This window comes from Variovorax sp. LjRoot290 (assembly GCF_964253985.1).
Classification (GTDB): domain Bacteria; phylum Pseudomonadota; class Gammaproteobacteria; order Burkholderiales; family Burkholderiaceae_C; genus Variovorax.
The window spans coordinates 899,097-953,553 of the sequence record NZ_CAXURW020000002.1; the positions used below are offsets into that span (position 1 = coordinate 899,097).

The following is a 54,457-nucleotide window of genomic DNA, read 5'->3' on the forward strand; positions in this document are numbered from 1 at the left end:
GCAGTTCGCTCCGCGCAGCCTCCTGCGCCACGGTCGCCGCGGGCCGCTCCATCACCGCCGCGTCCATGTCGTTCACCAGAGGTCCATCTTCGGGACCGAATAGCCCAGCACTGCCGGCATCAGCTTGCCGTCTTTGACGACGCCGATGTTCACCTTCGGGTTCTGCACCGGGAACGGCGCGGAAATGTCGTACTTGATATCGCTCGAGTACCCGAACAGGCTGGCGCTCGTGAAGGTGGTCTCCAGCAACGTCTTGTGGATCAGCTCGCCGGTCAGCTTGTCGGACCCGTACTTCTTCGCGCCCGCCTCGACCGCTCGCACCAGCAGCAGCGCTTGCGCGATGCCACCGATCGTGATGCCGTTCCACGGTGCCTTGAGGCCGTACTTCGTCGCCAGCATGTCGTAGAAGCGCTTGACTTCGGTGTCGTCGTCCGTGGCCAGGGCGCCGCCCTGGGTCTCGTAGTCCCCTTCCATCGAGCCGATGCCGCCCATCGGCTTGGCGATGAAGCCCGGCGCGTTGTGCATCGCGAAGGCCACCGGCACCTTCTTGTTGAGCGCCTGCAGCGCACGCTTGATGGCGATCGCCTGCTGGATCGATGCCGGTGCGAGGATGACTTCGGCGCCCGAATTGGTCACGCGCCGCATCTGCAGCGTCAGGTCGGCCGGCTGCGCTTCGGCGAACACCACCTCGACCAACTCGACCACCTTCGGATTCGCCTTCGCGAACGCGGTCACGCCCTTGGCCACATCGACATAGCTCGGCGACGACTCGGAGGTGACCAATGCCACCTTGATCGGGCGCTTGCCTTCCGCCTTGGTCTTCTGGTACCAGTCGATGAAGCCTACGAACTCATGCACGAAGGTGGGCCTCAGCGACAGAATCCACTGGTTGGGCCGCCACGCGAAGCCGTTGCTGGCCGAGGCGCTGAACATCACCACCTTGTCATTGGGCAGGCGCTGCTGCAGCGCCGCGGTGTCGGGCCCCCCGAGCGCGAAGCCGACCAACGGCTTCTCGGCCAGGATGCCGGGCCACAGGCTTGCCGTCTGCGCGGTTTCGAAGCGCGTGTCGTAAGCCTTCATCTGCAGCTTGATGCCCTGCTTGGCGCCGACTTCCGCGTTCCACCAGTTGATGACCGCCTCGCGGCCGCCGCCGATGGAAGGCATGACCGTCGAGAACGGCCCTGAGAAGTCGGACAGCGAGGGCACGACGTAGGTCGTCTGCGCATGGGCCATGCGCGGTGCGATCGAGCAGGCCAGCGCGGCCGTGGCGAGCGCCGCAGCGTGTCGGATGGATGCGGTGAGTCTCATGATGTGTCTCCGGTGTAGTGGGCTAACAGGGGTGCCGTTGCGCAGGGAAAAATCCGCCGTCAATAGGGGAAAGGCCAACGCCGCCAGGCCTGCTTCGTCGTGTTCACACGGTGCATCAATCCCTTGGGCTCGAACAGCAGGAACAGGATCACCACCGTTCCGAGCAGCACGTTCATGCTGGCGAAGACGATGTCCTGCCCGACGATCGGGAAGGTCTGCGACAGCGACGAGCCGAGGCTCGCGACGCCTTCACGCGCCAACTGGATCAGCACGGTGCCGATCAGCGCGCCGACGATGGAGCCGAGGCCGCCGACGATCATCATGGAGATCAGCCAGATCGAGCTGAACAGCGTGAACTGCTCGACCGACACGTGCCTCAGCGCGATTGCCCACAGCCCGCCCGCGATGCCGGCATAGAACGCGCCGACGAGGAAGGCGCGCATCTTCGTCATCATGACGTTGATGCCCATCATCCCGGCCGCGACATCGTCGTCGCGCACGGCCTCGAAAGCGCGGCCGTGGCGGGAGCGCACGATGCCGAAGGCACCGAAGGTCATGATCACCAGCACGATCAGCGCGAAGTAGTAGATCGCCGTGTCGTTGGCCAGATTGATGCCGAAGGCCGTCGCGCCCTCCAGGTGCACGCCGCCCGGCCCGCCGAACCAGTTACGCGGCAGGTTGAGCGCGAAGAAATGGAACAGTGCCTGCGCGGCGATGGTCGTCAAGGCCAGGTAGAAGCCCTTGATGCGCACCGCGGAGAGTCCGAACAGCGAACCGAAGACGGCCGCCGCCACGCCGCCGAAGACGAGCGCCAGCGGCACCGGGAAGGACCAGTGCGCCACTGCGACCGCACAGGCATAGGCGCCAACGCCCATGAAGGCCGACTGCCCGATGTTGATCTGCCCGGCATAGCCGGTGCAGATCTGCAGGCCGATTACCGCCACCGCGGTGATGAAGATCGTGTAGCCCATGCTGATCCAACGCTCGGGCGCTACCCAGGGCAGCACCGCCAGGGCCAACACGAACAATGCAAGAGCCACCCACTGCGGGCGAGTGCGGATCAACGAGCGGTCGCCGCCGTAGCTTGTGAAGTAAACACCGGAGGCATCCATTTCAGACCCTTTCGATCGCGCGCCATCCGAACAGGCCGGTCGGCCGTACGAAAAGCATGAACAGCATGAAGACGTAGGGCACGATGGTCGATGCGGAGCCGCCGACCGCCGGGTCCACATAAGCGCTCACCAGCGACTGCAGGATGCCCATCACCGCGCCCGCCAGCAGCAGGCCGAAGATGGATTCGAGGCCCGCGAACAGCGCCACCGGCAGCGCCGCCAGCCCGATCTCGGCGGACACCAGCGTCAGCGAGCGGCCGTTGAGGTAGACGATGGCGCCGAGCGTGGAGATCGCCGCGCCCATCATCCAGGCCAGCGTGGTGGCGCGCTTGACCGAGATGCCCAGCGAGATCGCGGTGGCCGGATCCTCGGCCACCGCCGTGAGCGTGAGACCGAAGCGCGAGTGGTTGAAAAACCACCACAGCCCCGCCGCCAGGACCACGGTCAGCACGGCGCCGATCGTGAGCGAGGTCGGCAGGATCAGGTCGCCGACGATGATGGGCGCTGCCGGCAGCAGCGCCGGGAACTGCCTGTCCATCGGCCCCCAGATCACGAGGATCAACCCGCGGATAAGGATCACGAGGCCGATCGTGACCATCACCATCGAGAACACCGATTCGCCGATCAAGCGCGAGAAGAACAGCCGCTCGATGATGACGCCGTAGGCCAGCGAGGCCACGAAGGCCAACGGCACGGCCACCAACGTCGGCAGCCCGCTGGCCATGGTGAGCGTCCACACGGTGAAGGCGCCCACCAGCATCAACTCACCCTGGGCAAAGTTGAAGACCTTGCTGGCCCGATAGATCACGACGAAGCCGAGCGCCAGCAGCGCATAGAGCTGGCCGATCAGCACGCCGTTGAGCACGTAGTTGAGAAATTCCATCATTGCACCTCTTGGGCCTCGAGGGCCGACAGCACCGGGGAAGGCGCCCGAACGGGGGTGGCTGGCTGCGCCGGCAGGCTGGCGATGCCGAGCCGCATCGCGGCGCGCAGCGTGCCGCTGCGCCCGTCCTGATAGCGCACGGGGATCGCGACGTTGACCTGCGAAATCCCGGCGTACAGCGCCTCGATCACGTCGCGGTAGCGCTCCTCGATGAACTCGCGCTTGAGCTTGCGCGTGCGCGTCAGTTCGCCCTCATCGGCATCGAGCTCCTTGGGGAGGTTCGCGAAGCGCAACACGCGGGCCGCCGGTTCCAGCTTGGCGTTGACGGCGCGGATTTCCGCAGCCACCTGCTCGACGATCTCCGGCCGCTGCGACAGGTCAGTGAAGGTCGTGAAGCCGATGTTGCGCTGCTCGGCCCAGCGGGAGAACACCACCTCGTCGATGTTGACCAGCGCGACCACGAAGTCGTGCTGCGGGCCACCGATGACCAGCACCTCCTTGATGTAGGGCGAGAAGCGCAAACGCACCTCGATGAACTGCTTCGGGTACTTGGCCCTCGAGCGCAGCTCGCTCATGTGCTCGATGCGGTCGTAGTAGATCAGCTCCGAGGCGGGCGAGCGGCCCACCGCGTCACCCGTGCGGTACCAATCGCCGTCGAACTTCTCGGCCGTCTTCTCGGGTCGCTTCCAGTAGCCGGTGAAGCCCGCGCCGCCGCGCAGCTGCAGTTCGCCCGCGTCGGAGATACGCCATTGCAGCGCTTCGCCCCACTCGGTGGGTTCGGTCAGGGGCCGCCCGATCGTTTCGGGGTCGTACTGCGCGCCGGTGTGTGCCGACACGAGGCCGAACTCGCTGCAGGCGTAGATGTTCCGCAGCGCGATCCCCATGCCTGCGAACAGGCGCACCACGTCGGGCGACATCGCCGCACCGCCGGTGATCGCAACCTTGACGCGCTTGAGGCCCAGTTGGTCGCGCAGCCCACGCAGCACGCTCCATTCCGCGACGACGTTGGCCAGCCGTGCCATCGGCGTCGACTCGCGGCCTTCGATGCGCGCCAGGTTCACCTTCTTGCCGGCGGCCAGGGCCCAGTCGACCCACTTCCGCCGCAGCCACCCTGCATCGATCATGCGGCTGAACACGCCCGAGGCCAGGTTCTCCCACTGGCGCGGACCGAGCACAATCACGTCGACGGCCAGCTCGCGGATCGCTTCCTGTACCTGGTCCGGCCGTTCGGCGAAGCTGACCCGCATCGGCAGCGACATGCCCAACGTCACGCCGAACCACTGCTCAGGCACCCACGAGAGCGGGATGTACGACAGGTACTCGCTGTGGGGCAGGATCTCCAGCGCACGCCGCAACCGCTCTGCGCAGTCGAGCAGCGCGCGGTGCGTCGTGACCACCCCTTTGGGGTGGCCGGTCGTGCCCGAGGTGTAGGCGAGCAGCGCGATGTCGTCGGTCTGCCCACGCTCGATCTCCTGCTCGATGCGCTGCGGGAATTCGCGCGCCAGCGACCGGCCGCCTTCGATCACGGCGTCCAGGCTCTGCAGCGCCGGCTGCTGGTAGTCCCACAGGCCACCCGGCTCACAGTAGAAGATCGTGCGCAACCGCGGGCAGTGCGCCAGTGCCGTGAGCGACTTGTCGACCTGCTCCTGGTCCTCGGCGAGGATGGCCACCACCTCCGCATCGTCCGCGACGTAGCGCAATTCGTCCTCGGACGAGTCCGGGTACAGCGTCACGGTCTTCGCGCCGATCGCCATCGCCGCCCATTCGACCCAGTAGATCTCGGGACGGTTCTCGCCGATCACCATCACGGTCTGCCCGCGCTCGATGCCCAGCGCCAGCAGGCCGAACGCCGTGCCTTGCACCTTCTCGTAGATCCGGCGCCAGCTGTACTCGGCCCAGATGCCAAGCTGCTTGTAGCGATGGCCGACGAGCTCGGCGCGCTCCCGGCTGTTGTACAGCAGCCATTGCGGCGCGGTCTGCGGCTTCATGCCTTGACTCCCAAGTAGGCGGAGATCACCGCCGGGTCGTTTTGCACCTCGTCGGGTGTGCCCTCGGCGATCTTGCGGCCGAAATTCAGCACCACCACGCGGTCGGCGATGTCCATCACCACGCCCATGTCGTGCTCGACGAGCACCACGGGAATCTTCTTGAATTCGCGCACGTCAAGGATGAAGCGCGCGAGGTCTTCCTTCTCTTCGGCGTTCATGCCGGCCATCGGCTCGTCGAGCAACAGCACCTGCGGCTCGGTCGCGAGTGCCCGGCCAAGGTCGACGCGCTTGCGCATGCCGTAGCCGAGCGTGCCGACCGGCTGGTGGCGGATGTGCTCGATCTCGAGGAAGTCGATGATCTCCTCGGCCTTCTCGCGGTGGCGGACCTCTTCGCGGTGCGCGAACGGAAAGTAGGCGAAGGCCTGCAGCAGGCTGCTGTTCATGTGCGCAAACCGGCCGACCATGATGTTGTCGATCACGCTCATGCGCCCGAGCAGGTGCGTGCCCTGGAAAGTGCGCGCCACACCCGACACCGCGACACGGTGCACCGGCCAGCCGCCGATGTCGGCGCCCTTGTAGCGCACGCTGCCGACCTGCGGCCGGTAGAAGCCCGACAGCACGTTGAGGAAGGAACTCTTCCCGGCGCCGTTCGGACCGATCAGCGCCACGAGCTCGTCGGTGTGCACCTCGATCGAAAGCTTCTCGAGCGCGGTCACACCGCCGAAGCGCAGGGTGACGTCGCGCACGTCGATGACGTTGCCGGCCGCCTGCTGGGTGCTGTTCATCGCGCGTCGCCTACGACAGCGTGAAGCCACCGCCGCAGACGATGGTCTGGCCGGAGATGTAGTTGGACTCGGGCGTGCAGAACAGGTAGACCGCACCGGCCGCCTCCTCGGGCGTGCCGCCACGGCCCAGCGGGATCTGCACTTCCATCGCCTTCATCAGGTCCGGGTTCACGCCGACCTTGATCTCGCGTCCCTCGATGTCGATCTGCGCATTGGCGTCGGCCGTGGCCTCGGTCAGGCGCGTATGGATCAGTCCGAAGGCCACCGTGTTCACGTTCACGCGCAGACGGCCCCACTCCTTGGACAGCGCCTTGGTCAGGCCGGTCACGCCGGCCTTGGCCGCCGCATAGTTGGCCTGGCCGGCATTGCCGCCGAGCCCGGCGATGGACGAGATGTTGACCACCTTGCGGTAGTTCTGCACACCGGCCTCCGCATCGGCCTTGACCAGCGAGCGGATCGCCGGCTGTGCGGCGCGCAGGATGCGGAACGGTGCCGTCAGGTGGCAGTCGAGCATGGCGTACCACTGCTCGTCGGTCATCTTCTGGATCACGTTGTCCCAGGTGTAGCCGGCGTTGTTGACGATGATGTCCAGGCCCTGGTAGGTATCGACCGCTGACTTGATGAAGCGGTCGGCGAAGTCCGGCGCGGTAACGTTGCCCCAGCACGCGACAGCCTCGCCGCCGGCGGCCTTGATTTCCTGCGCCGCCTGCTCGGCTACATCCCGGTCCAGGTCGTTGACGACCAGCCGCGCGCCTTCGGCCGCCAGCTTCAGCGCCAGTGCACGGCCGATGCCGCGGCCCGAGCCGCTGACCAGCGCGACCTTGCCGTTGAGATTTCCCGTTGTCATTGAAGTTCTCCGATCGATACGACGGCTTCGCCAAGCACCTTGGCCTCGCCATACTGGTTGTTCAGGTGGATCTCGACCCGCACGGCGCGCTCGCCGCCGTCCAGGGTGATCTGCTCGACCACGCGGCCGCTGCAGTGGGCCTCGTTGTAGAGCTGGAAGATGCCGACGAAGCGCAGCTCGATGCTGCGGATGCGCTCCTGCTCGACCCAGTTCGTCAGCAGGCGCCCGAGCCAGGCGGCGCTCAGCATGCCGTGACCAAAGACGTCAGGCGCGCCGGCCTTGCGGGCCGCGTCGGTGTCGATGTGCAGCGGCACGTGGTCGCCCGAAGCGCCCGCGTAGAGCGCGAGCGTCGCCCGCGTCAGCGGCGGGACGACGAGTTCCGGCAACGCGGCGCCGACCTCGAAGGAAGGAGTCGATGGACGGCTCATGTCATTTGCCCTTCGCGTAGGCAGGATCACGGTAGATCACGGTCGAGGACAGCGTGGCGATGCGCGCATCGCTCTGGTTGCGGACCTCGGTCTTCTTGAAGATGAACTGCAGCGCCCCGCCCTTCTTCTCCTGGATGTCCTCGATGGAGGCGTCGAAGCTCAGCACATCGCCCGCGAAAGCCGGCGCGTGGTAGTCGAAGCGCTGCTGCCCGTGCAGGATGTGCAGCAGGTTGACGCCCAGGCCCTTCAGCCAGTCGAGCGGATCGGGGTCGTCGATCATTTCCAGGCAAAACAGGTAGGTGGGCGGCACTTGCAGCGCCTGTCCCGCGTCCTTGGCCGCGAACGCCTTGTCCTTGTCGCCAATGACATTGAGAAAGAAGCGCAGTTGCCCGGCCTCCACCGTGCGCGTCACGCGCCGCAGCGAGCGGCCGATGTGTGTGCGATCCAGCATGCGCGACTCCTAGGCCTGGCCGTACATGGTGACCACGGCAGCGCCACCGAGGCCCAGGTTGTGCTGCAGCGCGAAGCGCGCGCGCTCCACCTGCGTGCCTTCGGCCGTGCCGCGCAACTGGCGCGTCAGCTCGTAGCACTGCGCCAGGCCCGTGGCGCCCAGCGGATGGCCCTTGGACAGCAGGCCGCCCGATGGGTTGACGACCACGTCGCCGCCATAGGTGTTGCGCGCCTCGTCGACGAATCGGGCTCCCTCGCCGACCGGGCAGAAGCCCAGCGCCTCGTAGCTGAGCAGCTCGTTCTGCGCGAAGCAGTCGTGCAGCTCGCAGACGTCGACGTCTTTCGGGCCGATGCCGGCTTCGGCGTAGACCTTGGCGGCGGCATCCTCGCTGAGATGGAAGCCGACGAGGTCGATCATCGAGCGCGAGTCGAAGCTGTTCGCGCGGTCCGTCGTCATCGCCTGGCCGAGGATCTGTACGCGCGGCGTCAGCCCCTTGCGCGCCGCGAATTCCTTCGAGACCAGAATGGCCGCAGCCCCGCCGCAGGTCGGCGGGCAGGCCATGAGCCGGGTCAGCACCCCCTCCCACAGCACGGGCGAGGCCAGCACCTCCTCGGGCGTGACCTCCTTTCGGAAGAGCGCGAGCGGATTGCGCCCCGCATGGCGGCTGGCCTTGGCGCGAATCTTCGCGAAGGTCTCGAGCTTCGTGCCGTATTTCGCCATGTGCTCGCGGCCGGCACCGCCGAAGTAGCGCAGCGCCAACGGCAGCTTCACGCCGTCCGTCAGGCTGTCGCACAGCGCATCGAAATTCTCGAAGGCGTTGGGGCGGTCCTGCCAGTGCATGGCCAGGGCGCCGGGCTGCATCTGCTCGAAGCCGACGGCGATCGCGCAATCCACCGCGCCGCCGGCCACCGCCTGGCGGGCCAGGAACAGCGCCGTCGAACCAGTCGAGCAGTTGTTGTTGACGTTGACGACCGGAATGCCGCTCATGCCGACCTCGTACAGCGCACGCTGGCCGCTGGTCGAGTCGCCGTACACGTAGCCGGCATAGGCCTGCTGCACATCGTCGTATTGCAGCCCCGCATCGGCGAGGGCCTGGCGTGCTGCCTGCGCACCCATCTCGTGGTACGGCAGGCTGTCGCCCGGCTTCTTGAACGGGATCATGCCGACCCCTGCGACCAGTACTTGCTTCATCTCAGTCCTCAAAAAGAAACCTTGTCCGCGCCCTTGAGCGCGAGGATCGCGCGCGCCTCGTCCGGCGTCGCGACCTCGAGGCCCAGGCCTTCGACGATGGCGCGCGCCTGGCGCACCTGCTGCGCGTTGGACTCGGCGAGCCGCCCCTTGCCGGCCCACAGCGAGTCCTCCAGGCCAACGCGCACGTTGCCGCCTTGCGCCGCGCCCATCGCCACCAGCGGCATCTGGCTGCGACCGGCGCCGAGCACCGACCAGCGGTAGTTGTCGCCGAACAGCCGGTCGGCCGTACGCTTCATGTGCTGCACGTCCTCGGGATGCGCACCGATGCCGCCCAGCAGCCCGAACACGGTCTGGATGAACAGCGGCGCCTGCACCAGCCCTTCCTGCCAGAAGTGGTGCAGGTTGTAGAGATGGCTGGTGTCGTAGCACTCGAACTCGTAGCGCGTGCCGGTCTCGTTGAGCGTGCGCAGCGCGTAGCCGATGTCCTTGAAGGAGTTGCGGAACACCAGGTCGCGCGAGTTCTCCAGCATCTCCGGCTCCCAGGCGTACTTGAAGTCCTTGAAGCGCTTGAGCATCGGAAACAGGCCGAAATTCATCGAGCCCATGTTCAGGCTCGCTACCTCGGGTTTCCAGACGGCGGCCGGGCGGATGCGCTCCTCCACCGACATGAAGGGCGAGCCGCCGGTCGTGAGGTTGACCACGACGTCGGAGCGGCGCTTGATCTCGCGCAGGAAGGGCTCGAAGGCTTCGGGCGATTGGTCTGGCCGGCCGTCGGCGGGGTTGCGCGCATGCAGGTGCACGATGGCCGCTCCAGCCTCGGCGGCGCCGATGGCGGCCTCGGCGATCTCCTCGGCCGTAACCGGCAGGTGCGGTGACATCGAGGGCGTGTGGATCGAGCCCGTGACGGCACAGGTGATGATGACTTTGCGCTCAGGCATGGAGGCTTCCTTCGGATGGAGGCGATTCGCCGAAGTGGTCGGGGCGACCGGCGGTCCAGAGTTCGCCCCACAGGCGCCCGCCTCCGTCGACGGTCATGACTTCGCCGGTCATGAAGCTGGCAGCCGGACTCGCGAGGAACACGGCCGACTCGGCGATCTCGCGCAGGCTGCCCGGTCGGCGCAGCGGATTGGCGCGATGGAATTCGCGGCGCGCCTCGGGCGGATAGACCTCCAGCCCTTCGCTGGCCGTCAGCCCCGGCGCGAGGCAGTTGACGCGCACGCCCAGCGGCGCCCATTCGACGGCCACCGTGCGCGTGGCGCCGATCACACCGGCACGCGCCGCGATCGAATGCGCGATACCCGGGATGCCGCGCTCGACGACGGCCACCACGTTGACGATCGCGCCGGGCGCCGCGGCGTCGCGCCAGTGGCGCGCGGCCGCCTGCATCATGTGCCAGGTACCGTTGAGGTTGGTGTCGATCACCGCGTTCCAACCCTTGGCCGAGAAGTCGATCGCCGGCTGCGGGTACTGTCCGCCGGCGTTGTTGACCACCGCCGTCAAGGTGCCGCACTCCGAGGCAATGCGCTTGAACAGCGCCTCCACCTGCTGCGGGTCGCGTACATTGGCCGCGATGGGCAGCATGCGCGCACCCTTCTCCTTCGCGAAGGCGGTCACCTGGTCGAGCTTTTCCTGCGTGCGCCCGCAGACGATCACCTGCGCGCCGAGCCGCGCGAACAGCAGCGCGATGGCGCGGCCGATGCCGCTGCCGCCGCCCGACACGAGCACGCTGCGGCCCTCGAACAGGCTCGCGTGATAGACCGTCGGCTCTGCCCAGAGCGATTCAGCCATCGATGCCGCGATCGAGTTCGCGCTTGAAGCCGACGGCGTGGAGATGCTCGCGCTCATGGCCGTCACCCGCGCAGCAGTTCGCCGCTGATGATCAGCTTGCGCACTTCGGTCGTACCGGCGCCGATCTCCAGCAGCTTGATTGACCTATAGAGCCGATTGATCTCGGATTCCCAGATGTAGCCATAGCCGCCATGCACCTGCACGGCTTCGTCGAGCACCGCATTCATGGTGTTGGCGGCGAACATGACGGAGGCGGCCGTCAGCTTGTGAATCTCGCCGCGGCCCGCGTCGCCACCGTGCAGCGCACTGACCGCCCGCAGGGTTTGGTAGGTGAACAGCCGCATGGCCTCCACCCCGACGTACATCTTCGCCAGCTTGTCCTGGATCATCTGGAAGTTGCCGATCGACTGGCCGAACTGCTGGCGCGTGCGCGCGTACTCGATGCTCAGCTCCAGCGCGCGCTCGGCGATGCCCAGGCACAGCGGCGCGATCATGGCGCGCTCGAGGTCAAGCCCGCTCATCACCACCTTGACGCCGGTGTTCTCCTCGCCGATGCGGTTGACGGCCGGCACGCGGCAGTTGTCGAACACCAGCTCGCCGGTCTGGCTGCCGCGAAAGCCCATCTTTTCGAGCTTCTGCGCCACGCGGAAGCCCGGCGCGTCCTTGTCGACCAGGAAGGCCGAGATGCCGCGCGAGCCCAGCGACTTGTCGGTCTTGGCATACACCAACAGCACGTCGGCGACCGGCCCGTTGGTGATGAAGATCTTCGTGCCGTTGAGCACGTAGTCGTCGCCGTCGCGCACCGCCGTCGTGCGCATCGAGCCCAGCGCGTCGGAGCCCGCGCCCGGCTCGGTCAGCCCGAGGGCACCGACCCGCTGGCCGCTGCACATGCCGGGCACGTAGCGCGCCTTCTGCTGCTCGTCGGCGTTGCGCAGCACGTTGTGCAGGCACAGGTTCTCGTGCGCCACCCAGCTCAGGGCCAGCGCGTGGTTCCAGCGCGCAAAGGCCTGCAGGACGAGGCCGCTCGTGAACAGACTCAGCCCGGCACCACCCAGCGCTTCCGGCGCGGTGATGCCGAAGTAGCCGTTGGCACCGATCTTCACGAACGCCTCGGCCGGCCACCATTCCTCGTCGTCCATGCGCTGTGCCAGCGGGTAGAGCTCGGCCTTGGCGAAGCGGTCGGCCTGCGACAACATTTCCACCTCGTCGTCGGACAGGCCACTGAAGACCTGTGCGATCGGGCGTTGGGCTTCGGACAAAACACTCTCGGACATCGGTACTCCAGACGGTCGGCGGCCGAAGACGGCGCCTTGTTCACAAGCTTCCACTGTGAAGCATTAATTGAGTCAGCCTCATAAAGTTACCACCACAAGCGCTATCTTCGACTGGGGAAAACCATCATGGGATTAAATGAGTTGAACTCAATAATGGAAATCCGACGGGCCGAAGGCTCGCAAATATGGAGTGCAAGTGCAAAAAGACTGGCCGTTTGATTCGGTACTGATCGCCAACCGGGGCGAGATCGCGCTTCGCATCGTTCGCAGCGTGCAGCGGCTGGGACTCAAGGCGGTGGTGGTCCACCACGCCGTCGATGCCTCGTCGCTCGCGGTGCGCCACGCCGATGCGGCGGTCGAGATCCACGGCAGCACGCCGGTGGCCGCCTACCTCGACGGGGCGCAGATCATCGAGGCTGCCAGGCAGTCGGGGGCCGGCGCCGTCCACCCCGGCTACGGCTTCCTGTCGGAGAACGCCGGCTTCGCGCGCGCCTGCCAGGCGGCCGGACTGGTGTTCGTTGGGCCCGCGCCCGAAGTCATCGAAGTGATGGGCGACAAGGTCACGGCCCGCGCCTTCGTCGCGCGCAGCGGCTTCCCGGTCGCGCCCTCGGCCATCGAGGACGACGACCCGGCCAGCTTCGTCGAACGTGCCCGCGCGGTGGGCTTTCCACTGCTCATCAAGCCGGCGGCCGGCGGCGGCGGCAAGGGCATGCGCATCGTGCGCGACCCGAAGCTGCTGGCGCCGGAAATCGAACGCGCGCGCAGCGAAGGCCAGCGCTACTTCGGCGACGGCCGCCTGTACGTCGAGCGCTTCGTCGAGAACCCGCGCCACATCGAGGTCCAGGTCCTCGGCGATAGCCACGGCAATGTGCTCCACCTCTTCGAGCGCGAATGTTCGGTCCAGCGGCGCTTCCAGAAGATCGTGGAGGAGACGCCCTCCCCGGCATTGACGCCCGAACTGCGCCGCGACATCTGCGCGACGGCGGCCGGCATCGCGCGCAGCGCCAAGTACAGCAACGCGGGCACCGTGGAGTTCATCTACGGTGACGGCGTCTTCTACTTCCTCGAGATGAACACGCGGCTGCAGGTCGAGCATCCGGTGACCGAAGAACTCCTGGGCATCGACCTGGTCGAACAGCAACTCCGCGTGGCGGCCGGAGAGCGGCTGGGCTTCGGGCAGGACGACCTGCGGCCCCAAGGCCACGCAATCGAATTCCGCGTCTATGCCGAAGACCCCGCCGCCGGCTACCTGCCGACCACCGGCCCGATCCTTGCGCTGCACGAGCCCGAGGGGCGTGGTGTGCGCATCGACGCCGGCATCGCGGCCGGGCAGGACGTCACAGCCGCCTTCGACCCGATGCTGGCCAAGCTGATCGTCTCCGGCCCGACGCGCGAGGCGGCGATCGAACGCGCGCAGCAGGCCTTGCGGGACTATGTGCTGCTCGGCTGCAAGACCAACATCGGCTTTCTGCGGCGGCTGCTGTCGCACCCCGCGTTCGTAGCCGGCGAGATCCACACCGGCTTTCTCGATGCGCACCCGGAAGTCGCCGCCGAGCCCGCGCTCGACACGGCGACGCTGCACAAGCTGCTGGCCGTCGCGGCGCTGGCTTCGCGGCCCGTGCGCGACGCGGCCGATGCCGTGCCCACCTTGCATGCCGCCATCGGCGCCTGGAGGAATTGATGGCCCATGCATTCCACCTGCTCGGCACCGACCATGAAATCTGGTTGGCCCGCGCGGGCACCACCTACCGGCTGCACGTCGGCGATGCGAGTCTGGCCGTGGCCATGTCGCCGCGCGGCGACCATGCGCACGAACTGATCTTGCACGACGACAGCCACCGGGTGTTCGTCGCACGGCGCGGCGACGACGTCCACATCCACCTCGACGGCGACACCTACCTGCTGCGCTACTCGCACAGCCTGGCGCGCTTCGCCGATCAGACGGTCGACGAAGGCGAGGCCGTCGCGCGCGCGCCGATGCCCGGCTCGGTGATCTCCGTTGCCGTACAGCAAGGCGAAGTCGTGCAGCGCGGACAGGCACTGCTCGTGATCGAGAGCATGAAGATGGAAACGACGATCAACGCCAGTTGCGATGGCGTCGTCCAGGCCCTGCACGTCGGCCTGGGCCAGACCTTTGAACGTGACGCTCCGCTGGTGACACTGGAGCGAGGAACAGCAGCGCCATGAAACGCATCGACTCTGCACTCAACACGCGCTCTGCCGACTTCCAGGCCAACCGCCAACACAACCTGGCGCTGGTGGAAGGCCTGCGGCAGCAACAGGCCAGCGTGCGCCACGTCCGCCCGGAGCGTGACATGGAGCGCCTGGCCCGGCAGAGCAAACTCTTTGTGCGCGAGCGGCTGCAGCAGTTGCTCGACCCCGGAACGCCCTTCCTGGAACTCTCCACCCTCGCCGCCAACGCGGACTACGACGGCGAGGTGCCGGGCGCCGGCGTGGTCACCGGCATCGGCATCGTCAGCGGGCGCGAGGTGATGGTGAACGCATCGGACGCCAGCGTCAAAGGCGGCGCCTGGTACCCGCTGTCGGTCAAGAAGATCGTGCGCGCCACCGACATCGCGGTCGAGAACCGGCTGCCGATGGTCCACCTGTGCGACAGCGCCGGAGGCTTCCTGCCGCTGCAGGCCGACCTCTTCCCGGACCGCCACAACGCCGGGCGCATCTTCCGCAACCAATCCATCCTCTCGAAGATGGGCGTGCCGCAGGTCTCCATCGTGCTGGGCCATTGCACGGCCGGCGGCGCCTACGTGCCGGCGCTGTCGGACTACAGCGTCATCGTGCGCGGCAACGGCGCCATCTTCCTCGGCGGCCCGCCGCTGGTGAAGGCGGCCACGGGCGAAGAAGTCAGCGCCGACGAGCTAGGCGGCTGCGACGTGCACACCCGGATCTCGGGGACCGCTGACTATCCGGCCAGCAACGAGTTCGAAGCGATCGCCATCGCGCGCGACGTGGTCGCGCAGTGGAAGCGTCCGGTCAAGGCCGACGTGCAATGGCAGGAGCCCGAGGCGCCCCTCTACGACCCGCAGGAGCTCTACGGCATCATCCCGCGCGACATCAAGGTGCAGTTCGACATGCGCGAGATCCTCGCGCGCATGGTCGACGGCAGCCGCTTCCACGAGTACCAGCCGGCCTACGCGCCCACGCTGCTGTGCGGCTTCGCGAACCTGTGGGGCTACAAGGTCGGCATCCTGGCCAACAACGGCGTGCTGTTCAACGAGAGCGCGCAGAAGGGCACGCACTTCATCGAGCTGTGCAATCAGAACCGCACGCCGCTGATCTTCCTGCAGAACATCACGGGCTTCATGGTCGGGCGCGACTACGAGCGCCGCGGCATCACGAAGGACGGCGCCAAGATGATCATGGCGGTGGCGGGCTCCGAGGTGCCCAAGTTCACCGTGATCTGCAACGGCTCCTTCGGCGCCGGCAACTACGGCATGTCGGGCCGCGCCTTCGATCCGCGCTTCCTGTTCATGTGGCCACAGAGCCAGATCTCGGTGATGGGCGCCGAGCAAGCGGCCAACGTGCTGGCCGACGTGAAGTTGCGGCAGCTGGCTCGCACGGGCGCGAACCTGAGCCTCGAGGAAGTCGCGGCCATCCGCGACCCGGTGCTGGAGGACTACCGCCGCCAGTCGAGCGCGCTCTATTCCACCTCGAAGATCTGGGACGACGGCATCCTCGACCCGGTCGACACGCGCAACGCACTGGGCATCGCGATCTCGGCGGCGCTGAACCAACCGATCGCGCCGCCCAGCTACGGCGTGTTCCGCATTTGAGGCCGATGGTGTCCGAAGACGACGCGCCAGTCCATGCCGCACAGCCCGAAACCGGCGTGGCGGTGCTGACGCTGCGCCGCAAAGCAGGGCCGAACGTCATCGACGGCGCCTTCTGCGAACGGCTGAGCAGCGCCTGCGAGAGCTTCTCCAGGGACGATACGCTGCATGCGGTGCTGCTTCGCGCCGAAGGGCCGGCCTTTTGCGTCGGCGCGGACATCGGCCAGATGCAAGCCCGCCTGGACGACCTCCCCGCCTACCTCGGCGAGTTGATCGACCAGGCGCATGCGGCGGTGCTGGCGCTCAGCGGCCTGCCGGTGCCGGTCATCGCTTGCGTACACGCCGTGGCCGCCGGCGGCGGCTTCTCGCTGGCGCTCGCTTGCGACAGCGTGATCGCGTTGCGCTCGGCGCGCTTCGTCGTCGCCTATCCGCAGCTCGGCGCCACGCCGGACACCGGTTTCACGCATTCGCTCGCGGCGCGGGTCGGTCCGCACCGCGCGCTGGAGATCTGCCTTTCGCCGGCACCCCTGGGGGCCGAGCTGGCGCATCGGCTTGGCATCGTCAGCGAACTGGTCGACGAAGGGGGGCTCGATGATGCAGGCCTGGCGGCCGCCCGGCGCCTGGCCGCGCTGCCGCGTCTGGCGGTGGCCGGCGCGAAGGCCCTGCTCCAGGCCAGCGCACTGCCGGCCCTTGAGGAACGCCTGCGGCGCGAAAAGGAATGGTTCCTCCGCTGCGCTCGCACAGAGGCGCTGCGCGAGCGCGTGCGGGCCTTTTCGCAGCGCACCACCGGCGCCGCACATTGAACATTTTCAAGGAGCAAGACGATGGCAGGCCACTGGTTCGAGGAGTTCAGCGTCGGACAGGCGTTCGCGCACGAGATACGCCGCACCGTCACCGAAGCGGACAACATGTGGTTCAGCAACGCGACCTGCAATCCGGCCGCGATCCACATCGACGCCGAATACTGCAAGGGCACCGAGTTCGGCCACCCCTTGGTCAACAGCATCTTCACGCTCGGACTGGTGATCGGCCTGTCGGTGCAGGAGACGACGCTGGGCACGACGGTGGCGAACCTCGGCATGACCGACACGCGCTTTCCCTTTCCGGTATTTGCCGGCGACACGATCCGCTCGCGCACCACGGTGAAGGATCTGCGCGAGAGCAAGTCGCGCCCGAACGCCGGTATAGCGACCTTCCTGCATCAAGGCTTCAACCAGCGCAACGAAGAGGTCTGCACCTGCACGCGGCAGGCACTGATGCTCAAGAGGTCGAGATGAGCGGTTTCAAGCTCCGCTCGATGCTGTTTGTCCCGGCGGACAGCGAACGCAAGCTCGCCAAGTCAATGGAGAGCGCGGCAGACGTGCTGATCCTCGACCTCGAGGATTCGGTCGCGGATTCGCGCAAGTCCCGCGCGCGCGGCGCCGCGGCTTCCTTTGTCGGCGCCCAGGCGACCACACTGGCCTCGCGGCTCTTCGTGCGCATCAACCCGCTCGACACGGCGCTGGCGATGGATGACCTGGCAGCGGTTGTCACCCGGGGCCTGGCCGGCATCCTGCTGCCCAAGATCCGCAGCGCCGCGGACATCATCCACCTCGGCCATTGCTTGGATGCGCTGGAGGCGCGCGCCGGCATCGCGCCGGGCACCATTCGCATCGTGCCGGCCGCAACCGAGACGCCGCAGGCGATGCTCGGCATGCAGTCATTCAGTACACCCCTGCCCCGACTGGCCGGCCTGACCTGGGGCGCCGAGGACCTCTCGACGGCCATCGGCGCGGTCTCCAACCGCGAGGAAGACGGCGCGTATTCGCCGCTGTACACGCTGGCCAACTCGCTGTGCCTGTGCGCCGCGGCCGCCGCTGGCGTGCCGGCGATCGATACGCTGCACGCCGACTTCCGCGATGTCGCAGGCCTGGAGGCTGTCTGCCGGGTGTCGCGTCGACGCGGCTTCCGCGGGCGCATCGCGATCCATCCCGACCAGGTGGCGACGATCAACGCGGCCTACTCACCAACCGAAGCCGAACTGGCGCATGCGCGCAGCATCGTCGACGCCTTCGCCGCGCAGCCGGAGGCCGGCACGCTCAGCATCGACGGGCAGATGGTGGACAAGCCCCATCTCACGCAGGCACTGCAGACGCTGGGGCTCGCGGCATGAACGCCCGGCCCGCGCCGCATAGTAAGCTCCGTGCGAAGACAACAGGCGCAATCCCGCACCCCATGAAGATCAGCACAAAGCGACCGCGCAGCAAGAGCGAAAAGGCCGACAAGCGCGCCACGGACAGCGCGCTCGCCCCGCTGTCGGAGCGGCGCCAGCGCCGCGCCAACGAAATCCTCGCTGCCGCGCGCGAGGTGTTCCTGGAAAAAGGTTTCCAGGGAACAGCCGTCAGCGAGATCGCGAGCCGCGTCGGCATCGTTGAAGGCCTGGTGTTCAGTTACTTCCCGACCAAGCGCGACCTGCTCCATGAAGTGCTGCGCGAGCTCTATGAGCCGCTGATCAAGGATGTCGACGAGGGCTACGAGCGGCTCCAGGGCCTGCGGGCGCGCCTGCGCTTCATCATCTGGCGCCACGTGCGCGTCTATGTCGAAACGCCCGGCCTCGCCAAGCTGGTGCTGCACGAGGTGCGTACCGGTCCCGAATACACGAGCTCGGGGCTGCACGCGCTGCACGTGCGCTACACGCAGTACGTCAGGCTTGCGCTCGAGGATGCGGCCCGGGAAGGCGAGATCGACGGCTCCGTCGACGTCGAATGCGTGCGCTCGATGCTCTACGGCGGGCTGGAGCACCTGATGTGGCCGGTGCTATTCGGCACGCAGCGCGCCAATGTGGACCTCATCGCCGACCGCTATACCGATCTCATGCTGCGGGGCCTCCAACCCGCGCAGGAGCGCCGCAAGGACGATGTGGAGTCGCGACTCGCGCGACTCGAGGCACTGGTCACAACAACCAAGGCCACGCAGCGAAAATCTTCCTGACCCTCTTCTGAATTCCACTCAAAGGCCGCCGGCGACATCGCCCGCGGCCTTTCTCATTGGAGATCCTCCCAGGCAAACTAAGTGTTTGCACCTAAGGCTCATTCATGTTTTTGACTTAGACTCAAATTATCGCGAGCCGAAACCGGCCGATGGCTGTTGAAAGTCTTCGAAGCTAAAACGAGCTCGACTCAAACAATCGCGCCCTGACACGGCGGATACTGGAACGGAGACAGCGTGAGCGCAACGGAATCCGGGAGCCCTGTGGTCCTCGAATGCGAGGGCATCGAACGCTCGTTTGGCGGCCTGAAGGCGCTCAAGGGCGTGAGCTTCGCCGTTCGCCAGGGCGAGATCTTCGGGCTCGTGGGCCCGAACGGCAGCGGCAAGACGACCATGATCAACGTCGTTACCGGCTTCTACCCGCCGCAGGCAGGCCGCGTGCACCTCTTCGGCCAGGACATCACCGGCATGCGGCCCTACCGCATCGCGCAGCAGGCCGTGGCGCGCACCTTCCAGAACCTCGCACTCTTTCGCGGCATGAGCGTGCTCGACAACATCCTGCTCGGTCGCCACGTCCACATGCGCCCGAGCGCGCTGGCCTCGCTGTGCTACTGGGTCTGGGCGGCGCGCGAGGAAACGGCGCACCGCCGCGTCGTCGAGGAGATCATCGATTTCATGCAGTTGCAGGACATCCGCGACGAACCGATCGAGTCGATCCCGCCGGGCCTGCAGAAGAGCGTTGAACTGGCGCGCGCCCTCGCCTCGGAGCCGAAGTTCCTGATCCTCGATGAGCCGATGGCCGGCATGAACCAGGAGGAGAAGGAATACCTCGCGCGCTACATCCTCGATGCGCGCGACGAGCGTGGCATTTCCATCCTGCTGATCGAGCACCACATGGACGTGGTCACCTCGCTGTGCGACCAGGTGCTGGTCCTCAGCTACGGCGAGGCCATCGCGCAGGGACCGGCCCGCGAGGCGATCTCGTCGCCGGCCGTGGTCGAAGCCTATCTGGGCCATCGAGCAGCGCAGCGCGCGGGGGCGATCGCATGAGTGTCACCCGAACGAGCGAAGGCGCTCGCCTCCGCTTTCAGGAGGGGGCAGGGGCAGCAGACGAAGTGGCGCAGTCTGGCGCAGAAGGCCGTGCAACCGAACTGCGCACGCGCCTCGTTGCCGCCAGCGAACGCTGGCAAGGCGGCAGCGAAGGCGAACCCGCATCGCTGATCGCGGCCATGGCGCGCAACGTGCTCGCGTATCCAGCGCGCGTCGCGGTGCGCGAGCGCGATCGCGGCATCTGGGTCGAACACGACTGGGCGGCGATCCTCGGCGACGTGATCGCCCTGGCCGCCGGACTCCAGGAAGCCGGCGTGCGGCCCGGCCACGCGGTGATGGTGATCGGCGACAACCGTCTGCGACTGTACGAGGCGATGCTCGCCACCATGGCGCTGTGCGCCTTCCCCGCCCCCATCTATCCCGACGTGCCGCCGTCGGAGCTCAAGCACTACAGCCAGTTGGGCCACCCGGAGGTGGCCATCGTCGAAGACCAGGAGCAGGTCGACAAGCTGCTGGAGCTGCGCAAGCACAGCGACGGCCAGCCGCGCACCATCGTCTACCACGACCCGCGCGGTCTCAAGGCTTGCAACGAGCCGGGGCTTGTCTCGCTGGAGGCGCTGCTCGAGCGTGGACGCGCACGGCTGGGCCGCGAGCCGGCGCTCATCGACGCACTGATGATGCAGGCGACGGCGCGGGACACGGCCGTGCTGCTTCATTCCTCGGGCACCACGGGCATGCCCAAGGGCATTCCGCTGAGTCAGGCGAACATCATCGGCGGAGTACGCAACGCGGCCGCCGCGGGCTACTTCCAGCTGCACGAGGAGCACTACGCCTACCTGCCGATGGCCTGGGTCGGCGACTTCGTCTTCACGCTCGGCGCGGGGCTGGTGCTGGCCTTCACGATCAACATTCCCGAGCGCCAGGAGACGGTGCTGCACGATCTGCGCGAGGTGGCGCCCACGATGTATCTTGCGGCGCCGCGCGCCTGGGACCACATGCTCACGCGCGTGCAGGTCGGCATGGCCGAGTCGACGCGCTTCAAGCGCTTTCTTTACGAGTGGTTCATGGGCCGCGCCATCGAGGTCGAGCGACGGCGCCTGGACGGGCACGCGCCGAACATTGGCGAACGCTTCGTGCGGCAGCTCGGCGAATGGCTGGTCTTCGCGCCGATCCGGGACATCCTGGGCCTCTCGCGCGCGCGGCGCGCCTACACGGGGGGCGAGGCGCTCGGCGAAGACACCTTCCTGACCTTTCGCGCACTGGGCATCAACCTGCGCCAGTTCTACGGACAGACCGAAACAGCGGCGCTCACGGCCGCCCAGGGCGATGGCGATGTCAAGCTGCACACCGTCGGCCGGCCGATGCCCAACGTCGAGGTGCGCATCGACGAGCGCGGCGAGATCCTGGTCCGATCGGCGTCGGTGTTCGACGGTTACTACGAGAACCCCGACGCTACGGCCGAGGCATTGCACGAAGGCTGGCTCTCAACGGGCGACACCGGCTACTTCGAGCCTGACGGGCAACTGGTCGTACTGGGCCGCGTCAGCGAAGTCATGCATACCGCGGGCGGCGAGCGCTTCGTTCCGAACTACATCGAGAACCGGCTCAAGTTCAGCCCCTACATCCGCAATGCGGCCGTGATCGGTGCGGGCCGCGAGCGCCTCGGCGCGCTGGTATGCATCGACTTCGAGGCGGTGGGCCACTGGGCCGAAGAACGCGCCCTGCCCTACACCTCCTATGCGGATCTTTCGCAACGCCCGGAGGTGGTGGCGCTGATCGCAGGCGTGTTCGAGCGCGTCAACCGCGTGCTCAAGCCGGAGCTGGCCCTGCGCCGCTTCGTCAACCTGCCCAAGGACTTCGATGCCGACGACGGCGAGATCACGCGCACCCGCAAGCTGCGCCGCGGCACGGTCGAGGAGCGCTATGCGGTGGTGATCGAGGCACTGTACGGCGCTGCCGAGACGGTCGATTTCGACACCGCCATCACCTACGAAAGCGGCCAGACCAGCGCGATGCGCCGCACCTTGCAACTCAAGAGGGTCGACTGATGGACATCCTGCTGTATGCGGAACTCACGATCAATGGCGCCCTGGTGGGCCTGATGTACGCGCTCGTGGCGCTGGGCATCGTGCTGGTCTACAAGGCCTCGGGCTATGCCAACCTGGCGCAGGGGGCCTTCGCGATGGCGGGCGGCTACGCCTGCCTGCTGATCACGACGGCACTCGGGCTGCCGGTCTGGGCCGCAGCCCTGCTGTCGCTGGTGGTGCTGTTCTTGGCGGGCATGCTGGTCGAGCGCCTTCTGCTGCGTCGCATGATCGGTCAGCCCGTGGTGATGGTCATCATGCTCACGCTCGGTCTCGAGATCCTGTTGCGCGGACTGGTTCCTGGGTTGCTGGGCTCCTCTGTGAAGCGGCTGGATCTGGGCATCCCGCAAGCGCCGGTGCTGCTGGGCGACATCCTGGTCAACCGCGCCTATCTCGCGGGCGGCCTGATCGCCCTGGTGCTGATCGTTGGCGCGATGGCCTTCTTCAACTCGCCGCTGGGCGTGCGCATGCGTGCCGTGTCGGACGACAAGATAGCGGCCTGGTCGGTCGGCATCCGGGTCGAGCACGTGATCGCGGTCGCCTGGGGGCTGGCGGGCGTGTCCGCCGGGGCCGCGGGCATCCTCTGGGGCTCGGTGCAGGGCGTCGACTGGACACTGTCGCTACTGCTGCTCAAGGCGCTCGCGATCGCGATCCTCGGCGGACTCGACAGCGTGCCGGGCGTGCTGGTCGCCGGCCTCGTGATTGGCATCGCGGAGAGCGTCGCGGCCGGCGTGCTGGACCCGCTCCTGGGCGGCGGCACACGCGACATCGTCGCCTCGGTCTTCATTCTGCTGACGGTGCTGGTGCGGCCGCACGGCCTGTTCGGCAGCGAGCACATCGAACGGGTCTGACACCATGTTCTACCGCGCCGCTGGCATCCGCCACGTCAACTACCTGCAGACGCGCAAGCTCTGGCCGCTGCCGGCCGACCGAGCGACGCTCGGCATCATCGCGGCGCTGTTCCTCACGGCGCCCTGGCTGTTGAGCGCCCTGTACCTGAACTCCTACCTGACGCCGCTGCTGCTGTGGACCAGCGCGGCACTGGGCCTGAACCTGCTGATGGGCGGCGCGGGCCAGGTCCACCTGGGCTACGGCGCGGTGATGGCGATCGGCGCCTACGGCACCGTGCACATGACGCGCGCCGGCCTGCCCTTCGAGCTGGCGCTGCTGCTGGGCGGCACGCTGGCGGCGCTGGTGGGCACCGTGTTCGGTGCGGCGGCGCTGCGGGTCAAGGGCCTGTACCTCGCGGTGTCCACGCTGGCGCTGCAGTACCTGACCGACTTCGTCATCGTGCACGTGCCAGCGATCAGCGGCGGCTCGCAGGCCTCGCTGCAGGTGCCGGTGCTGCGGCTGCTGGGCATGCCGGTCACGTCCGACGCCGGGATGTACTTCGTCGCGCTGGGCGTCTGCGCGCTGCTGACGGTCTGGATGCTCAACATCCGGCGCACCAGCTTCGGCCGCGCGCTGGCGGCGATCCGCGAGAAGGACTACGCGGCGGAGATCCTCGGCGTGAGCGCCTTCCGCTACAAGCTGCTGGCCTTCTGGGTCAGCTCCTTCATCGGCGGCATCGTCGGCGCGCTGTACGCCTTTTGCTACTACAAGGCGGTGTCGCCCGAGCAGTTCCACATCGAGCTGTCGATCCAGCTGCTCGCCACCGTCATCGTCGGCGGCCTGGGCAGCGTGCTGGGCTGCTACTTCGGCGCGGCGCTGATCCTGCTCGCGCCGCCCCTGCTCAACAACGCGCTGGCGGCGCTGTCGCGGCAGTACGGCGGCGCGATCGGCAGCGACCTGCTGACCCATGCGCCGCTGATCCTCTACGGCGCACTGATCGTCGGCTTCCTGCTCTTCGAGCCGCTCGGGCTGGCCAAGATCTACGACAACGTGCGCAAGAGCCTGCTGGTCTGGCCTTTCCGACACACGCGGCGCCAGTGAGCAGGCGTGACGCACGAGCCTTTCGACAAACCAGTAGCCAACCGTCGCCAGGGCGCCCGCCTGGACGGTTCGGGCGCCCCGGGACGGGTGCCCTGGCAACTCTGACCGGGCGAACAAAGGAGACAGACATCATGACGGTTGACAGACGACAGTTCGTCGCGGCCGGCGCGGCGACCGCACTCATCGGCGCCCTGCCGCACACGCGCGCCCAGGCGCAGGAAAAGATCATCAAGTTCGGCATGGCACAGGACTTCACGGTCGTCTACACCTTCGTGACCGCCGATTACAGCCAGGGCCAGCGCGACTACTTCTCGCTGGTCAACGAGCGCGGCGGTGTCAGTGGATGGAAGATCGCGGCCGACATCGTCGACACGGGCAACGCGCCGCAGCGCGGCATCGAGGCCTACGAGCGCTTCAAGCGCAACGGCGTCATGCTGGTCGATCCGCTGTCCACGCCGGTGAGCCGGGCGCTCGTCTCGCGCGCGCTGCAGGACAAGATCAACTTGGTGACCACTTTCTCGGGGCGCAGCGACGCCGCCGACGGCACCGTCTTCCCATACGTGCTGCCGCTGTCGGCCAGCTACTGGTCGCAGGCCTCGATCCTGATCGAGTACATGGCGCGCCAGGACAAGGATCTCAAGGGCAAGAAGATCGCGTTCGTCCACATCGACACGCCCTACGGCCGGGAACCTCTGCCCCTGCTGCAGGCCCTGGCCAAGCGCCGCGGCTTCGAACTGCTGCCCTTCCCTTATGCGCCGCCCGGCAACGAGCAGTCGGCCGTATGGACGCAGCTGCGGCGCGCGCGGCCGGACTGGACCTTGATCTGGGGCGGCGGCGTCGGCCAGACGGTGTCGCTCAAGGAGGCCTTGCGCAATGGCATCGCGCCCGATCGCATCGCCTCCGTCGTGTGGCTGTCGGAGTCGGACATGAAGGTGGTCGGCCCCGATCAAGTCAAGGGCGTCCTCAAGTTCGAAGGCGCAGCCGCAGGCAGCGAACCCAAGGTGATCCAGGACATCCTTCGCGACGTCGTCGGCAAGGGCAAGGGTGCGGGCTCGCGCGAGATGGTCGGTACCACCTACTACAACATCGGCGTGATGGCCGCCGCGGTCATGGTCGAAGGCGTTCGCCGGGCGCTCGAAGTGACCAAGGGCGGGGCGGTCACCGCGGAAGCCCTTAACGAAGGGCTGCGCAGCATCAAGAACTTCACCGCCGACGGACTGATTCCGCCGCTGACGACGAGCAAGACCGATCACCAGGGCGGCGGCATGGGCCGCGTCGCCCAATGGGACGGCAGCCGCTGGGTGCCCAAGAGCGACTGGCTCGCGAGCGACCAGGACGTGGTCTGGCAACTGATCCGCGCCTCGTCGGAAGAGTTCAAGAAGACGGGAACCTGAGATGCCCCTCCTGGCGCTCAACAACGTCGAGGTCGTCTACGACAACGTGTCGCTGGCCGTCAAGGGCGTCTCTATCGACATCGAGGCGCGCGGGCTGGTTGCGCTGCTCGGCGCGAACGGAGCCGGCAAGAGCACCGTGCTCAAGGCGATCAGCGGCCTGCTGAGCGCCGAGCGCGGCAAGGTGAGCGGAGGTGGCATCACCTTCGATGGCGCTGACCTGCTGGGCCTCGGCGCGCCCGAGCGCGTGCGCCGGGGCATCGCCCACGTGCTCGAAGGCCGGCGCGTCTTCGAGCACCTGACGCCAGCTGAGAACCTGCTCGCCGCATCGTCGATGCACCGCGACCGCGGCCATGTCCGCGAATTGATGGACAAGGTGATGGCCTGGTTCCCGCGCTTGGCGCAGAGGGCAGGATCGCCGGCGGGCTACCTCTCCGGCGGCGAACAGCAGATGCTGGCCATCGGCCGCGCCCTGATGACCGAACCGCGCCTGCTGATGCTCGACGAACCCAGCCTCGGCCTGGCGCCGCTGCTGGTCGACGAGATCTTCGACATCGTGCAACGCATCAACGCCGACGCGGGGCTGTCGGTGCTGCTGGTGGAGCAGAACGCCGTTGCGGCGCTCGGCATCGCGCAGCGCGCCTACCTGATCGAGAATGGACGGGTCGTCATGACCGGCAGTGCCGATTCCTTGAGCAGCAATCCCGACGTGCAGGAGTTCTATCTTGGGGGCGCACAAGGTCAGCAGAAGGACTACCACGCCGTGAAGCACTACCGCCGGAGAAAGCGGTGGCTGACATAGACAACAGCGGGATCTCCATTTCTGGAATGGTTCATTCTTGCGGGCGATCGCGCAAGGACTCTGCAACCTGAAGCTCGCCAACGAATATTTCCCAGACTCCAACGCCGCCTCCGGACCTCGCGCAGCGCAGCACTGCCGCAATCTGGCACCCCTGCACGCAGATGAAGCGTTCCGATACGGTGCCACCCCAACCGCTATCGTGCCCTGGACCTGGACGTGGAGCAGATGCGGCAGTACGCAGCGTGTCGAATCGAACAGCCGACCTTGTGGATCGGCGGTGAGCGCGATCCAGCCCGCTATCTGGTTCCAGGATTGGATCGCTACACCGATCCGATTCCTCGATGCACCGACCCACGCGGCGCAACCGTGCTCCCCGGCGTCGGGCACTGGATTCAGCAGGAGGCGCCAGAGGCCGTCAACAGCATGATCCTCAGATTCCTGGACGAGCTGAAATGATTGTCCCGTTGAGCGCATCGAACAGCCCGGCGTTGCTCGAAGTGAACAGTTTCAAAGCGCTCGCCGTTCGATTGCAAGCGGGGTTGAACACCGAAGGCCTCGACGCTGCACTGGGAAGCCTGGGACGCATGGAAGGCACGCGCGCCTGGCTGTCGATCACGGCGTTGAAGGCCCTCGGACCCGACGAGACCGCCTGGAAAAGCAGCTTCGATGCAATGATTTCCTATGCGGACGGCGCGGGTTGGGTCTCGCAGGACAAAGCACTCGTGCGCGCCCATATCGACCTGTCCGAGCGCTGAAGTTCAATCCTGCAAGATCTGATCGCAGCTACCTTCCGTTGACGGTCTTAGCCATGGCTCATGCAGCCTCAAGCTGCTCAATGGTTGCGAGCTCTTCGGCCAATTCATCCTTCGCCATGGCCGTGTCGTAGGCGGTCTGCAGATTCGTCCAGAAACAATCGCTCATGCTGAAGTAGCGAGCGAGGCGCAGGGCGGTATCTGCAGTCACAGCGCGTTCGCCGGAAATGATTGCGGCGATACGGGTCTGCGGCACATGGATAGCCTTCGCCAGGCGATAGGGCGTGATGCCCAGGGGCTTCAGAAAGTCCTCGACGAGGATCTCGCCGGGGTGCGGGTACGGTACTTGGCGGGTCATAAAAATCTGCCTTTCAAGGTCAGGAAACGGTGGTCAGTGATAGTCGACGATCTCCACGTCGGACGGGCCGCCTGCGGTCCATTTGAAGCACAAGCGCCATTGGTCGTTGATGCGGATGCTGTGCTGGCCTTTGCGGTCCCCTGCCAGGGCTTCGAGCCGATTGCCGGGCGGCACCTTCAGATCGCCGAGGACCACGGCCGCGTGCAGCATCGCCAGCTTGCGCATCGCTCCCGTAGCGATGTTGGCCCAGCGGGCGACTCGTGAGCCCTCGAACAGTCGGCGTGTCTCGTCGCAGCTGAAGCTCTGAATCATGGGCAAATAGTAACGTCAAACGTTATTAACGTCAAGCGTTACTATCGCTCCGCGTTGCCATGAAATCTCGCGCCCTGGAGGGCGCCACGGGCACCCGGGGGTGACCTTGGTGTCTCCTGGGGAGGGCAGCGCAGGCATCAGGGGGAGGCTTCAAGGGCCTGGGCGTGTTCAGGTGCGCGAGCTCGACATCGACGTGCTCAAGATCAACGAGGCTGGCGAGGACGCCGTCTTGAAGGACGTGCAGGACGCGCGAGCCCGGCAGGTGTCCACCGGCGATCTCATGCCGCAGGTCATCTTCTTTCTGACCTTCATCGCCTACGTGGGCGCTTCGGCCCCGCAAGGAGCGCAGCCGCGGTCACCCCATGAGCCATCACGAGGGGGAGGAGATCCTGTATGTCCTGAGCGGGAGCATCAGCCTGCAACTTGCCGATCGTTCGGAGACGCTGAAGGCGGGTGATTGCGCGCACTTCAATGCGGCGGTTCCTCACAAGATCACGTCAGTTAGCAAGGACGATGCCGAGGTGCTACTTGTGATTGCCGGCGAGCCGGCGCAAGCCAGGGATGGTGCGCGCTGACAGCGATCATCGCGGCGAAGTTGGCCTTGCGGAAACCGATCGCGCGACAGGCGTGTTCGTGAAGGCACTGCGCGCCGCCATCGCCAGCCCGACAAAGGGACAGCATCCGCATCAAGAATCTCGAGGAAGACATGGGCGGCAAGCTGCTGTACTGCAGCAGCCAGGAGGTGACGCTGACGCCGTCCGGCAGGAGTTGCACATCGCGCTCACTGCGCCGCACCGGATTCCGAGCCCGCCCGTCACTGGCATGTGTAGTTGGCCGCCATCTTAGCCGAACCATCCCCCCAAGTCGTCTTCTTCGGGTAAACGCAGATCGGGTAGCTCACGCTGTTGTCTCTGGAGCTGATGACGATGTCGTCAGGCGCCACGCCCTTCTCCACCCAGTCGACCAGCGCAAGGCTAACGTTCGCCCCACTCGCGCGGCCCATTCAGCAGCCCAAATGGCCTCCTCCCAGAAGCGAGTTGTCGGGAAAGGGTCAGCAAGCTCGCTTGTTGCGAACGTTTCTCACAGCACCGCTGACCCATTGCATGCCCAGCGACACGGGCGAGCGCTCCGCCGGTTTAGAAATTGCGGTGAAGATCGCCCAAGCGGCATCTGCCTCGGCTGGCACCATCCTTGGCGAAACGCCTCGGGTCGAAAGAGGGCTATAGCAGAGGTCGCTCCCGCTGGGGAATTCATGTCTGTGATGGCTGTCGTAGGCGCTCAAGGCGTCGCGTAGTTCCTCTTTCGTAGCAAGTCCGCGAAAGCTGTGCGGTGCTACCAGGAAGCGTCCCGTTAAGTCCGTGCGCCCTCGTCTCAGCAGACTGACCTTGACCTTCCGGTCGAGGTTGGGATGCGCGAAGATGATTGTCACGCACACGACGCGGCGACGGATATGTTTACTATACTGAACTATACTATGATCAATATATTGACTATCATTTAGTAAAGTAAATTTTACTTCCTGCACCATGCCTATCCTCAACGAACTCGCCACACTGGTGAAACGCCAGCGCGCCGAGATGGGCCTGACACAGGAGCGCCTGGCCGAGCTTGCCGGTCTTTCCAGGGTAACCATCAACCAACTCGAAACCGGAAAAATTGGCAACCTGAGCCTTATCAACGCAGAGCAGCTCGCCAACGTTCTTGGCTATGGGTTGGGTGTGATCGGTGTGCGCAAGGCCAAGGATGACGTTTCCCAAGCATTGGAAATCGCTGCGAAGACGGCAAGCGTCAGCTACACCGATCCAATCCCGCCAGAAACGCTTCGATTGGCCATCCTGCATGGGGTTGTTGCTCCGAATTACATTCCGCAGTTGAGGGTGCTCCTGGACGAGGCCCCGGTGGGCGTGCTTTCGGACATCACGAGGCAACTCGAGCGAGAAGACGGTGTGCGCCCCCGGTCGACGTGGCAAAAAATGCGCCAGTTGGCGGCTGCCCTGGGTTGCACACGAGGAATCTGGTCGTGAGTGCCCCAGACTTCACGCGCCCGGGAGTCTGGCAAGAGTTGCTCGCGCAAGCGCTGCAACTTACCGATCACCTGGCCGATGTAGTGCGCAACCCAACCTGGAGTTTCGGTGGCGGCACAGTCCGGGCGGGTCGCAGGCCTCAGTCGGTACTCTGGAACGACCCGGATAAAATAGTTGGTGATGACGACCTCCGTGACCACGAACAAGCTTTCCAACGACGGCTTCCGCTATGTCAAGAAGACCGTCGGGACCATCATCGACACCCCCCGCGCCGAATCCATGATGTCGTGCTTCCGCTGCGGCAAGTTCAAGCTGCGTAACCTTCTGGTCTCCAAGCGATTTCTCGGCAAGAACATGCTGGTGTGCGCAGAGAAGTGCACGGGTTAATTCCTGGCGGCGACTCGCTCAAAAGCAGCCCAGGTACACGGCTGGTTGAGACGGTCGAGCGTTCAGTCCCCTTGCTCGACGGCAGTAACCTTGAGCTCCTGCTCAACCTCCTCGCACCGATGGCACAGTGCCGACAAGAGCGACAACCGGTCATGTCGACGGCATCGCGGGCAGAGACCGCGGCTCGTTCGGCGAACACGGACCCCGACCGACGCGCCCGCAGCCACCCCGACGCGTGCGACACCGAAAAAATCCCTCATCTCGTCCGGCATCACCAGGAAGAGCTCCTCTGAGCAAGGCAGTGTGACCTCCAGCTCAAGCTGGGCGGCGCTCTTCAAACCGTTGGCCAGGCCCGCCTCCACATGTTGGTGGACCCGGTGCTTGAGACCGCTCAGCTGTTCGTAGGCCGCCCGCAACTCGACAGCTCGCTCCACCTTCGGCATTTGCAGTCCCTCGAGCGTCAGAAGCAAGGCCGAGGCCTCGGCACAGCCCATGGGCTTGCGGACCAACTGGAAGACCTCTTCAGCCGTGAATGGCAGCACCGGCACCAACAGCCGCATGAGCGTGTCCAGCACCCGGCCGAGCACAAACTGCGCTTCACGCCGGCGGGCAGAGTTCGCGGCGTCACAGTAGAGCGCATCCTTGACGGCCGTGAAGTAGTCGCTTGAGACCGCGTCGGCGTACTGCATCAGGGCAGCCGTTGCACCTGCGAAGTCGTAGCGTCCCGCGGCGGCCTGCACCGTGGCCACGAGCTCTTGGAGTTTGACAAGCTGCAGCCGATGCATCGAGTGCGTGAGCTCGGCGGGCGCTTTGAAGTCGAAGTCGACCAGGTTCTGCAGGCAGAACCGCAGCGTGTTGCGCAGCTTGCGATAGCGCTCCACGGTACGTTCGAGCGACTGCGACGATAGCTTCAGCTCCTTGGTGAAGTCTTGCTGCAGGGTCCAGAGCCTGAGCACGTCAGGGCTGTATCGCTTGAACATCTCGTCCATCGGCTGATAGTTCTTGCTCGACTTCGAATACTTGCGGCCGTGCTCATCCACGACAAAGCTATGGGTGAGCAGCGCCTTGTAAGGCGCCGGCCCACCTGCGGCCACCGCTGTGAGCAAGGACGACTGGAACCAGCCACGGTGCTGGTCAGAGCCCTCCAAGTAGACGTCCGCCGTCCTGCCAAAACGTTTGCGCATCACGAGCTCGTGAGTCACGCCACTGTCGAACCAGACATCGAGGGTGCGGCGTGGCCCGTCCGCCTGCCATGCCTCGACGCCCTCCTCCGCGACCCGCGCGAGCAGCGCGGCGTCCGCGGCGTTGCCCGTGTCTGCAAGGGGCGTGCCCCACAGGCGATTGCGCGACAAGCACCAGGACGTCCGCGACCGCAGCATGTTCCCAAGCCGCTCGCGCGCCGTCTCCGGTACGAACTGCACCTCCTTCAACGCCGCGAGGGCGCGTGGCCCCACTTCCGCCAGTTCAAGAAACCATTCCTCTGAGGCCTTGAAGAAGACGGGCCGCTTGTGCCGCCAGCAGTGCGGGTACTCGTGCTGGAGGCTCGTGCGGGAGTGCACCAGATCGCCCACACGCTCGAGCACGTGGTCCGACCCTTCGCGCAAAGTCATGCCCGCCATGTCGCCGTGCAGGAAGCGGCCACCCTCGTCGACGTAGTGCTCAACGCCCAGCCCGTGAGCTTCTCCGACTCGGAAGTCGTCCATCCCAAAGGCTGGCGCCAAGTGCACCAGGCCGGTTCCGCTCGACGTCACATAGTCCGCCGCCAGCAGGGGCACGAGGTCGCCCGTGTAAGGGCTGCGCGCGTGAAGGCCGTGCAGGTCGACAGCCACGCCCGTCATTGCTTCACCTGGCGGCTGTGCTCGGACAAGGGTCCTGCCGCCCTCCTCGACCGCTGCGTAGTCGAGGGCGGGATTGAATGCGACCGCCTTGTTGGCAGGCAGAGTGTAGGGCGTGGTGGTCCACACCTGCAAGAACGTGTTTTCCCGTCCCTCCAGGGCGAAGAGGACCACCACGCTGTCTGATGTCCGCTCCTTGTACTCGACCTCCGCTTCGGCCAATGACGATGCGCAGTCCGGGCACCAGTGCACCGGACGCAGACGCTTCACCACCGACGGCAGCGCGCTGAAGAGGCGCGACGCGCCGGCTTCGAATTCGGGGTCGAGCGTGAGGTACGGCTGCTCCCAATCGGCTGCGACGCCGAAGGTGCGGAACTCGGCCGTCTGGCTGGCCACCTGGCCCTCGGCGTAGGCTCGGCACGACTCGACAAAGTCGCGCGTGTCGGCTTTGGAGTGCCCGAGCTTCTCCACTTCGAGCTCCACGGGGAGCCCGTGGCAGTCGAAGCCCGGCACATAGGGCGCGAAGTAGCCATCCAGGCGCTTGAACTTCACCAGGGCATCCTTGAGTGTCTTGTTGACGAAGTGACCAAGGTGCAGGGCACCGTTGGCATAGGGCGGCCCGTCGTGCAAGAGGAAGGTCGGCCGCTCCCCGGGGCTGCGATGTAGCGCATCGACGGTGGCGGGCGCGCCCCACAGGGCGAGATAGGAGGATTTGTCCGAGTGCACTTGCGCGAGCTCGAACGACGACTTGAAAAGATTGAGGCTGTACATGATTTCGGGTCCAGAAAAGCAAAAAGGCAGCGAGGGTGAGTCGCTGCCTTGGGAGGTCGAGGTCGAAAGTGGGGCTAACCGCCCAACGTAATTCGCCCCCGGTGCTCGTTGGCAGCGGAGGTCGGAATAATCGGCATGGACCAGTGCTTGGACACGGTGAAATCGGGCGATGAGTTTGGGTCAGACGCGTTGTATCGCGTAGCCATTCTAGCGGGACGCCATGGTGCCGCGCAAATGCGCACCCCGAGCCCCTTCGGCCCTATCCGTTCCCGGAACCCGATCGACTTCATCGCGAATTTCACGGGTCACAGACAAATACATGGGTTCTTGTCGCTACTTGGGCTGCATCATTTTCTTGATCTCGTTCACGTGCTCGGCGGCACGCTGCGTGATATGGGCCATCGCATCGGACTGAGAGCGGCGCGCCATCTCGGCGAGTTCTTTCATATCGGCGATCGTCTTTTCGAATGCGCTGCGAACCACTTCAGTTTGCTTTGCCGGGTCTATGCCCCCGCTGGTAGCGCCCTTGGCAACTTCCTGCATGACTTGCATCGCCTCGGCCATCATTTCGCTTTGCTTGCGGACCATGGCCTGCATGGATTCATAAGCGGCCTTGTTGGCCTCAACCAATGCTTCCACATCCTTGCGTCGCGCCTCGACGATGGCCGTCATGTCGACGCCCGGCATCTTCAACTGCTCGAGCATTTTCTTCATATCGCCAAACGGATTGATCTCTGTTGCCATAGCGTCTCTCCTGGTGATGGGGCCGGAACAAAACCTGCGCCGGCGCAGCATCATTGCATATGGTGGCAGCTGTGGCATCCCCCGTCCGCCCACGGTGTCGTGCCGCTCTCCGCTGCGCCCGCGGCGTTCGACGGGCCGAACGGCTACGCGCGCAGCAACGCGTTCAGCTGATCCACCATCTCGGCCCAATCGGCGTCCTCGCCGATCTCTTCCCGCAGGAACTGCGCTTGCCCAGGCGTCCAGAACGGAGCGTCCGCCAACTCGATCTCGCCGCGCAAGGGCCGATGCCTTGAGATGAATGAATCAATCTCGGGCTGAGTGCTTGGCAACCCAAGCTGACGAAACAGGTTCGGGAGGCTGTGGTCGGTGAGGTCCATTGACGGATTCTCCATCGAACGCGCATCTCTGATCGCGTCCAGGTGTGCCATTTCGCTCGACGGCAACCCTGGTTGCAGCTCGAAGCGCGACGTGGCGTCCATGACATACGACCAATGCCAGGCTTCCTTCTCGCTCGACCAATGTGATCGCAACGTCGTGACCGTTGTAGTGGAACTCGGTCTCCAGCTCCGCCATGGGCACCTCCACGGGATTGAGCCCACAAGTACTCCTTCGCGACCATGGCGCGCGGCCTGTGCGGCCGCCATGGTCAGATCCGGTGCACAGGCGCAGCGCGTCCGCCCGCAGGGTCCTGGACGCAGATCCGCAGGGGTCCCGCCAGTGCTCAGGCGACGATCCGGGCCCTGCAGTTGAGCGGCGCGCACGAGACATCACGAAGGCGGATTGACTGCCCGAAGGCGCGCCACCTCATCTGTGACCATCGTGCGCCCACCACTGCTTCAAGCGGCGCAGCAGCTGAACCGGACGCTTGTCCGCTCGAACGCGGCCCAGGTGCTCGCGATAGAGCGCACGCTGGGTAGTCAGTGCTGCCCGGAGAGCGACAAGATTGTCCTCTGTGTACAGCCAAACGCCTTGGAGCACGAAGTTGCCGGGCTTGCTCGAGTCCGGCTTCGGTCGAACATGGACGTCCGTGGCGCCGATGCTTCGCAACAGGTCGGATCGGGCTGCGGCAACCATCATGCCCTCGCCATACATCTCTATCTCCCGCGTCAAGGTAAAGCACGCGGTCTGGATGCTAGGGAAGCGCTCAGCCAGAAACATGGTGACCTCGACCAGCAAGAGCGGGCCGAAGTTGCGTTGCTCGCTGCCCAAAGCCGGCGAAGCCAAGAAGCGACTGATGTGAACATCCGACCTGTCGACGCTGACTTCAATCGGATCGAGCGAGCCAAGAAAGCGACCCCGGTCATAGACGAACACGGGTTCGCCCAGTTCATAGTTCGACAGGTCCGGGCCCGCGAGGTGCAGTTTCTCAAAGATCAAAATTCATCAGGGTCGATTTCAAGTCATCCGGCGGCTGAAGGTCAAACCGAGGATGACACATCCTCTCTCGGGCAGGTATCGCGCGTTTCGGTGATCAAGGCGGACAATGTGCCCCACTTCACATTCGGGCCGAGATCGTTATAGAGCATAAGCACCGGCAACGCCAACGAGCAGCGGTATCAGGTAGCTCTCCCGATCCGCCCCCCAGCACGGCCACGCGCTTCATCCCCTTCTGATACACCAGCAGCTCGCCTGGCACAGGGTCAGCCTCGATGTCCTCGGGGTGCATCTTTTGCCCCTCTCGCCGGCAGCGGCAAATGATGGCGAACACATGCGGAACATACTGTATGGGCGCATGGGGTTTCCGGCTAGCTCCAGTGAACGGACAAGAACTGGATGCGCATCCATGCTTCAGCGCTAAACGCAAGTCGGATGCGGATGGAAACGACCGCCGTTGACCGCCCGCCCCTTGCATACTATGGTGCGCTCACGACCGGCACTGAGCGCGAGCCGCACCAGCAGGTCGGAGGTGTCTGCGCTGAAATCAAGCGGGGGATGAACAAATGTTTGTCGACCTCTCTCACGTATTCCACGACGGGATGCCCGGCGTCCTCTTCAAGGCTGAGAACGGCGAAACAGTCGAACTCACGGCGCACATTCGACCCTACATGACGCATGCGCAGTCGCGCCCCCACTACGAGAACAAGGCCTCGTTCGAGATCTCTGACGTGGCATTCCAAAGCTCCGTCGGCACGAAGATGGATGCCCCGCGTCACCGTTTCGAAGGCGCGAACGATGTCGCTTCCATCGAGCTCAGCCGCCTGATTCTGGACGGCGTCGTCATCGACGCCCGGCACGCGGGTCCCAGGCAGCAGCTGAGGTTGACAGACCTGCAGTTTCCCGAGCATCTCGCAGGCCGGGCAGTGTTGGTGAACTTCGACTGGGATCGCCATTGGGGAACGGAGACCTACCGATTGCACCCGTTCGTCTCGCATGAAGTGGTGACCTGGCTCTGCGATGCGGGAATTGCCCTTTTTGGGGTGGACTGCGCGAACGTCGACTCCACGCAGGATCCAGAACGTCCAGCACATACCCGGTTTCTAAGGCAAGGCATCCTCATCGTGGAAAACCTCACCGGACTGTCGCGCCTGCACGGCGCGGCGTTCCGCTTTTTCTCCATCCCGCTGAAGGCGAGGGACGCGGCAGCCTTCCCGGTCCGTGCTTTTGCAGAGGTGCGTGAATAAACACAGGCGAAACCGCATCTTGTCACGGGCTGGTGAGCGCAAGCTGCGTCGAGCCGCTGGAGGACATTGCCGCGGACCTTTGGCGCGACGCCCGTCTGCGCGCCATGACGCCGGCCGAAGCTGCCCAAAACTGGCTCGAGCCGGTAGCATGTGCCGATGGCCATCCTCGTCGGCACAGCCTCCTGGACTGACAAGACGCTGATCGACTGCGGGCGCTTCTACCCGAAGGAAGCGAAGACGCCCGAGGCGCGTCTGCGCTACTACGCGTCGCTCTTTCCTTTGGTCGAAGTCGATTCGAGCTACTACGGGATCCCCACGCCGACCAACGCCCACAACTGGGCCGAGCGCACGCCCGAGGGCTTCGTATTCAACGTGAAGGCCTTTCGCCTGTTCACCGGCCACCAGACCGACCCGAAGGTGCTGCACAAGGACATCAAGGAGGCGCTGGGCACGAGCCAGACGCTGTACTACCGCAGCACGCCGCCGGAGATCCGCGCCGAGCTCTGGCGCCGGTTCGTCGATGCAATCACGCCGCTCAAGGCGGCAGGCAAGCTCGGCCTGGTCCACTTCCAGTTCCCGCCCTGGCTGATGTGCAACCGCGAAGGGCATGCGCATGTCGAGCACTGCATCGAGCAGATGGAGGGGCACACCTGCAGCGTCGAGTTCCGGCACAAGTCCTGGTTCGACGAGGCGAGCCGCGCCGGCACGATCGACTTCTTGCGCGCGCTCGGCGCCGTGCACACCATCGTCGACGGGCCGCAGGGCTTCGCCAACAGCGTGCCGCTGCTGGCGGAAACCACGAACCCCGACTACGCGCTGGTGCGCCTGCACGGCCGCAACGTGGACACCTACAACATCAAGGGGGCGTCTTCAGCAGCCGAGCGCTTCGACTACGACTATCCGGACCAGGAACTGCGCGAGATCGTGATCGAGGTGGTGCGGCTGGCCTACAAGGTGCGCAACACGCACCTGATCTTCAACAACTGCGACGAGGACAAGGGCCAGCGCAACGGGCTCACTTTCCTGAAGATGCTGCTGGCGCACGGTTGAGCGAGCCAGGGCGATGGGGCGTCGGCTCTTTATCCTGGCGTAACACTGGTGCCTCATCCTTGGAGGTGACAGTCGATCGGCGCTGGTAGAGGATGCTTCGGCGCCCACCCATTGATGGGTGGGTCCTCGATGCCGGCGACTGTCGCGACCTATGGAGTGCAAATGTGAAAGGCGCATCGCAGAAATTCGCCAGTTCTCGCGAGTCCTCGTGAGCTTCGTGGCGCTCACGCGATCACTGTGCGACGACAGCGATGCCGCGGATCTGCCCTGCCCTCGCCGCGGACACCGGCCGAGGATAGCGCGCAGGCGCAAAGCGCTGCAGCAGCCGCGCCTCGCGTCCGCGCGCCGACGCCAGGTTGGCGAGCTTCACATGGCCGAATCCCCGGATTGCGAGCGGTATGGCGGCAAGCTGCGCTGCGAGCGCCTGATCCTCGGGTGAGAGCTCGGCCACCAGCTCGTCCAGCCGCGCCTCGAACTGGGCGATCAGGCTGCGTTCCAGGCGACGCTCCTGCGTGTAGCCGAAGACATCGAAAATGCCACCGCGCAGCACCTTGCCCCGCGCGAGCCACGTCATGAACGACTTCTCATACTCGCCCCTTAATTCACGATTCTTCGATCGCCTTGATGTAGTCCATGATGTCAATCGCCGGCATCTCCAATGCCTTGCGACGATCTCGCTCGGGCAAGGTATCGCGCACGAAGTCGATCTGCTTCCAGTTGGGAAACGGCGTTTCCCGCCCTGGCGCGGGCACGAACGGCGAACTCGAGACTCGCTGAAGCTTGGGGATGTATCGAGGACAGTTCAGGAAGATCTCGCTGACGGCAACCCGGACCACGAACTGGGCTTCCGGGTACTCGGAGATCAACGGGTCATCCCTCATCACGGACGCCTCTCCGCTGATCCGCAGGCGGTTGGGCTTCTCGAAGTCGATGAACAGGATGCCGACCTTCGGATTGGCCAGCACGTTGCCCATGGACAGGTACATGCCGTTCCCGTCGTAGCAAGGGAAAGCCAGAGTCCGTTCGTCGACCACCTTGACGAAGCCCGCCGGACCGGCCTTGAAGGAGCAGCTTGGCTTTCCCGAGCCATCGGCCGTCGCGAGAAAGAAGAAATCCTTCGTCGCGATGAACGCGGTGTCCAGCGGGTTGAAGGTGTCGTGCAGGTTGTGGGTCTCGATGACATCCGCCAGCCGGCGCGTGTCGAACGCGTCCTGCAACTGGCGCTGTTGGTCGTGATAGATGCTCATGCGGTACTCCGCTCAGGCGGACAGGGCCTGCGCCGCTGCGGGTTCCGCCACGGGGGTAATCTGCGCCATCTCAGCCGCGGGAGAAGTCTGGACGACGACGGCTTCCCGCCGGGTCTTGTTCAAGAGCAGCTGCGTCACGTCGGGCCGCGCGTAGTGGCCGCTGGGGTCGGCGGCCGCCTTGGCGAGCGAAATCAGTCCGAGATCGATGTCCGCGACGACGAAACCCTCTTCGGCCTCGGCCAGGTTCGTGCCCAGCGGCGAGCCGTCCGGCCCGTAGATGCGCGCGAAGCCACCACCGGCGAGCAGCAGCTGCTTCTTCGTCGGGTCGGTGCACAGCAGGTCGACCATGGGGCTCGATACCGTCGCGCATGGCGCGATCACGAAGCACTGGCCCTCGGCTGCATAGAGCTGGCTGGCGCCATTGTTGACCTCCGGGCCGAGCGCGTAGGCGCCGCCCCGGTAGAGGGAGAAGCTCGGCCAGGCGGCGCAATGGATCTGCTCGTTCTGCGAGTACATGGCGTACTTGGAAAGCGGCTGCAGATGCTCCCAGCAGCACAGTGACCCGATGTTGCCGATCTCTGTTTCGCACACCGTCAGGTCGGAGCCGTCGCCCTCGCCGAAGACGGTGCGCTCGACGTGGGTGGGCTTGAGCTTGCGGCGCGTCTGCACGACGTTGCCCTTGTCGTCGATCAGGAACTGAGCGATGTAGAGGCTGCCTCCGGCCTTCTCGCTGAAGCCCGACGAGATCCAGATGCGATGCTTGCGTGCGGCGTCCCTGATGCGCTCGAACTCGGGCGATCCGATCACCAGCGAGTTGTCGTGGTAGCGCTGCACGAACTGCATGCCCCAGGCCGGCGAATCCAGCCAGATCCACCAGGGGTAGCCTGGCAACCAGGTCTCGGGGAACGCCAGCAGCTGGATGCCATCCTTCGCCGCGCGGCCCATCAGGTCGATGGTCTTGTCGATCGTCGCGTCGAGATCGAGAAACACGGGGGCGGCCTGGACCGCGGCGACGCGCAGCCTGGGGTGGGTCTTGCTTGCCATGATGGAGAACTCCGGTGGATTTCGTGCGTGGTGCCCGAGGGCTGAGGGGTTGTCCCCGCCTTGTCAGCAGGTTGACCGAAGACTAGGGCGGCTTCGGCTTTGACGCTTGTCCAAGCGTTGCAGCGTTCTTGTCTAAAAGTCGCGCATCGTCGGATTTCGCTGCTGGCACATCCGGCACAGAATGCGGCCGATCAACACCCCTCCGTCGTCGCCGCAGCCGCTTACGTTTGGCGGCTGGCTCATGACTGATCGACCAAACGCTCGAAGGGCGCGATGCCGGTGGTTGCTTCGCAGCGGCCGAACACCTTGGCGCGATGCACGTCCAACGCCGCCAAGTACGCCCAGGCGCCATCGCGTGCGTACTCGTGCTCCACGCGCATTACCTGCCTGCCTCGGTGGGCAGGCTCGGATGCATGCGCAGCCGAGCCTGGATACTGGTCTTCTCGTCGGTCGAGATGACGAACTCGTCCTTGCGCAGTGACTGCCCTTGCCAGCGTCGCTCGTACAGATCCAGGATGCGGCCGGCCTTGGCATGGAAGTGCGGGTCCCGCGCAAAGATCCAGCAACGGTGCCGCCAAGGGCGAATCGCGTCCTCGTGCAACCAACGCCAGACCGTGCTGTCGCTGATGCGCGCCACCAGGCCCGAGCGCTGCGCGTGTCGCGCCACGTCGGCAACGCTCAGGCGCGACAGCGGCAAGCCCAAGGTGGCCGGCAACTCGCATGCGAGCGCCTTGATCTCAACCGTGACCTTTGGGGGGAAAGACCCGTGGGCGTCCCGGGCGGGCTCTCTCTTCGAGACCCGCCAATCGCTCCTTGAAGAAACGCTGGCGCCAGTGACTGGCCACCTCGCGCCGGGTGTCCAGCCGCGGGGCAATCTCGTCGTTGTCCATGCCGTTGGCGGCCATCAGGATCATCTTGGCTCGAACAACCTCGAAATACGGCAACGTATATCTGGTTGCGCGACGATTCAACTCGGCCGACTCATCCAGCGTCAACTCGATATGGAACGGGCTCTTCCTTGGCATATGCAACCCCTGGTCGAAGGATTGCACAAGACGCCATACGCGGCCGAACTTATCAAGAATATGCGTGGCCGCATTTATGAAACTGCCTACTTAATCAGGCAATTGCTGGAGTTCGGCCAGCGTCGCTCGCAGGGTGCCCAACGCTTTCACGGCGGCAGCGAACTCGCCCACTTCCACGCCCTGATCGCTCAAGCTCTGTAGCACGAACTGCTCAAAGGCGTCGCCGGTCTTTCCCTCAAGCAACTGGTGATCTTCGAGGATCACATTTCCAAGCAACAGCAGCTCTGCCAGCGCGCGAGCAGGCCGGCGATGGGAACGTTCGAACTCGACTCGCAGGGCTGCGATCTCATCACTGGTGGCCGTCATGAGCGTAGTTTGCCCCAGCCTTCCGCCATTCTCCAAACGAGATATTCCGCAAGCGGTTCGCGCCAGCTTGCTGGCAAAGGATGTACTGACCTAGGCCGGAAGTGCAGCGGACAAACACCATCGCTCGAAACATACTTTCCTATCCAAGTCCTGATCGGGCCGGCGGATGGAAACTGGAAAGCTGCTCGCGATTGTGGAGGTTGCACAAGCCAGACGGTTTGCATGTCAGGCCGCAGGCTGTGGCCGCACTGTTTTTCGGCAGCTTTACGTCGTCGTCCACAGCGAGGGAATCATCGTCCTGGGCGCAGGCTGCTATCGAAAGATGCTCGGCACCGAAGTCTCAGCTCGGCCGCTGCATGGGACGCCTGATGTCCGCCGTCTCACCGAGCGGGAGTGCAGCTTGCTCGCGGAGAATCCGGCTCAGCTGATGGCGGAGTTCGACGCGGGGCACGCATCCGCCTTCGGTGCTCTCTCGGCGCGTCCGAGCCCGCGCGAGGCCACCCCGCGCGCGCGAACTCCTCGCTTGCCCATTTGGACCAGACGCCAGTTTGGTGCGCAGGCGGAGAAAGAGGTTGAAGCGCAATACGGGCGAAGCTCGGACCTCAAGGGCTGGCGTTCGCTGGTCGACCTCCGCATCAGGGAGCTCGCGGACCGGGTCACCGCGTCGAAGGCGTAGCGGCCCAGCAGGTGCTTGGGTGCAGATCTGACTCAAGGATGGCGGGTGCCGCAACCCTCCATGGCTCAAGCTGTCGATCGGCGGCCAGGATCGAAGGCCGTGGCGTTGCGCATCAAGGACTTTGGAGCAGCTCTGCCAAGCTACTTTGAACGCGCTGGGCAACACACTTTGAATTTTCCGGTGGGTTTTTCACCCATCTTTGAATTTTCCGGGGGCCGCGAGGGGATCACGAGCCGCCGCCGGTTAGGTCGCAACCGCCGGTTGAATCCGCAGCCCTTTGCGGACATTCCCACTTCTCGAAAGCGGCCGTTCAGGCAACTACGCAGAACACCCCCGATGACGCCCGGTGCATCTGTCAATTCCCCCTCATACACGGCCAAAAGATTAAGCCTCAGGAAGGCGGATAGTGGACCTTGTTGAGCATCTCTGATACGCAGGGTCGCGGCTTGGGTGTCCACCGGAGCCGCTAGCCGCGGTGACTCGCCCGCGCACATTGCTGCAATGCACTCACGCTTGAACTCCGGTGCTGGAAGTCGTCGAGCCTTTTCATGACAGGGCTACTCCGGCTTCACGTTGGCAGTCTCCGCCACCGCTTTCCATATGGCGATGTCTTCACGCATGAGTTTGCGTAGCTCGTCAGGTGGAAGGTAGGCCGGCTGGACACCGAGGCCCAGAAGGCGGTCGGCAGTTGCCTTTTCTGCGAGGGTGTCGCGAAGTGCAGCGGACAGCTTGTTCACGACGGTTGGCGGGACGCCAGCAGGGGCGAGCAAAGTCCAGCTCAGCTCACTACGAAAGTCAACGCCTTGGTCCGGATAGGTGCCCACTTCCGGCATGCTCGGCGAGCGGCTACCACAAATTCCCAAGGCGCGAATCTTCCCGGACTTGACCAGCGGAGATGCGGTTCCCATATCCAACACACCCACTCGGATGTGCCCGCCAAGCAGGCCCGTCACGAGGTCACCCGAGGATTTGAAAGGGATATGGTCCAGCTTCGCGCCCGCCTTTTGGACGAGCACCTCACCACAGAGATGACCCGTCGAACCGTGGCCCCAAGTGCCGTACTGCAAGGGCTTGTCCTGTCCCTTGGAATTCGCGACAAGGTCCTTGAGGTTTTTGGCTGGAAAATCAATGCTGGAGACCACCACGACACCTGCTGTTCCGATTCTTCCAATTTGGCTGAAGTCGGTAACGGGGTCGTACGGAAGTTTGGCGTACACCGCTGGCGCGATGATGTGGGAGGTCATGCCTCCCATGGTGATGGTGTACCCGTCGTTTGGTGACCTTGCAGCTTGCGCTGCGCCAATGGTTCCGCCTGCTCCGACACGGTTGTCGACATAGATTGAGCCGTTCAACTTCTTTGCCATCGACTCGGCAAGCATGCGACCGATGGTGTCGCCGCCGCTTCCGGCTGACAACGGCAGCAAAAGTTTGATGGGCCTTGTCGGATAGTCGCTGGATTGCGCGCACGCGTGCCCGGCGTACGCCAGGCCGACCCCCAGAGCGAGTGTGTACAGAACCTTCAAGATATGTCTCCTTATGTTTGGTAAGAGCACCATGCGCTTAGCGCAGGTACTTGAACGTGAACCCGTGGTTGCACGAGTGGATGCGACCGGCCGTGGGCGCCGGGAAGTGCATGGTGAGCAGCAGCGTGTCCGTGTCGGCAAACCGTTGTGCAAGCGTCTGGCGAGTTGCCCGCGCGAGCTCCGGATTCCAGTCTCCGGTATTGATGAGCCCAGGCTCTAAAAAAATGATGGGGTGATGGAAGATGTCGCCAGTCATGACCCCGTGCTGGCCACCCTCCTTCACATTCACCGTTACGTGCCCGGGGGTGTGTCCCTGCGAATCCTCAAGCCAGACACCCTTTGCCAAGTCGCCTTCAACCAGGTGATTTGAGTCAACGAGCAGCGCTTGGCCGGACTCGACGACCGGCAGGACACTGTCGACGAAGGAGCCTTGGTTGACGGGCAGGTCGGGCTTCTTCTCGTGAAGCCGAAGGTAGTGTTCAAACTCCTTCTTCGCGAAGATGTACCTCGCATTGGGAAAGGTTGGCACCCATCTCCCATTGCTGAGTATCGTGTTCCATCCGACGTGGTCCGTATGAAGATGCGTGCACAGAACCATGTCGATGTCACCGGGGGTCAGACCGAACCTGGCCAGATTGCTCAGGTACTCGTCCGACTTAAACATGTGCTGCCATTTGGCGCGTGGTCGGTCCTTGTGATTGCCATTGCACGCGTCGACCAGAATGTTCGCGGTTCCAGTCCGAATGAGGTAGCTGTGGAAGCTCAGGTTGAGTTTGAAGTCACCCGGACTTATGAGGTTAGGCCCGAGCTCGGCCTGATGCCGGGCCGCCACTCCCGGCTCGATGTTGGGGTAGAGCCATGCTGGGTCCACCCAGAAATTGTCAATCTCTACGACCCGGTCGACGCGGGTGTTTCCAAACTTGAGTTGCTTCATCTTTAGGGCTCTTGCTGCAACGCCATGGCGCGGTCATCAACCTTGTCGGAGCTGACCTCCCGCGCCTTTCTAGACGTCTTGCTGCTTGACACCAGCGTCACGGGTGATTTGGGCCCACTGGGCGGACTCTTTCTTGATGACCTGCCTGAATTCGTTGGGACCGACGAACTGTGGAATGGCACCAAGTTCTTCGATGCGCGCCTTCACTGCAGGTGTTGCCATCGCCTTCTGAATCTCGACAGAGATGGCGTTGACTACGTCATCCGGCGTACCCGGCGGCGCAACGATGCCCACCCAGAACTCCTTGGTCTCATTGATGACCAGACCCGACTCTTCGAACGTCGGGATGTCTTTGAGTGCAGGGGAGCGGTTTTTTGACATCACGGCCAGCGGCTTGAGTTGGCCTCGCGCTGAGGAAATCAACGGAATCGCGCCCATCATGGCGTCGACCTGCCCGGCCATCAGCGCCTGAATGGCCGGCGCACTGCCGGTGTACGGGACGTGCAGCATGTCTTGGACGCCGGACGCTCGCATGAACAGCATCGTTGCCGCATGCCCGGTTGTTCCCACGCCCCACGTGGAGAACGTCATCTGCTTGTCCTTTGCTAGCGCGATGAACTCCTTCAGGTTCTTGACCTCGAGGTCCTTGCGCACTGCCAGGCCAAACGGCACGAAGGAGATGACCGCCACCGGCACGTGGCCCTCCGGGTGGAAGTTCTTGTTGTTGAAGAAGTGCGGATAGACGGTGTGTGTGTCGCTGCTGGCGGCGAGTAGCGTCTGGCCGTCGCCAGGCGATTTAGAAAGGAGGGCCGAGGCGAGGGTCCCAGAAGCGCCCGGCTTGTTGTCGACGACGATTGGCTGACCAAGGGAGGTCCCCATGGCGGTAGAAACCAGGCGCGCCAAGATGTCCGAGTTACCCCCGGCTTGGCCTGGTACAAGCAACGTAATCGGCCTTTTGGCAGTCCAGTTTGCCTGAGACCAGGCTGAGGATGCGAGGGTCCCGAGGGCGATGGCTGCGCTTTGTGCGAGGTAGTGTCTCCGAGTATTCATGGTGTCGCTCACTTGTTGGCGTGGGTTTGAAGGTTCTTAAAGCCGGCGCCCTTGGGCGTGATGTAGCCAGGAATCGGCAGTCCCTTGCTCTTCAGGTAGCTGAGAATCCCGTCTTCGATGGCCCCTGCGTCGCGGATGTTGAGAAAGGCATCTCCATCGAAGTTGATGTTGGCGCCGTACACCACCATGAAGCCCTCGGCAGCCTCCTTCGCGTCCTCGGGCACCGAGAAGGTGTGGATGGAGCCTGCTGGTTCGTAGAGGTAGCTGCCGGCTGTTTGCGGGTCCTTAGGGTGCTCGGCGTAGTTCCACTGACCCTTGGTGGTGAAGAAGTGGACGGTGCCCGTGTGGAAATGCTTGGGCAGCTTCGTGCCAGGGGCAAACTTTCCATACAAAACCCAAATACTGTTCTCGCGGTCAAGGAACAGCGGAATGATTTCCGAACCGGGCGCGGCGCCGGGTACGTAGGTCATGCCGTGGATGTTGACCGTCAGCAGTTCTTCCTGCTTCGTGATGGATGTGGGGGTTGTCACTCGTGCTCCTGTTGCTTAAGCGCCACCGGTTGCAGAAACGTTTCCGCATGGTAGATACTAGTGGGTGTTAGATTTATTGGGGCCAACCCGACGAGTCGAGTAGGCCGCTGGTTCTTTAAGAGTTTTAGGGTTGCAGAAAGGTTGTGATGTCAGCAGTCGGTATCCATGACGTCGCTCGATTGGCAGGCGTGTCTATCAGCACAGCGTCGCGAGCCCTCAATAGGACGGGTCGCGTCAGCAGTGCCACCATCAAGAAGGTCGGCGACGTTGCGGCAAAGCTGGGCTATCAGCCCAACGCCATCGCGCGCACCATGCGGTCCAAGCAGAGTCATGCGGTTGGCATCATCGTCAGCGACATTTCCAATCCCTTCTATGGACACCTGGTCAAGTCGGTCGAGCGGCGACTTTCTGCACAGGGCTATGCACTGTTCGTGGCCAGCTCGAACAACGACATTGCCACCGAGGTCCAGCTGATTCGTTTTTTCAAGAGCCGCAAGGTCGACGGCATCATCCTGGGCCCGTGCCAAACGGATTCGGTCGCTCACGTCATCAATGAGGTCCGAGACATCTCGACGGTGCTCTTCGACCGCGATGGCGGCCAACAGCTGGGCGCAGTCAAGGTCGACCACTATCGGGGCACCACTGAAGCGCTCGAATACCTGATTGGGCTGGGACACAAGCACATCGCATTGATGACTCCTGGCAGCCAGATTCAGCCAATCCGGGACCGGGTACAGGCGTACCAGGATTGCTTGACTGCAGCTGGATTGGCCTATGACCCAAGCCTGATTTGCTTTGCCGATTCGTCGATGAACTTTCCGACTGACCAAGCTGCTCGGATGCTGGCGCGCAAGGACCGACCAACTGCATTTCTGTGCCTCGGTACCCGAATCCTCGCCGGCGTGCTCGCCGCCATGCGGTCGGCCAAGTTGAGCATCCCTGGGAACGTGAGCATCGTGTCCATCGGCGACACGGAGTTCTCCGAGCTCCACAGTCCATCGATAACTGCGCTTGCATGGGACATCCGTTCGCTCTCGGATGAGATTTCGTCGATGCTGCTGACAAGGATGCACAACGAGGCTCCAGAGGTTCAATCTGCGGTGGTCGATATGCGGCTAATCGAGCGGGAATCGTGTGCGGCGCCCGAGGCTTGAGGAAATTGCCCGTCGCGAGAACTAGAGCAACCCGAGGGCGATGAGCTTCAGGTCGGGCGACGAGTAAGGGCGCTCGCAAATAATCTTCGCGGAGCCGGGCCCGAACAGGAACGTTGCCGCCAGTCGCACCTTGAACGACCTGCCAGTCGGCGGATAGGTCTTTTCTCGAACCTTGAACTCGCCCAAATGGGTGCCGATGAGGAAGAACTCCACGAGAACCGTGTCTCGCTCGTCGTCGGCGGCAATCGAAATAATTTCATTGGCCTGGTCCGGAAAGGCTTGGCGCGAAGACTGGAAGTAGACCCGAACCTGCTCCTCGCCGTCGTAGACAGCACCGTTGCCGTACATCTCGTAGCGCGGATGCTCGAACGTGTTGATGACGCCGTCCCAATCTTGGGTGCACTCGAGCGCCATGTGGTCACGCACCGTTTTCAGGCGTGCTTGTCGAAGTTCGTCTTTCGTCATGGGTGCTTTCTCAATTGTGTGGAAACGTTTGCGCAATTCTGCGCCTGACACAAATTCTCGAAAGTGGGGTTTACCCTTAATGCCGGACTTTGACACCTCTCCAATGGCTGTTGCTCGAGAGACACTGGCGCTAGGGGTTAACCCGTTGCTACTGCATGGCCAAGAGCGCTAGCATTGCGGAATCGTTTGCGCAAAGGAATGCCATGAAGCTGAAAGACAAGGTGGCCCTCGTGACTGGGGCCGGAACATTCAAGAAGGAATTCACAGGCGTCGACCAGGTCGGCAACGGCACTGCATGCGCTTTGACCTTCGCCCGCGAGGGCGCGCTGGTTGTCTGCACTGACCGTTCGTTGGAAGCAGCTGAGCTCGCGGCGCAGCTCATCCGAGACGATGGCGGAAAAGCAATCGCAATGGCGATGGACGTCACGGACTCCAAGCAGGTCGACGCAGTCGTTGCCGAGGTGGTGTCAATGCATCAGCGGGTCGACGTGCTGCACAACAACGTCGGCATCGAGATTCTGGGCGAGCTCGTCGACGTAAAGGATGACGACTGGGACAAGGTAATGGACATCAACTTGCGGGGTGCAATGGCCACTGCAAGGGCCGTCATGCCAATCATGCGCGCTCAGAGGTCCGGTTCCATCATCAACGTATCGTCAACCGCCAGCCTCAAGTGGAGCCCGATGCAGTTCCTGTCGTACAGCACTTCGAAAGCTGGCCTGAATCACATGACGCGTGTCATCGCCAGGCAGTACGCGCCCGACCAAGTCCGATGCAACTGCATCGTGCCTGGGATGATTCGGACACCGCACGCGGATGCGCTCTACAAGACGGCGGATGAGGCTGCAGCAGGACACAAGTTCCGCGACTCGCGCTGCCCTATGGGTAGGCAGGGTACTCCGTGGGAGATTGCAAAGGCAGCCCTGTTCCTGGCATCTGACGACTCGTCATACATCACCGGCATTCAACTTGTGGTGGACGGAGGCTCAAGCCTCTAGTCAAACGTGCACCAGCGACTGGTTACCTGCACTCGACTGTCGCACGGCGAGGGAGTTCTGGCGAATGTCGGCTTCGGAAGGAACTTGGTTGACGTTGCGAAGGTCCGTTCCTGGCCGGGTTCTGCCTGTCGGGCCTCCGCCCAGAACGTCGTCAGTCGTTGACGTTTTGGTACTGCTCGATTTGACACGCATAGGTGCCTGGCTGAGTCGAGCATACCGAATAGCCCTGGGGCGAGTTGCTGGCGCAGCCGGCCAGAACGCACAGAAGTATTGCGCTCGCCACCTTGAACATGAAGTCTCCCGGACGACAGGCCTGACAGCCGGTCTTGGCCGACTACGGTAGCACGCGAGCATAGACCCAAGGACCGCTCCCGCTGCGAAGCTGCCTCGAGCCGAACTTCGCTTCAAGACTGGCTGCAGTCATTCGGCTCCTCACCGTACGCGGCGCGTGTGCGCTCTTTTCTGCCGGCCAGCCCTGACGAAGCGGTCAGCCACGAAATTCGGCGGCCAATAGCTGCCGCGCTCTCCCACCGGCGAACTCGCTCGATACCTGCCGTTCGGCTTGACCATAGACCGGACCTTTGCGGTCGGTGCGGTGCCAGAGTCGGAGCCCGCGTCGGGCCTGTCAGCCTGCGGGGCTCCCGTCGGCACGGGCGACCGGCGTGATCTGGGCGAACATGCTGCGGGCGTTCCAGGTTGGGAAGGCTCTTACGAGCGACATGGGGCCGTGGAGTCGGATGCGGCCCTCGCGGGTGGCTTGGGCCCAGGTGAGATGGCCGGCGTGCCATTTGACGAAGGCTTCGGCTTCCGCCGTGATGTAGAGGTCCTCGTCGCGGCCGGGGCACGTCTTGCAGATCTCGGTGTCTCCGAGCTCGATGAGTAGCCAATAGCGCTCAGGGCGCGGCCGACCGGTGAAGTCGAAGCGGATGACGATGCGTCGATCCGGGAGCCGGTCTCGGCGGAGCGCGTGGCACATCGACCACAGGGCCACATATGGGTCGAGATTCTCGGGGGCGATCTCGAGCCAACGCGCACCCCACTCACCGAGTACCTGGCAAACTGTGAAGAGCTCGTGGCCCGCGGACGTGAGCTTGTAGTGGCGCCCGCGTCCGTCGGGCTTGGGTGCCGACTCGACGATACCGCGCCGTTCGAGCTGCCTGAGCCGCTCTGAGAGCAGGGTACGCGACAGTCCGGGCGCGCCCTCCAGGATCTCACTGAAGCCTCCGCACCCCAGGTGCAAGTTGCGGATGATCAGCGGCGTCCAGCGCTCGGCGAAGATCTCGGCGCCACGGGCGATGGGGCAGTATTGGCCGTACGTCCTCATAATCCCAGTGTCGCGCACCCACCTTCGGCTGTGAAGTCCAGATTTTTGACTTTACGGCCGCGGTCCGCGGTGGTCCGATGTGGTCCTCGAAGTGGAGGACACCATGACGACACCAACGACCGCGGAATTGGGCCACCGGGGCAAGCAGCCAACCCTCGTTGAAATCGACGGGTTTCGAGGCCGGCTGATCAGTGCCCACCACGCCGACTACGACATCGCGCGTGCCGTGTGGAACGGCGCCATCAACCGGCACCCGCGTCTGATCGCCCGATGCATCGGGGTCGCCGACGTGGTCGCGGCTGTGCGGTTCGCCCGCGACCACGATCTGGAGATCGCCATACGAGGTGGAGGCCACAACGTGGCGGGCACCGCCGTTTGCGACGACGGGATCGTCATCGACCTCTCGGCCATGCGGGCCGTGCGGGTCGATCCCGCCCATCGCAGGGCCTGGGTGCAGGGCGGTGCGCTGTGGGGCGACGTCGACCACGAGACGCAGGTGCACGGTCTGGTCACCACCGGTGGAATCGTGAGCCACACCGGCGTCGCCGGGCTCACCCTCGGCGGTGGCGTCGGATGGCTGATGCGCAAGCATGGACTTACGGTCGACAACCTTCTCGCCGCCGATGTCGTAACAGCCGACGGCGAGCTGCTGCGCGCGTCCGAGGACGAGCACCCCGACCTGTTCTGGGCGCTGAGCGGCGGCGGCGGCAATTTCGGCGTGGTCACCTCGTTCGAGTTCCGCCTTCACTGCGTCGGGCCGACCGTCCTGGCCGGGCCCATCCTCTGGGACGCGAATGACGCCAGCGAGGTTCTCCGCTTTTACCGCGACTTCGTCCGCGACGCTCCCGACGAGCTCGGCACAGTAGTGAGGTTTGGCACCGCGCCACCGCTGCCGGTTATTCCCACGGATCTGCACTGGCGCCCGGTGATGATGGTCGGCAACTGCTATGCCGGGCCGATCGAGGACGGTGAGCGGGCGCTCGGCCCGCTTCGCGTGTGTCGGCCTCCTCTTGTCGACCTGGTCGGCCCCACACCATACGTGGGATTCCAGAGCGCACTCGATTCGACCGTCGTCCACGGCTGGAACTACTACTGGAAGTCAACCCACCTCCCCGATCTCAGCGATGACCTCATTGACGTGATTGCCGAGCACGCGTTCACCTGCGCGTCGCCACGGTCGTACGTGGCGATGTTCCATCTGAAGGGCGCGGTGAGCCGAGTGGCCGAGGGCGGGACAGCGTTTGGGAACCGGCAGGCTTCGCACGCGATCACGCTCGATGCGGTATGGCGGCCCGGCGAGGACTTCGCCACGCGGGACACCGCTTGGGCAAGGGGGTTCTTAGCCGCCCTCGGCCGGTTCCGGGAAGGCGTCTACGTCAACTTCCTCGGCGGCGACGAAGACCCCGGCCGGGTCCGCGAGGCGTACGGCGCCTTCGTCTATGACCGGCTGGTGGACGTAAAGACCAAGTACGACCCCGACAACGTCTTCCACAACAACCAGAACATCCGCCCTCGGTTGAGTCATGCGTGAGCAATGGCGACTGCCTGCTGCGAGGCCCAGAGGCAGCCATTCGACCGGCCGCTCTGGGATGCCAGTGGATTGGGACCTTGAGATCCACGAAGGACCGCGACGGGTCGAGCGGCGCCAAGCGGCCGCTATCTGACGCCAGCATCGAAGGGCTGGTGCTGGCCGAATCCGGCCATCGGCCGCATTCTGCCCTGCCCTGCCGATTCCCCGCCTGGGTCGCACCGCGGGCTCAGTGCTGGATCGCCCCCGCGGGCGCGAGGCCAAACCTGAGCATCCTCGAAAGTTAGGTGGCGCGTTCACGAAGGTCCAGTGTCGTTGCGGAACGCTCCTGAACTACGGCTAAAAATTCCGTGCACGTGCTGAGCGCTCACCGATGCGGCCTAGAAGGCCTGTAAGCCTGCGCAGCCCGGATGGGGCCGTCGGCCGAAAATGCGCATCGGGGCCCAGTGGACCTTCGAGATGCGCGCCACTGGGGCGGCTGTCCAGGCTCGCACCCAGTTGATCTTTTGGATCGGGCGAAAAATGGGTCGCCGGAAGCGTGGCCCGGGACTAATATTCAATCGTTCGATGCGCGGCTTAGCACGAGGCTGCTGCGGACTAATTGCTCACTCGTGCAAGGAGAGTAGTGATGGCAAGTCCGATGAATGTCACCAAGCTCCAGACGAAATCCCATGACGAACCGGATGAGGTTCGGGAGCCGGAAAAGACTCGGGTCGAAGTGGTCCGCCTCGAGGGGTACACGCTTGGACGCTTCAAGTTTCAGCCCGGGTGGCGCTGGTCGACGTGCATCAAGCCGGTCGTCGGCACGGATAGTTGCCAAGTAGCTCACGTTGGGTACGCGGTTTCCGGTCGAATCACCGTGCAAATGAATGACGGCTCGAAGACCGCAATTGAGGAAGGCATGTCGTACACCATTCCTCCGGGCCACGACGCATGGGTCGAAGGCAACGACCCGTTCGTTGGCTTCGAGATGATGAGCGCAGAGGAGTACGCAAAGCCCAAGAGCTGACCCCGACTGGTCTGACCTCCCTTCAGTGATGAGCGGATCGCGAGCTACTTGAGCCGGCGGCGACGGCTGCCGTCGGCTGGACCGAAGGTGGCGCGCGGAAACAGCATGCTCGGGAGCGAGGCTTCTTTCGAGCTCGTCGCCGCTCAGGACGAGAGGTCGTAGTTCCAGTCGCCGGCAGCCCAGGAGGCGGGCTGCGAATGCGGACTCGAACTACTGCGCGTACCAGCCCTAGTCCGGGACCACGCCGCGCACAGCCCAAAACGAGGTTGTAAGTGCGCGCGGACCGTCGGGAACACCACAAAGATGCGCTGCCCGGACATGGCGCTGCTGCTGTCAGTGACGGCGTACACCTCGACCGGCGCCGCCTTGCCCCGGAACGACGCCGCCCCGAGGGGCTTGACCGGAATGCGTCCAACGAGTGCCTGCAGGTTGCCGGATCGATCAGGATCATCCGCTTCGCAAGCTTGGTGTGCGCCTCGAGCCGTGCGGCAAGGTTCACCGTGCCGCCGATGCAGGTGTAGGTCGCGCGCTGCTGCGTGCCGGCGTAGCCCGCCACCATTTCGCCGGTGGCGATTCCCACGCCGATTCGGATCGCAGGCTTGTCCGCAGCGATGCGCTCTGTGTTCAGCAGCTCGATCATCTCGACCATGTCGAGCGCCGCGCGCACCGCGGCCGCGCTGTGGTCGGGCAGCGGCAGCGGGGCGCCGAAGATGGTCATCAGCCCGTCGCCGTCCAGCGGCGACCTGCGCTGAAAGCGAAAAAGCCACACGGTCGCCTCTGGGACCGCCTCGAGTTTTTCGACAGAATTCTGCGGCGAGCTGACGATCGACAGCCCCCACTTCTACGGCAGTGCGGCGTAGTCGACAATGGGCCGCCCTCCGCAACCCCTGGAGTCACTCATGTCGCCGATCAGAAGCCTCGTCTGCGCCGCGCTGCTCGCCACCGCAACGCTCCTGTCGGCCTGTGCCACGCATGGCGCGGCAACGAGCCCAGCGACGACGAGCGTAGAGGCGAAAGCGTCTCCTGCGCTCGTGCCGTTTGCGTCCGATGAAGGCCTGGCACGTCTTGGCCGCTCGGGCGCAAAGATTGATTTCGCGGCGCTCGCCAACCAATTTGAAGCCCAGTACAACGGCACTTTCTGCGGGCCCACCTCGGCCGCGATCGTGCTCAACGCCGTGCACAGCCGCAGTGCCGACCTGCCACGCGACCACACGCGGCTGCGCAAGGACGATGTGCAGTTCATGCGAGCCGGCGCCGATCCGATCGTCCCGCGGTTCACGCAGGACAGCGTGATCGACAGGGGCCCCAAGACACGTGCGCAGGTGCTTGGCGAGCCGATCACCATTGGCGGCAAGCAGGTCAAGGATTTCGGCTACCAGCTGCGCCAGTTTGACGCAATGCTGCGCGCAAACGCGCTCGTCACCAGAGTTGTCGTCGTTGACGATGCGCTTTCCGAGCAGGCCATCCGCGCTGACCTGGCAAACAACCTCGCGCGCGGCGGCGACTACGTGATCGTGAACTACAGGCGTGAGGCCGTGGGCCAGAAGGGGGGTGGCCACATCTCGCCGCTCGGCGCCTACGACGCTGCGTCAGACTCGTTTCTCGTGCTCGATGTCAACCCGGCTGTAGCGGGCTGGGTCTGGATGCCGACGGCCACGCTGGTGAAAGGCATGCGCACTTTCGACACGGTGGAGAACCGTGGCTACGTGCTGGTCCACGCGCCATAAGCCCTCGGGCAACGCGAAGAAGTGTCGCTAGCTCATGTCCGTGCGTCAGGTGGCTCAGTCGCCATTTTCTGGCACCAGTGGCCGCGGTCCCCGCTCGCGCATTGACCAACCCACCGGCACGGTTCCCTGCCTGCCGCTCTGTGACCAGCTCGATCGCCATCGCCTTGCGGCAGACGAGCCCGCCATCTCGTGGGCACTTGTCGCGCCCCCCGACAACGATCGCCAGCGACTGCGCCGGCGCCCTTGCCTTGATGCAGCTCATGAAATATCGGATCGACCGCGCCTAGACTGCGCGCAGACCTCCGCCGCGCGGCGCGGGATGGCCCAGGAGCCGAATTTGCTGACCGCTTACATCACTCACCCCGACTGCGCACGCCATGAGATGGGCGCCGGCCATCCGGAATGTCCGGAACGGCTTTCGGCCATCCACGAACGGCTTCTGATCAGCGGTCTGCTCGACTACATGGTCCCGTACGACGCTCCGCTCGCCACCGATGATCAACTGGGGCGGGCACACTCGCTCGCCCATGTGCGCGAACTTGCTGCGGCTTCGCCGGACGAAGGGCATCACCAGTTTGACCCCGACACCAGCATGAACCGATACACCATGCAGGCCGCACGGCGCGCGGCGGGCGCCTCGGTTCTGGCTTGCGACCTGGTTCTTTCGGGCAAGGCGCCCGCGGCATTCTGTTGCATCCGGCCCCCGGGCCATCATGCCGGGCGCGCCGCCGCCATGGGCTTCTGCTTCTTCAACAACGTGGCCGTCGGCATTCGGCACGCGCTCGATGTGCACGGCCTGCAGCGCGTGGCGCTGATCGACTTCGACGTCCACCATGGCAATGGCAGCGCCGACATCTTCAAGGGCGACGAGCGTGTGCTCATGTGCTCCATATTCGAAAAAGGGATCTATCCTTTCTCGGGCGAGGAAGACGAG

Annotated in this window: 61 protein-coding genes (2 of these 61 only partly in view); 27 read left to right on the plus strand and 34 right to left on the minus strand. The window is 64.7% G+C overall.

Annotated elements, in window-relative coordinates:
• The 13 genes in view from ACSQ9A_RS33340 to ACSQ9A_RS33400 are tightly spaced (at most 59 nt apart) and all read right to left on the minus strand, a layout consistent with a single transcriptional unit that may run on beyond the window.
• On the minus strand, window positions 1-67 hold the start of the coding sequence (locus ACSQ9A_RS33340; protein WP_436307751.1) for an ABC transporter ATP-binding protein. It extends 788 nt beyond the left edge of the window; only the first 67 of its 855 coding nucleotides appear in the window; its start codon is at window positions 65-67; its stop codon lies off the left edge, out of view.
• A 5-nt stretch (window positions 68-72) separates the two neighbouring features.
• On the minus strand, window positions 73-1,308 hold the full coding sequence (locus ACSQ9A_RS33345) for an ABC transporter substrate-binding protein (protein ID WP_436307080.1): 1,236 nt from the start codon (window positions 1,306-1,308) through the stop codon (window positions 73-75).
• Window positions 1,309-1,367: 59 nt separating this feature from the next.
• On the minus strand, window positions 1,368-2,420 hold the full coding sequence (locus ACSQ9A_RS33350) for a branched-chain amino acid ABC transporter permease (RefSeq protein ID WP_436307081.1): 1,053 nt from the start codon (window positions 2,418-2,420) through the stop codon (window positions 1,368-1,370).
• A gap of 1 nt (window position 2,421) precedes the next feature.
• The gene (locus ACSQ9A_RS33355) at window positions 2,422-3,303 is read right to left on the minus strand and encodes a branched-chain amino acid ABC transporter permease (protein ID WP_436307082.1); all 882 of its coding nucleotides are present in this window, start codon (window positions 3,301-3,303) and stop codon (window positions 2,422-2,424) included.
• Window positions 3,303-5,291, minus strand: coding sequence for an AMP-dependent synthetase/ligase (locus ACSQ9A_RS33360; protein ID WP_436307083.1), 1,989 nt, complete (start codon window positions 5,289-5,291; stop codon window positions 3,303-3,305). The genes ACSQ9A_RS33355 and ACSQ9A_RS33360 overlap by 1 nt, the downstream gene beginning before the upstream one ends.
• Complete coding sequence (locus ACSQ9A_RS33365) at window positions 5,288-6,076, minus strand: ABC transporter ATP-binding protein (RefSeq protein WP_436307084.1); 789 nt, start codon at window positions 6,074-6,076, stop codon at window positions 5,288-5,290. Before ACSQ9A_RS33365 ends, ACSQ9A_RS33360 begins: the two co-directional genes overlap by 4 nt.
• A gap of 10 nt (window positions 6,077-6,086) precedes the next feature.
• Window positions 6,087-6,923: an SDR family NAD(P)-dependent oxidoreductase gene (locus ACSQ9A_RS33370; protein WP_436307085.1), complete on the minus strand. Its 837-nt coding sequence runs from the start codon at window positions 6,921-6,923 to the stop codon at window positions 6,087-6,089.
• Window positions 6,920-7,351, minus strand: a complete 432-nt coding sequence (locus tag ACSQ9A_RS33375; RefSeq protein ID WP_436307086.1) for a MaoC/PaaZ C-terminal domain-containing protein — start codon at window positions 7,349-7,351, stop codon at window positions 6,920-6,922. Before ACSQ9A_RS33375 ends, ACSQ9A_RS33370 begins: the two co-directional genes overlap by 4 nt.
• A 1-nt stretch (window position 7,352) precedes the next feature.
• Window positions 7,353-7,802 carry a MaoC family dehydratase N-terminal domain-containing protein gene (locus ACSQ9A_RS33380; RefSeq protein WP_436307087.1) on the minus strand — a complete coding sequence of 150 codons (450 nt, stop codon included), beginning with the start codon at window positions 7,800-7,802 and terminating at the stop codon, window positions 7,353-7,355.
• A gap of 9 nt (window positions 7,803-7,811) precedes the next feature.
• Complete coding sequence (locus ACSQ9A_RS33385; RefSeq protein WP_436307088.1) at window positions 7,812-8,993, minus strand: lipid-transfer protein; 1,182 nt, start codon at window positions 8,991-8,993, stop codon at window positions 7,812-7,814.
• Window positions 8,994-9,001: 8 nt separating this feature from the next.
• The gene (locus ACSQ9A_RS33390; protein WP_436307089.1) at window positions 9,002-9,931 is read right to left on the minus strand and encodes a 3-keto-5-aminohexanoate cleavage protein; all 930 of its coding nucleotides are present in this window, start codon (window positions 9,929-9,931) and stop codon (window positions 9,002-9,004) included.
• Window positions 9,924-10,838, minus strand: coding sequence for an SDR family oxidoreductase (locus ACSQ9A_RS33395; RefSeq protein ID WP_436307090.1), 915 nt, complete (start codon window positions 10,836-10,838; stop codon window positions 9,924-9,926). The genes ACSQ9A_RS33390 and ACSQ9A_RS33395 overlap by 8 nt, the downstream gene beginning before the upstream one ends.
• A 5-nt stretch (window positions 10,839-10,843) precedes the next feature.
• Complete coding sequence (locus tag ACSQ9A_RS33400) at window positions 10,844-12,055, minus strand: acyl-CoA dehydrogenase family protein (RefSeq protein ID WP_436307091.1); 1,212 nt, start codon at window positions 12,053-12,055, stop codon at window positions 10,844-10,846.
• 196 nt (window positions 12,056-12,251) lie between these two features.
• On the opposite strand from ACSQ9A_RS33400, the gene ACSQ9A_RS33405 reads away from it, so the two are divergent.
• From ACSQ9A_RS33405 to ACSQ9A_RS33475, 15 genes are all read left to right on the plus strand, one after another.
• Entirely contained in the window at window positions 12,252-13,736 is a 1,485-nt protein-coding gene (locus tag ACSQ9A_RS33405) for an acetyl-CoA carboxylase biotin carboxylase subunit (protein WP_436307092.1), read from the plus strand.
• Complete coding sequence (locus ACSQ9A_RS33410; protein WP_436307093.1) at window positions 13,736-14,242, plus strand: biotin/lipoyl-containing protein; 507 nt, start codon at window positions 13,736-13,738, stop codon at window positions 14,240-14,242. Before ACSQ9A_RS33405 ends, ACSQ9A_RS33410 begins: the two co-directional genes overlap by 1 nt.
• The gene (locus ACSQ9A_RS33415) at window positions 14,239-15,846 is read left to right on the plus strand and encodes an acyl-CoA carboxylase subunit beta (protein ID WP_436307094.1); all 1,608 of its coding nucleotides are present in this window, start codon (window positions 14,239-14,241) and stop codon (window positions 15,844-15,846) included. The genes ACSQ9A_RS33410 and ACSQ9A_RS33415 overlap by 4 nt, the downstream gene beginning before the upstream one ends.
• A gap of 8 nt (window positions 15,847-15,854) precedes the next feature.
• Window positions 15,855-16,646, plus strand: coding sequence for an enoyl-CoA hydratase/isomerase family protein (locus ACSQ9A_RS33420; protein WP_436307095.1), 792 nt, complete (start codon window positions 15,855-15,857; stop codon window positions 16,644-16,646).
• A 21-nt stretch (window positions 16,647-16,667) separates the two neighbouring features.
• On the plus strand, window positions 16,668-17,120 hold the full coding sequence (locus ACSQ9A_RS33425; protein ID WP_436307096.1) for a MaoC family dehydratase: 453 nt from the start codon (window positions 16,668-16,670) through the stop codon (window positions 17,118-17,120).
• On the plus strand, window positions 17,117-17,995 hold the full coding sequence (locus ACSQ9A_RS33430) for an HpcH/HpaI aldolase/citrate lyase family protein (protein ID WP_436307097.1): 879 nt from the start codon (window positions 17,117-17,119) through the stop codon (window positions 17,993-17,995). The genes ACSQ9A_RS33425 and ACSQ9A_RS33430 overlap by 4 nt, the downstream gene beginning before the upstream one ends.
• Window positions 17,996-18,057: 62 nt before the next feature.
• Window positions 18,058-18,813, plus strand: coding sequence for a TetR/AcrR family transcriptional regulator (locus ACSQ9A_RS33435; protein ID WP_436307098.1), 756 nt, complete (start codon window positions 18,058-18,060; stop codon window positions 18,811-18,813).
• 234 nt (window positions 18,814-19,047) lie between these two features.
• Window positions 19,048-19,860 (plus strand): ABC transporter ATP-binding protein, encoded by an 813-nt coding sequence (locus ACSQ9A_RS33440; protein ID WP_436307099.1) that lies wholly within the window; start codon window positions 19,048-19,050, stop codon window positions 19,858-19,860.
• Window positions 19,861-19,925: 65 nt separating this feature from the next.
• Complete coding sequence (locus ACSQ9A_RS33445; RefSeq protein ID WP_436307100.1) at window positions 19,926-21,908, plus strand: AMP-dependent synthetase/ligase; 1,983 nt, start codon at window positions 19,926-19,928, stop codon at window positions 21,906-21,908.
• Window positions 21,908-22,795 (plus strand): branched-chain amino acid ABC transporter permease, encoded by an 888-nt coding sequence (locus ACSQ9A_RS33450; protein WP_436307101.1) that lies wholly within the window; start codon window positions 21,908-21,910, stop codon window positions 22,793-22,795. The genes ACSQ9A_RS33445 and ACSQ9A_RS33450 overlap by 1 nt, the downstream gene beginning before the upstream one ends.
• 4 nt (window positions 22,796-22,799) lie before the next feature.
• Window positions 22,800-23,876, plus strand: a complete 1,077-nt coding sequence (locus ACSQ9A_RS33455; protein WP_436307102.1) for a branched-chain amino acid ABC transporter permease — start codon at window positions 22,800-22,802, stop codon at window positions 23,874-23,876.
• A 131-nt stretch (window positions 23,877-24,007) separates the two neighbouring features.
• Window positions 24,008-25,270 carry an ABC transporter substrate-binding protein gene (locus tag ACSQ9A_RS33460; RefSeq protein WP_436307103.1) on the plus strand — a complete coding sequence of 421 codons (1,263 nt, stop codon included), beginning with the start codon at window positions 24,008-24,010 and terminating at the stop codon, window positions 25,268-25,270.
• 1 nt (window position 25,271) lies between these two features.
• Window positions 25,272-26,069 carry an ABC transporter ATP-binding protein gene (locus tag ACSQ9A_RS33465; RefSeq protein ID WP_436307104.1) on the plus strand — a complete coding sequence of 266 codons (798 nt, stop codon included), beginning with the start codon at window positions 25,272-25,274 and terminating at the stop codon, window positions 26,067-26,069.
• Between the two features lie 216 nt (window positions 26,070-26,285).
• Window positions 26,286-26,525, plus strand: a complete 240-nt coding sequence (locus ACSQ9A_RS33470; RefSeq protein WP_436307105.1) for an alpha/beta fold hydrolase — start codon at window positions 26,286-26,288, stop codon at window positions 26,523-26,525.
• Between the two features lie 32 nt (window positions 26,526-26,557).
• Window positions 26,558-26,824 carry a hypothetical protein gene (locus ACSQ9A_RS33475; protein WP_436307106.1) on the plus strand — a complete coding sequence of 89 codons (267 nt, stop codon included), beginning with the start codon at window positions 26,558-26,560 and terminating at the stop codon, window positions 26,822-26,824.
• A 58-nt stretch (window positions 26,825-26,882) separates the two neighbouring features.
• Here ACSQ9A_RS33475 and ACSQ9A_RS33480 read toward each other — a convergent pair whose 3' ends face one another.
• Both ACSQ9A_RS33480 and ACSQ9A_RS33485 read right to left on the minus strand, forming a co-directional pair.
• Window positions 26,883-27,179 carry a HigA family addiction module antitoxin gene (locus ACSQ9A_RS33480; protein WP_436307107.1) on the minus strand — a complete coding sequence of 99 codons (297 nt, stop codon included), beginning with the start codon at window positions 27,177-27,179 and terminating at the stop codon, window positions 26,883-26,885.
• A 33-nt stretch (window positions 27,180-27,212) separates the two neighbouring features.
• Entirely contained in the window at window positions 27,213-27,491 is a 279-nt protein-coding gene (locus tag ACSQ9A_RS33485; protein WP_436307108.1) for a type II toxin-antitoxin system RelE/ParE family toxin, read from the minus strand.
• Between the two features lie 362 nt (window positions 27,492-27,853).
• On the opposite strand from ACSQ9A_RS33485, the gene ACSQ9A_RS33490 reads away from it, so the two are divergent.
• Entirely contained in the window at window positions 27,854-28,066 is a 213-nt protein-coding gene (locus ACSQ9A_RS33490; protein WP_436307109.1) for a cupin domain-containing protein, read from the plus strand.
• Window positions 28,067-28,305: 239 nt separating this feature from the next.
• On the opposite strand, the gene ACSQ9A_RS33495 is transcribed toward ACSQ9A_RS33490, so the two are convergent.
• Window positions 28,306-28,494: a tannase/feruloyl esterase family alpha/beta hydrolase gene (locus tag ACSQ9A_RS33495; RefSeq protein WP_436307110.1), complete on the minus strand. Its 189-nt coding sequence runs from the start codon at window positions 28,492-28,494 to the stop codon at window positions 28,306-28,308.
• A 523-nt stretch (window positions 28,495-29,017) separates the two neighbouring features.
• Here ACSQ9A_RS33495 and ACSQ9A_RS33500 point away from each other — a divergent pair.
• Window positions 29,018-29,515, plus strand: a complete 498-nt coding sequence (locus tag ACSQ9A_RS33500) for a helix-turn-helix transcriptional regulator (RefSeq protein ID WP_436294896.1) — start codon at window positions 29,018-29,020, stop codon at window positions 29,513-29,515.
• 180 nt (window positions 29,516-29,695) lie between these two features.
• The gene (locus ACSQ9A_RS33505) at window positions 29,696-29,902 is read left to right on the plus strand and encodes a hypothetical protein (protein WP_436307111.1); all 207 of its coding nucleotides are present in this window, start codon (window positions 29,696-29,698) and stop codon (window positions 29,900-29,902) included.
• Window positions 29,903-29,964: 62 nt separating this feature from the next.
• Here the strand turns inward: ACSQ9A_RS33505 and ACSQ9A_RS33510 are convergent, their stop codons facing one another.
• The 4 genes from ACSQ9A_RS33510 to ACSQ9A_RS33525 form a co-directional block, all read right to left on the minus strand.
• The gene (locus tag ACSQ9A_RS33510) at window positions 29,965-32,508 is read right to left on the minus strand and encodes an isoleucine--tRNA ligase (protein WP_436307112.1); all 2,544 of its coding nucleotides are present in this window, start codon (window positions 32,506-32,508) and stop codon (window positions 29,965-29,967) included.
• Window positions 32,509-32,841: 333 nt separating this feature from the next.
• A complete protein-coding gene (gene phaP, locus ACSQ9A_RS33515; RefSeq protein WP_436307113.1) occupies window positions 32,842-33,252 on the minus strand; it encodes a TIGR01841 family phasin in 411 nt (136 codons plus the stop codon).
• A gap of 143 nt (window positions 33,253-33,395) precedes the next feature.
• Window positions 33,396-33,629 carry a DUF2789 domain-containing protein gene (locus ACSQ9A_RS33520; RefSeq protein ID WP_093110540.1) on the minus strand — a complete coding sequence of 78 codons (234 nt, stop codon included), beginning with the start codon at window positions 33,627-33,629 and terminating at the stop codon, window positions 33,396-33,398.
• 427 nt (window positions 33,630-34,056) lie between these two features.
• Window positions 34,057-34,629 carry a hypothetical protein gene (locus ACSQ9A_RS33525; protein ID WP_436307114.1) on the minus strand — a complete coding sequence of 191 codons (573 nt, stop codon included), beginning with the start codon at window positions 34,627-34,629 and terminating at the stop codon, window positions 34,057-34,059.
• Between the two features lie 563 nt (window positions 34,630-35,192).
• Here ACSQ9A_RS33525 and ACSQ9A_RS33530 point away from each other — a divergent pair.
• Complete coding sequence (locus tag ACSQ9A_RS33530; protein ID WP_436307115.1) at window positions 35,193-35,873, plus strand: cyclase family protein; 681 nt, start codon at window positions 35,193-35,195, stop codon at window positions 35,871-35,873.
• Between the two features lie 156 nt (window positions 35,874-36,029).
• Complete coding sequence (locus ACSQ9A_RS33535; RefSeq protein WP_436296924.1) at window positions 36,030-36,923, plus strand: DUF72 domain-containing protein; 894 nt, start codon at window positions 36,030-36,032, stop codon at window positions 36,921-36,923.
• A gap of 232 nt (window positions 36,924-37,155) precedes the next feature.
• Here ACSQ9A_RS33535 and ACSQ9A_RS33540 read toward each other — a convergent pair whose 3' ends face one another.
• From ACSQ9A_RS33540 to ACSQ9A_RS33570, 7 genes are all read right to left on the minus strand, one after another.
• The gene (locus tag ACSQ9A_RS33540; RefSeq protein ID WP_436307116.1) at window positions 37,156-37,497 is read right to left on the minus strand and encodes a DUF6537 domain-containing protein; all 342 of its coding nucleotides are present in this window, start codon (window positions 37,495-37,497) and stop codon (window positions 37,156-37,158) included.
• A gap of 28 nt (window positions 37,498-37,525) precedes the next feature.
• Complete coding sequence (locus tag ACSQ9A_RS33545) at window positions 37,526-38,170, minus strand: pyridoxamine 5'-phosphate oxidase family protein (RefSeq protein ID WP_436307117.1); 645 nt, start codon at window positions 38,168-38,170, stop codon at window positions 37,526-37,528.
• Window positions 38,171-38,182: 12 nt separating this feature from the next.
• On the minus strand, window positions 38,183-39,214 hold the full coding sequence (locus tag ACSQ9A_RS33550; RefSeq protein ID WP_436307118.1) for a carbon-nitrogen hydrolase family protein: 1,032 nt from the start codon (window positions 39,212-39,214) through the stop codon (window positions 38,183-38,185).
• Window positions 39,215-39,453: 239 nt separating this feature from the next.
• Window positions 39,454-39,594, minus strand: a complete 141-nt coding sequence (locus tag ACSQ9A_RS33555) for a hypothetical protein (RefSeq protein WP_436307119.1) — start codon at window positions 39,592-39,594, stop codon at window positions 39,454-39,456.
• Complete coding sequence (locus tag ACSQ9A_RS33560; protein WP_436307120.1) at window positions 39,594-39,929, minus strand: hypothetical protein; 336 nt, start codon at window positions 39,927-39,929, stop codon at window positions 39,594-39,596. Before ACSQ9A_RS33560 ends, ACSQ9A_RS33555 begins: the two co-directional genes overlap by 1 nt.
• A gap of 22 nt (window positions 39,930-39,951) precedes the next feature.
• Window positions 39,952-40,266: a helix-turn-helix domain-containing protein gene (locus ACSQ9A_RS33565; protein WP_436307121.1), complete on the minus strand. Its 315-nt coding sequence runs from the start codon at window positions 40,264-40,266 to the stop codon at window positions 39,952-39,954.
• A 63-nt stretch (window positions 40,267-40,329) separates the two neighbouring features.
• Window positions 40,330-40,605 (minus strand): hypothetical protein, encoded by a 276-nt coding sequence (locus tag ACSQ9A_RS33570; RefSeq protein ID WP_093110472.1) that lies wholly within the window; start codon window positions 40,603-40,605, stop codon window positions 40,330-40,332.
• A 166-nt stretch (window positions 40,606-40,771) separates the two neighbouring features.
• Here ACSQ9A_RS33570 and ACSQ9A_RS33575 point away from each other — a divergent pair, with 166 nt between their 5' ends.
• Window positions 40,772-41,281, plus strand: coding sequence for a hypothetical protein (locus ACSQ9A_RS33575; RefSeq protein ID WP_093110473.1), 510 nt, complete (start codon window positions 40,772-40,774; stop codon window positions 41,279-41,281).
• A gap of 557 nt (window positions 41,282-41,838) precedes the next feature.
• Here the strand turns inward: ACSQ9A_RS33575 and ACSQ9A_RS33580 are convergent.
• From ACSQ9A_RS33580 to ACSQ9A_RS33595, 4 genes are all read right to left on the minus strand, one after another.
• Window positions 41,839-42,804, minus strand: a complete 966-nt coding sequence (locus ACSQ9A_RS33580; protein WP_436307122.1) for a Bug family tripartite tricarboxylate transporter substrate binding protein — start codon at window positions 42,802-42,804, stop codon at window positions 41,839-41,841.
• 37 nt (window positions 42,805-42,841) lie between these two features.
• Window positions 42,842-43,738, minus strand: a complete 897-nt coding sequence (locus ACSQ9A_RS33585; protein ID WP_436307123.1) for an MBL fold metallo-hydrolase — start codon at window positions 43,736-43,738, stop codon at window positions 42,842-42,844.
• Between the two features lie 69 nt (window positions 43,739-43,807).
• Window positions 43,808-44,788 (minus strand): Bug family tripartite tricarboxylate transporter substrate binding protein, encoded by a 981-nt coding sequence (locus tag ACSQ9A_RS33590; protein WP_436307124.1) that lies wholly within the window; start codon window positions 44,786-44,788, stop codon window positions 43,808-43,810.
• A gap of 8 nt (window positions 44,789-44,796) precedes the next feature.
• Window positions 44,797-45,318: a 2,4'-dihydroxyacetophenone dioxygenase family protein gene (locus tag ACSQ9A_RS33595; RefSeq protein WP_436307125.1), complete on the minus strand. Its 522-nt coding sequence runs from the start codon at window positions 45,316-45,318 to the stop codon at window positions 44,797-44,799.
• Window positions 45,319-45,464: 146 nt separating this feature from the next.
• Here ACSQ9A_RS33595 and ACSQ9A_RS33600 point away from each other — a divergent pair, with 146 nt between their 5' ends.
• The gene (locus ACSQ9A_RS33600) at window positions 45,465-46,472 is read left to right on the plus strand and encodes a LacI family DNA-binding transcriptional regulator (RefSeq protein ID WP_436307126.1); all 1,008 of its coding nucleotides are present in this window, start codon (window positions 45,465-45,467) and stop codon (window positions 46,470-46,472) included.
• Window positions 46,473-46,493: 21 nt separating this feature from the next.
• Here ACSQ9A_RS33600 and ACSQ9A_RS33605 read toward each other — a convergent pair whose 3' ends face one another.
• Window positions 46,494-46,937 (minus strand): ester cyclase, encoded by a 444-nt coding sequence (locus tag ACSQ9A_RS33605; RefSeq protein ID WP_436307127.1) that lies wholly within the window; start codon window positions 46,935-46,937, stop codon window positions 46,494-46,496.
• A 203-nt stretch (window positions 46,938-47,140) separates the two neighbouring features.
• On the opposite strand from ACSQ9A_RS33605, the gene ACSQ9A_RS33610 reads away from it, so the two are divergent.
• Window positions 47,141-47,935, plus strand: a complete 795-nt coding sequence (locus tag ACSQ9A_RS33610; protein WP_436307128.1) for an SDR family NAD(P)-dependent oxidoreductase — start codon at window positions 47,141-47,143, stop codon at window positions 47,933-47,935.
• A gap of 625 nt (window positions 47,936-48,560) precedes the next feature.
• Here ACSQ9A_RS33610 and ACSQ9A_RS33615 read toward each other — a convergent pair.
• Window positions 48,561-49,259, minus strand: coding sequence for a winged helix-turn-helix transcriptional regulator (locus tag ACSQ9A_RS33615; protein WP_093110544.1), 699 nt, complete (start codon window positions 49,257-49,259; stop codon window positions 48,561-48,563).
• 103 nt (window positions 49,260-49,362) lie between these two features.
• Here ACSQ9A_RS33615 and ACSQ9A_RS33620 point away from each other — a divergent pair, with 103 nt between their 5' ends.
• Complete coding sequence (locus ACSQ9A_RS33620) at window positions 49,363-50,790, plus strand: FAD-binding oxidoreductase (protein WP_436307129.1); 1,428 nt, start codon at window positions 49,363-49,365, stop codon at window positions 50,788-50,790.
• Between the two features lie 625 nt (window positions 50,791-51,415).
• On the plus strand, window positions 51,416-51,796 hold the full coding sequence (locus ACSQ9A_RS33625; protein ID WP_436307130.1) for a cupin domain-containing protein: 381 nt from the start codon (window positions 51,416-51,418) through the stop codon (window positions 51,794-51,796).
• A 22-nt stretch (window positions 51,797-51,818) separates the two neighbouring features.
• Here ACSQ9A_RS33625 and ACSQ9A_RS33630 read toward each other — a convergent pair whose 3' ends face one another.
• Window positions 51,819-52,514, minus strand: a complete 696-nt coding sequence (locus ACSQ9A_RS33630) for an adenylate/guanylate cyclase domain-containing protein (RefSeq protein WP_436307131.1) — start codon at window positions 52,512-52,514, stop codon at window positions 51,819-51,821.
• Between the two features lie 181 nt (window positions 52,515-52,695).
• Here ACSQ9A_RS33630 and ACSQ9A_RS33635 point away from each other — a divergent pair, with 181 nt between their 5' ends.
• Complete coding sequence (locus ACSQ9A_RS33635; RefSeq protein WP_436296927.1) at window positions 52,696-53,523, plus strand: phytochelatin synthase family protein; 828 nt, start codon at window positions 52,696-52,698, stop codon at window positions 53,521-53,523.
• Between the two features lie 337 nt (window positions 53,524-53,860).
• Window positions 53,861-54,457: the 5' portion of a histone deacetylase family protein gene (locus ACSQ9A_RS33640; protein ID WP_436307752.1), read on the plus strand. It continues 330 nt past the right edge of the window; only the first 597 of its 927 coding nucleotides appear in the window; it begins with the start codon at window positions 53,861-53,863; its stop codon lies beyond the right edge, outside the window.

Bases quoted from the DNA above. Each gene is read 5' to 3' on its own strand.
- ACSQ9A_RS33345 (WP_436307080.1), bottom strand. From the start codon at position 1,308: ATGAGACTCACCGCATCCATCCGACACGCTGCGGCGCTCGCCACGGCC.
- ACSQ9A_RS33350 (WP_436307081.1), bottom strand. From the start codon at position 2,420: ATGGATGCCTCCGGTGTTTACTTCACAAGCTACGGCGGCGACCGCTCG.
- ACSQ9A_RS33355 (WP_436307082.1), bottom strand. From the start codon at position 3,303: ATGGAATTTCTCAACTACGTGCTCAACGGCGTGCTGATCGGCCAGCTC.
- ACSQ9A_RS33360 (WP_436307083.1), bottom strand. From the start codon at position 5,291: ATGAAGCCGCAGACCGCGCCGCAATGGCTGCTGTACAACAGCCGGGAG.
- ACSQ9A_RS33365 (WP_436307084.1), bottom strand. From the start codon at position 6,076: ATGAACAGCACCCAGCAGGCGGCCGGCAACGTCATCGACGTGCGCGAC.
- ACSQ9A_RS33370 (WP_436307085.1), bottom strand. From the start codon at position 6,923: ATGACAACGGGAAATCTCAACGGCAAGGTCGCGCTGGTCAGCGGCTCG.
- ACSQ9A_RS33375 (WP_436307086.1), bottom strand. From the start codon at position 7,351: ATGAGCCGTCCATCGACTCCTTCCTTCGAGGTCGGCGCCGCGTTGCCG.
- ACSQ9A_RS33380 (WP_436307087.1), bottom strand. From the start codon at position 7,802: ATGCTGGATCGCACACACATCGGCCGCTCGCTGCGGCGCGTGACGCGC.
- ACSQ9A_RS33385 (WP_436307088.1), bottom strand. From the start codon at position 8,993: ATGAAGCAAGTACTGGTCGCAGGGGTCGGCATGATCCCGTTCAAGAAG.
- ACSQ9A_RS33390 (WP_436307089.1), bottom strand. From the start codon at position 9,931: ATGCCTGAGCGCAAAGTCATCATCACCTGTGCCGTCACGGGCTCGATC.
- ACSQ9A_RS33395 (WP_436307090.1), bottom strand. From the start codon at position 10,838: ATGAGCGCGAGCATCTCCACGCCGTCGGCTTCAAGCGCGAACTCGATC.
- ACSQ9A_RS33400 (WP_436307091.1), bottom strand. From the start codon at position 12,055: ATGTCCGAGAGTGTTTTGTCCGAAGCCCAACGCCCGATCGCACAGGTC.
- ACSQ9A_RS33410 (WP_436307093.1), top strand. From the start codon at position 13,736: ATGGCCCATGCATTCCACCTGCTCGGCACCGACCATGAAATCTGGTTG.
- ACSQ9A_RS33415 (WP_436307094.1), top strand. From the start codon at position 14,239: ATGAAACGCATCGACTCTGCACTCAACACGCGCTCTGCCGACTTCCAG.
- ACSQ9A_RS33425 (WP_436307096.1), top strand. From the start codon at position 16,668: ATGGCAGGCCACTGGTTCGAGGAGTTCAGCGTCGGACAGGCGTTCGCG.
- ACSQ9A_RS33430 (WP_436307097.1), top strand. From the start codon at position 17,117: ATGAGCGGTTTCAAGCTCCGCTCGATGCTGTTTGTCCCGGCGGACAGC.
- ACSQ9A_RS33435 (WP_436307098.1), top strand. From the start codon at position 18,058: ATGAAGATCAGCACAAAGCGACCGCGCAGCAAGAGCGAAAAGGCCGAC.
- ACSQ9A_RS33450 (WP_436307101.1), top strand. From the start codon at position 21,908: ATGGACATCCTGCTGTATGCGGAACTCACGATCAATGGCGCCCTGGTG.
- ACSQ9A_RS33455 (WP_436307102.1), top strand. From the start codon at position 22,800: ATGTTCTACCGCGCCGCTGGCATCCGCCACGTCAACTACCTGCAGACG.
- ACSQ9A_RS33460 (WP_436307103.1), top strand. From the start codon at position 24,008: ATGACGGTTGACAGACGACAGTTCGTCGCGGCCGGCGCGGCGACCGCA.
- ACSQ9A_RS33465 (WP_436307104.1), top strand. From the start codon at position 25,272: ATGCCCCTCCTGGCGCTCAACAACGTCGAGGTCGTCTACGACAACGTG.
- ACSQ9A_RS33480 (WP_436307107.1), bottom strand. From the start codon at position 27,179: ATGACCCGCCAAGTACCGTACCCGCACCCCGGCGAGATCCTCGTCGAG.
- ACSQ9A_RS33485 (WP_436307108.1), bottom strand. From the start codon at position 27,491: ATGATTCAGAGCTTCAGCTGCGACGAGACACGCCGACTGTTCGAGGGC.
- ACSQ9A_RS33490 (WP_436307109.1), top strand. From the start codon at position 27,854: ATGAGCCATCACGAGGGGGAGGAGATCCTGTATGTCCTGAGCGGGAGC.
- ACSQ9A_RS33495 (WP_436307110.1), bottom strand. From the start codon at position 28,494: ATGGGCCGCGCGAGTGGGGCGAACGTTAGCCTTGCGCTGGTCGACTGG.
- ACSQ9A_RS33500 (WP_436294896.1), top strand. From the start codon at position 29,018: ATGCCTATCCTCAACGAACTCGCCACACTGGTGAAACGCCAGCGCGCC.
- ACSQ9A_RS33505 (WP_436307111.1), top strand. From the start codon at position 29,696: ATGACGACCTCCGTGACCACGAACAAGCTTTCCAACGACGGCTTCCGC.
- ACSQ9A_RS33510 (WP_436307112.1), bottom strand. From the start codon at position 32,508: ATGTACAGCCTCAATCTTTTCAAGTCGTCGTTCGAGCTCGCGCAAGTG.
- phaP (WP_436307113.1), bottom strand. From the start codon at position 33,252: ATGGCAACAGAGATCAATCCGTTTGGCGATATGAAGAAAATGCTCGAG.
- ACSQ9A_RS33520 (WP_093110540.1), bottom strand. From the start codon at position 33,629: ATGGACCTCACCGACCACAGCCTCCCGAACCTGTTTCGTCAGCTTGGG.
- ACSQ9A_RS33530 (WP_436307115.1), top strand. From the start codon at position 35,193: ATGTTTGTCGACCTCTCTCACGTATTCCACGACGGGATGCCCGGCGTC.
- ACSQ9A_RS33535 (WP_436296924.1), top strand. From the start codon at position 36,030: ATGGCCATCCTCGTCGGCACAGCCTCCTGGACTGACAAGACGCTGATC.
- ACSQ9A_RS33540 (WP_436307116.1), bottom strand. From the start codon at position 37,497: ATGACGTGGCTCGCGCGGGGCAAGGTGCTGCGCGGTGGCATTTTCGAT.
- ACSQ9A_RS33545 (WP_436307117.1), bottom strand. From the start codon at position 38,170: ATGAGCATCTATCACGACCAACAGCGCCAGTTGCAGGACGCGTTCGAC.
- ACSQ9A_RS33550 (WP_436307118.1), bottom strand. From the start codon at position 39,214: ATGGCAAGCAAGACCCACCCCAGGCTGCGCGTCGCCGCGGTCCAGGCC.
- ACSQ9A_RS33555 (WP_436307119.1), bottom strand. From the start codon at position 39,594: ATGCGCGTGGAGCACGAGTACGCACGCGATGGCGCCTGGGCGTACTTG.
- ACSQ9A_RS33570 (WP_093110472.1), bottom strand. From the start codon at position 40,605: ATGACGGCCACCAGTGATGAGATCGCAGCCCTGCGAGTCGAGTTCGAA.
- ACSQ9A_RS33575 (WP_093110473.1), top strand. From the start codon at position 40,772: ATGGAAACTGGAAAGCTGCTCGCGATTGTGGAGGTTGCACAAGCCAGA.
- ACSQ9A_RS33585 (WP_436307123.1), bottom strand. From the start codon at position 43,738: ATGAAGCAACTCAAGTTTGGAAACACCCGCGTCGACCGGGTCGTAGAG.
- ACSQ9A_RS33590 (WP_436307124.1), bottom strand. From the start codon at position 44,788: ATGAATACTCGGAGACACTACCTCGCACAAAGCGCAGCCATCGCCCTC.
- ACSQ9A_RS33600 (WP_436307126.1), top strand. From the start codon at position 45,465: ATGTCAGCAGTCGGTATCCATGACGTCGCTCGATTGGCAGGCGTGTCT.
- ACSQ9A_RS33605 (WP_436307127.1), bottom strand. From the start codon at position 46,937: ATGACGAAAGACGAACTTCGACAAGCACGCCTGAAAACGGTGCGTGAC.
- ACSQ9A_RS33610 (WP_436307128.1), top strand. From the start codon at position 47,141: ATGAAGCTGAAAGACAAGGTGGCCCTCGTGACTGGGGCCGGAACATTC.
- ACSQ9A_RS33615 (WP_093110544.1), bottom strand. From the start codon at position 49,259: ATGAGGACGTACGGCCAATACTGCCCCATCGCCCGTGGCGCCGAGATC.
- ACSQ9A_RS33620 (WP_436307129.1), top strand. From the start codon at position 49,363: ATGACGACACCAACGACCGCGGAATTGGGCCACCGGGGCAAGCAGCCA.
- ACSQ9A_RS33625 (WP_436307130.1), top strand. From the start codon at position 51,416: ATGGCAAGTCCGATGAATGTCACCAAGCTCCAGACGAAATCCCATGAC.
- ACSQ9A_RS33630 (WP_436307131.1), bottom strand. From the start codon at position 52,514: ATGACCATCTTCGGCGCCCCGCTGCCGCTGCCCGACCACAGCGCGGCC.
- ACSQ9A_RS33635 (WP_436296927.1), top strand. From the start codon at position 52,696: ATGTCGCCGATCAGAAGCCTCGTCTGCGCCGCGCTGCTCGCCACCGCA.